This is a genomic window from Stenotrophomonas sp. 86156_Sma (genome assembly GCF_056481625.1).
The window spans coordinates 3,732,221-3,789,214 of record NZ_CM151157.1 but is presented as its reverse complement, the minus strand read 5'-3'; the positions used below and the strand labels follow the sequence as shown (position 1 = coordinate 3,789,214).

General features: G+C 67.2%; 47 protein-coding genes and 1 riboswitch (2 of these 48 only partly in view). Of the genes, 24 read left to right on the top strand and 23 right to left on the bottom strand.

Annotated elements, in window-relative coordinates:
- From ACZK33_RS17565 to hslO, 3 genes are all read right to left on the bottom strand, one after another.
- Nucleotides 1–204, bottom strand: the beginning of a protein-coding gene (locus ACZK33_RS17565; RefSeq protein WP_329893286.1) for a TonB-dependent receptor plug domain-containing protein. It extends 2,550 nt beyond the left edge of the window; 204 of the gene's 2,754 nt are visible here — the first part of the coding sequence; its start codon is at nucleotides 202–204; its stop codon lies beyond the left edge, outside the window.
- Nucleotides 205–586: 382 nt separating this feature from the next.
- Complete coding sequence (locus ACZK33_RS17560; RefSeq protein ID WP_049420960.1) at nucleotides 587–1,435, bottom strand: XOO1806 family protein; 849 nt, start codon at nucleotides 1,433–1,435, stop codon at nucleotides 587–589.
- A 116-nt stretch (nucleotides 1,436–1,551) separates the two neighbouring features.
- Complete coding sequence (gene hslO, locus ACZK33_RS17555; protein WP_032130068.1) at nucleotides 1,552–2,445, bottom strand: Hsp33 family molecular chaperone HslO; 894 nt, start codon at nucleotides 2,443–2,445, stop codon at nucleotides 1,552–1,554.
- Nucleotides 2,446–2,522: 77 nt separating this feature from the next.
- Between hslO and mtgA the strand changes: the two genes are divergently transcribed.
- Genes mtgA through ACZK33_RS17540 form a run of 3 tightly spaced genes read left to right on the top strand, consistent with a single transcriptional unit; the run spans nucleotide 2,523 to nucleotide 4,740 of the window.
- The gene (gene mtgA / locus ACZK33_RS17550) at nucleotides 2,523–3,272 is read left to right on the top strand and encodes a monofunctional biosynthetic peptidoglycan transglycosylase (protein ID WP_032130069.1); all 750 of its coding nucleotides are present in this window, start codon (nucleotides 2,523–2,525) and stop codon (nucleotides 3,270–3,272) included.
- Between the two features lie 57 nt (nucleotides 3,273–3,329).
- Nucleotides 3,330–4,349 (top strand): glycosyltransferase family 2 protein, encoded by a 1,020-nt coding sequence (locus ACZK33_RS17545; RefSeq protein WP_032130071.1) that lies wholly within the window; start codon nucleotides 3,330–3,332, stop codon nucleotides 4,347–4,349.
- Nucleotides 4,309–4,740 carry a CBS domain-containing protein gene (locus ACZK33_RS17540; protein ID WP_019336409.1) on the top strand — a complete coding sequence of 144 codons (432 nt, stop codon included), beginning with the start codon at nucleotides 4,309–4,311 and terminating at the stop codon, nucleotides 4,738–4,740. Before ACZK33_RS17545 ends, ACZK33_RS17540 begins: the two co-directional genes overlap by 41 nt.
- A 485-nt stretch (nucleotides 4,741–5,225) precedes the next feature.
- Here the strand turns inward: ACZK33_RS17540 and ACZK33_RS17535 are convergent, their stop codons facing one another.
- From ACZK33_RS17535 to ACZK33_RS17520, 4 genes are all read right to left on the bottom strand, one after another.
- Nucleotides 5,226–7,199 carry an AsmA family protein gene (locus tag ACZK33_RS17535; protein WP_423174797.1) on the bottom strand — a complete coding sequence of 658 codons (1,974 nt, stop codon included), beginning with the start codon at nucleotides 7,197–7,199 and terminating at the stop codon, nucleotides 5,226–5,228.
- Nucleotides 7,200–7,282: 83 nt separating this feature from the next.
- On the bottom strand, nucleotides 7,283–7,921 hold the full coding sequence (gene trhA / locus ACZK33_RS17530; RefSeq protein ID WP_005410682.1) for a PAQR family membrane homeostasis protein TrhA: 639 nt from the start codon (nucleotides 7,919–7,921) through the stop codon (nucleotides 7,283–7,285).
- 214 nt (nucleotides 7,922–8,135) lie between these two features.
- Nucleotides 8,136–9,740, bottom strand: coding sequence for a peptide chain release factor 3 (locus tag ACZK33_RS17525; protein WP_014038155.1), 1,605 nt, complete (start codon nucleotides 9,738–9,740; stop codon nucleotides 8,136–8,138).
- Between the two features lie 66 nt (nucleotides 9,741–9,806).
- Nucleotides 9,807–10,691: a M23 family metallopeptidase gene (locus ACZK33_RS17520; protein WP_121504649.1), complete on the bottom strand. Its 885-nt coding sequence runs from the start codon at nucleotides 10,689–10,691 to the stop codon at nucleotides 9,807–9,809.
- A gap of 149 nt (nucleotides 10,692–10,840) precedes the next feature.
- A riboswitch (SAM riboswitch) is annotated at nucleotides 10,841–10,959 on the top strand.
- 77 nt (nucleotides 10,960–11,036) lie between these two features.
- On the opposite strand from ACZK33_RS17520, the gene metX reads away from it, so the two are divergent.
- The 3 genes from metX to ACZK33_RS17505 are packed head-to-tail and all read left to right on the top strand — an operon-like array spanning nucleotide 11,037 to nucleotide 14,364.
- Nucleotides 11,037–12,068: a homoserine O-succinyltransferase MetX gene (metX, locus tag ACZK33_RS17515; protein WP_049401407.1), complete on the top strand. Its 1,032-nt coding sequence runs from the start codon at nucleotides 11,037–11,039 to the stop codon at nucleotides 12,066–12,068.
- Nucleotides 12,065–13,300 (top strand): O-succinylhomoserine (thiol)-lyase, encoded by a 1,236-nt coding sequence (locus ACZK33_RS17510; protein ID WP_423174796.1) that lies wholly within the window; start codon nucleotides 12,065–12,067, stop codon nucleotides 13,298–13,300. The genes metX and ACZK33_RS17510 overlap by 4 nt, the downstream gene beginning before the upstream one ends.
- Complete coding sequence (locus ACZK33_RS17505) at nucleotides 13,297–14,364, top strand: homoserine dehydrogenase family protein (RefSeq protein WP_423174795.1); 1,068 nt, start codon at nucleotides 13,297–13,299, stop codon at nucleotides 14,362–14,364. Before ACZK33_RS17510 ends, ACZK33_RS17505 begins: the two co-directional genes overlap by 4 nt.
- Before the next feature lie 107 nt (nucleotides 14,365–14,471).
- On the opposite strand, the gene ACZK33_RS17500 is transcribed toward ACZK33_RS17505, so the two are convergent.
- On the bottom strand, nucleotides 14,472–15,467 hold the full coding sequence (locus tag ACZK33_RS17500) for an alpha/beta fold hydrolase (RefSeq protein WP_423174794.1): 996 nt from the start codon (nucleotides 15,465–15,467) through the stop codon (nucleotides 14,472–14,474).
- A gap of 121 nt (nucleotides 15,468–15,588) precedes the next feature.
- Nucleotides 15,589–16,971 carry an L-serine ammonia-lyase gene (locus ACZK33_RS17495; RefSeq protein ID WP_024956918.1) on the bottom strand — a complete coding sequence of 461 codons (1,383 nt, stop codon included), beginning with the start codon at nucleotides 16,969–16,971 and terminating at the stop codon, nucleotides 15,589–15,591.
- 100 nt (nucleotides 16,972–17,071) lie between these two features.
- Here ACZK33_RS17495 and ACZK33_RS17490 point away from each other — a divergent pair, with 100 nt between their 5' ends.
- Nucleotides 17,072–17,302 carry a glutaredoxin family protein gene (locus ACZK33_RS17490; RefSeq protein ID WP_032127830.1) on the top strand — a complete coding sequence of 77 codons (231 nt, stop codon included), beginning with the start codon at nucleotides 17,072–17,074 and terminating at the stop codon, nucleotides 17,300–17,302.
- Between the two features lie 99 nt (nucleotides 17,303–17,401).
- Here the strand turns inward: ACZK33_RS17490 and ACZK33_RS17485 are convergent, their stop codons facing one another.
- Genes ACZK33_RS17485 through ACZK33_RS17475 form a run of 3 tightly spaced genes read right to left on the bottom strand, consistent with a single transcriptional unit; the run spans nucleotide 17,402 to nucleotide 19,193 of the window.
- Complete coding sequence (locus tag ACZK33_RS17485) at nucleotides 17,402–17,974, bottom strand: YceI family protein (RefSeq protein WP_010482754.1); 573 nt, start codon at nucleotides 17,972–17,974, stop codon at nucleotides 17,402–17,404.
- Between the two features lie 3 nt (nucleotides 17,975–17,977).
- Nucleotides 17,978–18,550, bottom strand: a complete 573-nt coding sequence (locus ACZK33_RS17480; RefSeq protein ID WP_005410672.1) for a cytochrome b — start codon at nucleotides 18,548–18,550, stop codon at nucleotides 17,978–17,980.
- A gap of 10 nt (nucleotides 18,551–18,560) precedes the next feature.
- Nucleotides 18,561–19,193 carry a YceI family protein gene (locus ACZK33_RS17475; protein WP_423174793.1) on the bottom strand — a complete coding sequence of 211 codons (633 nt, stop codon included), beginning with the start codon at nucleotides 19,191–19,193 and terminating at the stop codon, nucleotides 18,561–18,563.
- 165 nt (nucleotides 19,194–19,358) lie between these two features.
- On the opposite strand from ACZK33_RS17475, the gene ACZK33_RS17470 reads away from it, so the two are divergent.
- Nucleotides 19,359–22,904: a hybrid sensor histidine kinase/response regulator gene (locus tag ACZK33_RS17470; protein ID WP_423174792.1), complete on the top strand. Its 3,546-nt coding sequence runs from the start codon at nucleotides 19,359–19,361 to the stop codon at nucleotides 22,902–22,904.
- 96 nt (nucleotides 22,905–23,000) lie between these two features.
- Nucleotides 23,001–26,528 (top strand): hybrid sensor histidine kinase/response regulator, encoded by a 3,528-nt coding sequence (locus ACZK33_RS17465; RefSeq protein WP_107431908.1) that lies wholly within the window; start codon nucleotides 23,001–23,003, stop codon nucleotides 26,526–26,528.
- A gap of 469 nt (nucleotides 26,529–26,997) precedes the next feature.
- Here ACZK33_RS17465 and mdtD read toward each other — a convergent pair whose 3' ends face one another.
- The 5 genes from mdtD to ACZK33_RS17440 all read right to left on the bottom strand — a co-directional run bounded on the left by mdtD (nucleotide 26,998) and on the right by ACZK33_RS17440 (nucleotide 31,579).
- Nucleotides 26,998–28,407, bottom strand: a complete 1,410-nt coding sequence (gene mdtD, locus ACZK33_RS17460) for a multidrug transporter subunit MdtD (protein ID WP_478453647.1) — start codon at nucleotides 28,405–28,407, stop codon at nucleotides 26,998–27,000.
- A 104-nt stretch (nucleotides 28,408–28,511) separates the two neighbouring features.
- A complete protein-coding gene (hemE, locus tag ACZK33_RS17455; protein WP_032127799.1) occupies nucleotides 28,512–29,594 on the bottom strand; it encodes a uroporphyrinogen decarboxylase in 1,083 nt (360 codons plus the stop codon).
- A gap of 26 nt (nucleotides 29,595–29,620) precedes the next feature.
- On the bottom strand, nucleotides 29,621–29,860 hold the full coding sequence (locus ACZK33_RS17450) for a WGR domain-containing protein (RefSeq protein WP_032127800.1): 240 nt from the start codon (nucleotides 29,858–29,860) through the stop codon (nucleotides 29,621–29,623).
- A 67-nt stretch (nucleotides 29,861–29,927) separates the two neighbouring features.
- Nucleotides 29,928–31,040 (bottom strand): 3-dehydroquinate synthase, encoded by a 1,113-nt coding sequence (gene aroB / locus ACZK33_RS17445; protein WP_423174791.1) that lies wholly within the window; start codon nucleotides 31,038–31,040, stop codon nucleotides 29,928–29,930.
- Nucleotides 31,037–31,579 (bottom strand): shikimate kinase, encoded by a 543-nt coding sequence (locus tag ACZK33_RS17440; protein WP_049421214.1) that lies wholly within the window; start codon nucleotides 31,577–31,579, stop codon nucleotides 31,037–31,039. The genes aroB and ACZK33_RS17440 overlap by 4 nt, the downstream gene beginning before the upstream one ends.
- Before the next feature lie 98 nt (nucleotides 31,580–31,677).
- Here ACZK33_RS17440 and ACZK33_RS17435 point away from each other — a divergent pair, with 98 nt between their 5' ends.
- Nucleotides 31,678–31,881: a dodecin family protein gene (locus tag ACZK33_RS17435; RefSeq protein WP_005410663.1), complete on the top strand. Its 204-nt coding sequence runs from the start codon at nucleotides 31,678–31,680 to the stop codon at nucleotides 31,879–31,881.
- Nucleotides 31,882–31,887: 6 nt separating this feature from the next.
- Here the strand turns inward: ACZK33_RS17435 and ACZK33_RS17430 are convergent, their stop codons facing one another.
- Entirely contained in the window at nucleotides 31,888–32,715 is an 828-nt protein-coding gene (locus ACZK33_RS17430) for a kinase (protein ID WP_107432255.1), read from the bottom strand.
- A 40-nt stretch (nucleotides 32,716–32,755) separates the two neighbouring features.
- Here ACZK33_RS17430 and pdxH point away from each other — a divergent pair, with 40 nt between their 5' ends.
- On the top strand, nucleotides 32,756–33,355 hold the full coding sequence (pdxH, locus tag ACZK33_RS17425) for a pyridoxamine 5'-phosphate oxidase (RefSeq protein ID WP_032127805.1): 600 nt from the start codon (nucleotides 32,756–32,758) through the stop codon (nucleotides 33,353–33,355).
- Nucleotides 33,356–33,364: 9 nt separating this feature from the next.
- Nucleotides 33,365–33,712, top strand: coding sequence for a YqfO family protein (locus ACZK33_RS17420; protein ID WP_125895329.1), 348 nt, complete (start codon nucleotides 33,365–33,367; stop codon nucleotides 33,710–33,712).
- A gap of 78 nt (nucleotides 33,713–33,790) precedes the next feature.
- On the opposite strand, the gene prpR is transcribed toward ACZK33_RS17420, so the two are convergent.
- Entirely contained in the window at nucleotides 33,791–35,374 is a 1,584-nt protein-coding gene (gene prpR / locus ACZK33_RS17415; protein ID WP_423174790.1) for a propionate catabolism operon regulatory protein PrpR, read from the bottom strand.
- Between the two features lie 153 nt (nucleotides 35,375–35,527).
- Here prpR and prpB point away from each other — a divergent pair, with 153 nt between their 5' ends.
- The 9 genes from prpB (at nucleotide 35,528) to pbpC (ending at nucleotide 51,375) form a co-directional block, all read left to right on the top strand.
- Nucleotides 35,528–36,421, top strand: coding sequence for a methylisocitrate lyase (prpB, locus tag ACZK33_RS17410; protein WP_005418360.1), 894 nt, complete (start codon nucleotides 35,528–35,530; stop codon nucleotides 36,419–36,421).
- A 36-nt stretch (nucleotides 36,422–36,457) separates the two neighbouring features.
- Nucleotides 36,458–37,615, top strand: a complete 1,158-nt coding sequence (gene prpC / locus ACZK33_RS17405; protein WP_014038133.1) for a bifunctional 2-methylcitrate synthase/citrate synthase — start codon at nucleotides 36,458–36,460, stop codon at nucleotides 37,613–37,615.
- A gap of 97 nt (nucleotides 37,616–37,712) precedes the next feature.
- Nucleotides 37,713–40,331, top strand: a complete 2,619-nt coding sequence (gene acnD, locus ACZK33_RS17400; RefSeq protein ID WP_478453644.1) for a Fe/S-dependent 2-methylisocitrate dehydratase AcnD — start codon at nucleotides 37,713–37,715, stop codon at nucleotides 40,329–40,331.
- 101 nt (nucleotides 40,332–40,432) lie between these two features.
- Nucleotides 40,433–40,690, top strand: coding sequence for a type II toxin-antitoxin system ParD family antitoxin (locus ACZK33_RS17395; RefSeq protein ID WP_006384133.1), 258 nt, complete (start codon nucleotides 40,433–40,435; stop codon nucleotides 40,688–40,690).
- Entirely contained in the window at nucleotides 40,677–41,003 is a 327-nt protein-coding gene (locus tag ACZK33_RS17390) for a type II toxin-antitoxin system RelE/ParE family toxin (protein ID WP_423174788.1), read from the top strand. The genes ACZK33_RS17395 and ACZK33_RS17390 overlap by 14 nt, the downstream gene beginning before the upstream one ends.
- 23 nt (nucleotides 41,004–41,026) lie before the next feature.
- The gene (prpF, locus tag ACZK33_RS17385; protein ID WP_329893299.1) at nucleotides 41,027–42,205 is read left to right on the top strand and encodes a 2-methylaconitate cis-trans isomerase PrpF; all 1,179 of its coding nucleotides are present in this window, start codon (nucleotides 41,027–41,029) and stop codon (nucleotides 42,203–42,205) included.
- 151 nt (nucleotides 42,206–42,356) lie between these two features.
- The gene (locus ACZK33_RS17380; protein WP_423174787.1) at nucleotides 42,357–43,817 is read left to right on the top strand and encodes a bifunctional 2-methylcitrate dehydratase/aconitate hydratase; all 1,461 of its coding nucleotides are present in this window, start codon (nucleotides 42,357–42,359) and stop codon (nucleotides 43,815–43,817) included.
- 204 nt (nucleotides 43,818–44,021) lie between these two features.
- Nucleotides 44,022–48,929: an alpha-2-macroglobulin family protein gene (locus ACZK33_RS17375; protein WP_423174786.1), complete on the top strand. Its 4,908-nt coding sequence runs from the start codon at nucleotides 44,022–44,024 to the stop codon at nucleotides 48,927–48,929.
- Between the two features lie 64 nt (nucleotides 48,930–48,993).
- Nucleotides 48,994–51,375 (top strand): penicillin-binding protein 1C, encoded by a 2,382-nt coding sequence (gene pbpC / locus ACZK33_RS17370; RefSeq protein ID WP_423174785.1) that lies wholly within the window; start codon nucleotides 48,994–48,996, stop codon nucleotides 51,373–51,375.
- 129 nt (nucleotides 51,376–51,504) lie between these two features.
- Here the strand turns inward: pbpC and ACZK33_RS17365 are convergent, their stop codons facing one another.
- A complete protein-coding gene (locus tag ACZK33_RS17365) occupies nucleotides 51,505–52,080 on the bottom strand; it encodes a ferritin-like domain-containing protein (protein WP_049421227.1) in 576 nt (191 codons plus the stop codon).
- Nucleotides 52,081–52,109: 29 nt separating this feature from the next.
- A complete protein-coding gene (locus tag ACZK33_RS17360; protein WP_423174784.1) occupies nucleotides 52,110–52,592 on the bottom strand; it encodes a peroxiredoxin in 483 nt (160 codons plus the stop codon).
- Nucleotides 52,593–52,852: 260 nt separating this feature from the next.
- On the opposite strand from ACZK33_RS17360, the gene ACZK33_RS17355 reads away from it, so the two are divergent.
- Entirely contained in the window at nucleotides 52,853–53,746 is an 894-nt protein-coding gene (locus ACZK33_RS17355; RefSeq protein ID WP_032127817.1) for a DnaJ C-terminal domain-containing protein, read from the top strand.
- 88 nt (nucleotides 53,747–53,834) lie between these two features.
- Here the strand turns inward: ACZK33_RS17355 and pilH are convergent, their stop codons facing one another.
- Nucleotides 53,835–54,206 (bottom strand): twitching motility response regulator PilH, encoded by a 372-nt coding sequence (pilH, locus tag ACZK33_RS17350; protein WP_005410644.1) that lies wholly within the window; start codon nucleotides 54,204–54,206, stop codon nucleotides 53,835–53,837.
- Nucleotides 54,207–54,294: 88 nt separating this feature from the next.
- Nucleotides 54,295–55,290, bottom strand: a complete 996-nt coding sequence (locus ACZK33_RS17345; RefSeq protein WP_049421229.1) for a YhdH/YhfP family quinone oxidoreductase — start codon at nucleotides 55,288–55,290, stop codon at nucleotides 54,295–54,297.
- 153 nt (nucleotides 55,291–55,443) lie between these two features.
- Between ACZK33_RS17345 and hflK the strand changes: the two genes are divergently transcribed.
- On the top strand, nucleotides 55,444–56,577 hold the full coding sequence (gene hflK / locus ACZK33_RS17340; protein WP_049401370.1) for an FtsH protease activity modulator HflK: 1,134 nt from the start codon (nucleotides 55,444–55,446) through the stop codon (nucleotides 56,575–56,577).
- Nucleotides 56,574–56,994, top strand: the 5' end (the start) of a protein-coding gene (gene hflC / locus ACZK33_RS17335) for a protease modulator HflC (protein WP_010482785.1). 443 nt of this gene lie beyond the right edge of the window; only the first 421 of its 864 coding nucleotides appear in the window; it begins with the start codon at nucleotides 56,574–56,576; its stop codon lies beyond the right edge, outside the window. Before hflK ends, hflC begins: the two co-directional genes overlap by 4 nt.

Below are 56,994 nucleotides of genomic sequence, written 5' to 3'. Positions count from 1 at the left end.
CACGCCCTGCTTTTCGATGTCGGCGCGGGTCAGGCTCAGGACCGGCTGCGAGGTTTCGATGTCGGTGCTCTTGATGCGCGAACCGGTGACCGAGATGCGGTCAAGGTTGGTCGCTTCCTGGGCCTGGGCGGTGGCAGTGGACGCCACACCGGCAACGAGCGCGATCAGAACGGCATCGCGCAGCTTGTTGGACTGGAAATTCATTGGCTCTCTCTCTCCAAGAAATCTTGGCTGGGTTAATGCCCGGCGGGGGAGCGAAAAGCGCTCCCAAATCGCGAGGCTGAGCCGATAGTAGCGGGCGTTCGCCAAGAATTAAAGCTGCGTTAATCAAGTCTATGATTTTGGTAAAAATGAAAATTGATGCACGAAATCAAGGGGTTGAATCGCAGGTGACATCACTCTGTCTCGTTTGTTAGCGCAAAGTGATGAAAAAAGTTTCCGTTGATGTGTATCGCAGTGTGTCGACGTGAATTGCGCGGTATCCAATTCGTCGAAAAGCGCTCTGCGTGTATCACGAACGCGCATACGCAACGGGCGCCTTTCGGCGCCCGGGAGAAGTCACTGCAGGAAGACCCAGGAGGTGGGGTCAGAGATCCTGTTCGTAACGCACGTACGGCACGGTGCCGTCGTCATTGCTTTCATTGCGCGGGGAGAACGGATTCTTGCCGCGGCTGATCACGTTCTCGGCGCCAACGGTAAGTTGGCCAGACCACGGGGTACGCCAGGTCAGGCCGATGCCCAGGCCCTCCCACTTGCCGGGCTTGCCCGGCACGTCGATCACGCGGCCGATGATGCTGCCGGTGAAGTTGCCGTAGCCGGCGCCGATGCTCAGGCTCTTGCTGTCCCAGCGGTCGACGATGGACGGTGCGGCATCGGCCAGCGGTACCAGGCGGGCCTTGGCGTAGGTACCGGCGATCGAGACAAAACCCTCGCGGCCGATGTTCTTCTGCGCGAATACGGTCAGATCGTTCTGCTCGGCACGCAGCGAGGGTGTCTTGTTCGGGCCGGACAGCCACGCCGGAAGTGTTTCACGACCGGTGCCGGCGGTGATGCCGAGACGGCTGCTGCCGCGGTTCAGCGCGGCGGTACCGGTGAAGCGGCGGCTGTTGAGGTCGTCGTCGTCACCCAGGCTGGCCAGCATGCAGTGACTGGCCAGGCCGCTCATGCTGGTCCCGCTGCTGCTGTTGCAGAGCAGGCCCAGCGAATCGCCGGAGGACAGGCCGAAGGCTGCATCCAGCGAGTTGCGGCCGAAGTGCCAGCGGGCGCCGGCGGCCTGTTCACCGGTGGGCTCCAGGTACAGCAGGGCCTCGACCTTGCCGCTGCCCTTGTTCCATACCGGCAGCACGGTCCGGGTGTCCTTGCTCTGCGCGTGCACGCCCGTGATCGCGCCAAGGGCGATCAGCAGGGCCAGCGGTAGACGCAGGAAGGTACGCATCGGACCAGTTCAGACAGGGACGGACAACGGAAGTTCCCGCGGAGACGGGAACTTGATCCTAGGGTGTTTATGAATTCTTAACAAGCCTTGATCCCCCCAGATGCAAGACAAGCTGTTTACTGAAGCCGTTCAGGCGCCGGTACAGTCCCCTCGGCACCGTGGAACAGTATGCCGAACTCCGTCAAAGGAAAGTGATACTCCCGCCCGCAGAATTCGCAACGGACCTCGACGGCGCCGGTGTCCGCGGCTGCGGCACGGGCCTCGTCCTCGCCGAGCGACTGCAGCATCGACGCGACCCGCTCGCGGGAACAGGAGCAGGCGAAGGACAGCGGCTTGCCGCCCATCAGTTCCGGCTTCTCTTCGTGGAACAGGCGGTGCAGCAGCTGCTCGGCCGGGGTGGCCAGCAGCTCGGCTTTGCCCAGGGTCTCGAACAGGGCGCTGGCACGCGCCCAGCCGTCCTCGTCACCCTCGTCGCCCGGCAGCTTCTGCAGCAGCAGGCCGGCGGCGCCGTTGCGGTCGGCGGCCAGCAGCAGGCGGGTCGGCAGCTGTTCGGACTGGCGGAAGTAGTCCTCGAAGGCCTCGTCCAGCTCCGGTGCGGTCAGCGCGACCAGGCTCTGGTAGCGCTGCGGCTCGCGCGGGTCCAGGCCCGGATTCTCGATGGTGATCGCGAGCAGGGCGTCATCACCCAGGCTGGACAGGTCGCGCGGCGCATCGGCGCCGTCGCTGAGCTGGGCGATGCCGCGCAGGGTACCGGCGGCGGTGCACTCGGCAAACAGGGTGCGCAGCGCGGTGCTGCTGCGCAGCTGGATCGAGAGGCGGCCATCGATCTTGGTGTGGCCGGTGAACAGCGCCGAGGCCACGCAGGCCTCGCCGAGCAGTTCGGCGGCGGTATCCGGGTACTCGGCGTGGGACAGGATCTCCTGCCAGGTCGCCTGCAGGCGCACGTGGACGCCACGGACGCCAGCGTCGGGAAGCAGGAAGCGGATCAGGGAATCGGGGTTGGCGGTCATCGGCTCACATCGCGCGTAAACGAGGGCGGTTGCCGGATAATGCGCCGACAACCGGATAGAAGAAGGATGCACCAGTAATGGGGGCAGGGGGAGAGCAGCACAAGGTGGAGGCCATCGCGGAAGTCCCGCGCCGCAGGCGCTGGCGCTGGAAACGGCTGCTCTGGCTGCCGCTGCTGCTGGCCGCTTTCAGCTGCCTGCAGGTACTGGTGCTGCGGTTCATCGACCCGCCGGTATCCACGGTCATGCTGTGGCGCTATGGCGAGGCATTGGGGGAGGCCGACTGGTCCTATCGCCTGCATTACCAGTGGCGCGACCTGGACCAGATGGCAGCGAGCCTGCCGATCTCGCTGGTGGCCGCGGAGGACCAGCGCTTCCCCGACCACAATGGCTTCGACCTGCAGGCCATCGAGAAGGCCCGCGACCACAACGCCAAGGGCGGACGCCTGCGGGGGGCCAGCACGATCAGCCAGCAGGTCGCCAAGAATCTGTTCCTCTGGCAGGGCCGCAGCTGGATCCGCAAAGGCTTGGAAGTCTGGTACACGGTGCTGATCGAAGCACTGTGGCCGAAGGAACGGATCCTGGAGATGTACGCCAACATCGCCGAGTTCGGCGACGGCGTCTATGGCGCGCAGGCGGCGGCGCAGACGTTCTGGGGCAAGGATGCGTCCCGGTTGAGTCCGGCCGAGAGTGCACGGCTGGCGGCGGTGTTGCCGGCACCGCGGCGCTACAACGCGGCAAAGCCAGGGCCGTACGTGCAGCGGCGCGCGGCATGGATCCAGCGCCAGGCACGGCAGCTGGGCGGCGCGGCGTACCTGTCGGAAGACTGAGGACACCTGTCATCGGGGCGGCAGGCCGTGCACCTGCAGGCGACGTACAATCCGGGCATGAACCGCGAACGCCTTACTGTCGTCATCGCCGCCTACAACGAGGAGCAGGCGCTGCCGTGCCTGCATCCCCGCCTGTGTGCGGTGTTGGACGGAATGCCCGACATCGATGGCCACATCCTGTATGTGGACGATGGCAGCCACGACGGTACCTGGCAGGTGATCGCAGGATTGGCGCAGGACGACGCGCGCGTATCGGCGTTGAAGCTGTCGCGCAATTTCGGCAAGGAGGCCGCGCTGACTGCCGGCCTGGATCTGGTGCGCGACGGCGCGGCGATGATCCTGGATGCCGATGGCCAGGACCCGCCGGAACTGGTGCCGCAGTTCGTTGCGCGCTGGCGCGAGGGCCATGACAACGTCTATGGCACGCGCATGGCCCGCGATGGCGAAGCCTGGATCAAGCGCGCCACGGCGGCGGCGTTCTATCGGGTGATCGGTCGCCTGTCACGCACGCCGATCCCTGCCGACACCGGTGATTTCCGTCTGTTGTCGCCACGCGCGCTGAGTGCGCTGCGCGAGATGCGTGAACGCCATCGCTTCATGAAGGGCCTTTTCAGCTGGGTCGGATTCAAGCGTATTGCTGTGCCCTACCACCGTCACGCGCGGGTGGCCGGCTCCAGCAAGTTCAGCCTGTGGCGGCTGTGGAACTTCGCGCTGGAGGGCATCACCGGGTTCTCGACCGTTCCCCTGCGGGCGGCGACCTACATGGGCCTGGCAACGGCGGCGGTGGCCTTCGTATTCGGCGTGTGGGTGATTGCCAAGGCGGCCCTGTACGGTGACCGCGTGGCGGGTTGGCCGACGATGATGGCGGTGATCCTGTTCCTGGGCGGGGTGCAGTTGATCGCGCTGGGCCTGATCGGCGAGTACCTGGGACGGCTGTACGAGGAATCCAAGCAGCGCCCGTTGTACCTGGTTGACGCGTGGCTAGCATCCGCCGTGGCAGACTCGGCCCTGCAACCCACCCTCGGAGGGCAGGCAGATGACCACGGTACGGCAACTGTTGGACGGCAAGTCTCCTGAAGTGCATGCGGTCGCGCCGGATGCGGCGGTGATCGATGCGATCCGGTTGATGGCGGAAAAGGGCATTGGCGCGGTGCTGGTGATGGACGGTCCGCGGCTGGTCGGGATCCTTTCGGAGCGCGATTACGCGCGCAAGATCGTGCTGCGTGATCGTTCGTCGCGGGATACGGCGGTGGCCGAGATCATGACGGCGAAGGTGGTGACGGTCTCGCCAGGCGAGCAGGTGGAGCACTGCCTGCAGCTGGTGACCGACTACCGCATCCGCCACCTGCCGGTGGTGGAGGGAGCACAGGTGCTGGGGGTGATTTCCATCGGCGACCTGGTGAAGTCGGTGATCGATGCGCAGCGGCGCGAGCTGGATCAGCTGCAGCAGTACATCGTGGCAGGGTGAGTTGTTCGCTGGCGGGCCTGCGGCCCGCCGGCCCGCTTTTCGAAGCCAGAGCCAGAGCTGAGGGCAGCGCCTTCCTGGTACGCCGGGAGGCTGAGGGCATGGGCGTGCAGGACACGCCGCAAGTACGTCCCTGTAGGCTCGATGGCGCCATCCATGGCGCCAACGGTCCTGCACGCCCATGCCCTCTGCCTCTGGATACATTGCCGCGAGCGCGGTGAGATTCGCCGCAGACGATCTGCTTTGGGTAGCTGCCAACCTTGGTTGGCAACAGCTTTTGAATTTGCTTTTTTCTTCTGACTTTGAATTTCCGCTCTCGTTCCGCGCGCAGGAACCTGTCCGGAGCCGAAGCAAGGCGGCAGGCAGGACCGTGAGGCGCATGGATGCGCCGACCGAGCCTACAGGGACGTATTTACGGCGTGTCCTGCCTGTCGCCTTGCTCCGGCTCTACGCGCGGGAAAAGAGGCGCCGCGAACAACGCTGTAACTCTACTTCGCATACTGCCCCCCGCAGTCGGCATCCTTCCCCGGCCCCGGTTCGATGGTCGCCAGCAACGCCGCCGGTGGGGCGATGCTGCCCAGTGCCAGGGCCACGGCTCCCCGGATGCCCAACGCCTTGAAGTCCGGGCGGAACGACGGGTCCTTGAACGTGCCACTGATGTGCAGTGGAGAGCGCAGTACCAGGATGCTCTTGTCCTTCGGGCGCGGTTTCAGCAGCAGGTCCAGGGTCTCGTCGCGCAGGCTGACCGTGCCTTCGCCGATGAGGATCGTATCGGTGGTGTCCACCGCCAGCGCCTGGCTGGTCATCAGGCCGTCGCGCACGCCGAAGTCGGCGAAGGCGCAGCGCAGGGGAATCTGTTTGTCGCCGGTCACCAGGAATTTCAGTGATTCGGTGATGTCCAGCCCTGCCAGTTCCATCACCAGGTTGCCGACATGGCCGCGGCCCATCGCCAGGCCGACCTTGCCACTGCTGCTGCCGAGCATCGCGGCGATCGAGTTGCCGCGGCCGCTCAGGTCCACCTCGCCGCCGATGCCGCCCTTGGCCTGCTCGGCAAGTTTCGCGTCCGGAAACAGCTGGCCGAGCTGCACGCCGCGCACGCTGGCCTTCAGGGCGGTGCTGATCTGCGGGCGGCGCGCGTCCATGCGGATCGTGCTGCGGATATCGCCTCCGGCCACGCCGAAGTTCAGCGGGTCCAGCCGCAGTACGCCGTCATCCAGCAACAGGTGCGCGTCCATGTCGTCCAGCGGCAGCGATGGCGCGTTGATGCGGTGGGCCTTCCAGCGCACGTCGGCATCCATCGCGCGCAGCTTGCCGAGGTTGTAGGGCGTGTCGGGCAGCACGCGTGCGCGGGCGGCAACCCGTGCGGCCTCGGCCTTCTGTTCGGCGTTGGCGGTTTCGCCGCCGCCGGTTTTCGGTGGGGCACCGACGAAGCCGGCAAGGTCATCGAAGTCCAGGCGCTTGGATTCCAGCGTGGCGGTCAGCCGCGGCCGCGCACCGCCCACTTCGAACTGCAGATTGCCGCCGAGGTCGCTGTCACCGACCTTGCCGGTGAAGGCGTCGTAGCGCCAGACGTTGTGGTCACGCTTGAGCCGGCCGTTCAACGCATAGGGCGGCGACGGCGGAATGGCAATGCCGAGCAGCGGATAGAGGTCGGCCAGGTCCTGGCCGCTGAGCGCAAACTGCAGATCGAACACGCGCAGCTGGAAGGGATTGGTCAGCGTGCCACTGGCTACCGCGTGGGTGGCGCCTGCTCGGCCATCGAGATGGATGCGGAACGGATGGTCGCTGTCGGTCAGCTCCAGCGGTGATTCCGTGCCGCCACGCAGGGTGAACGGATTGCCCTGCCAGTGTCCCTTGCCCTGTACCAGCAGCGGTGGCGCCGCATCGGCCTGTTTCGGCTGGCCGCTGCGCACGTCCACGCGGATATCGGTACGGCCGAGCGCGTCGAGGAACTGCAGGCGACCGTCATCGATGCGCAGCCGTTTGAGCTGGGGGCTGGTCCCGCCGGCGCTGTCACCGAGGAAATCCCAGTTGCCCGGTTCGCCCTTGCGCGGGGCGGTTTCCAGCAGCACGTCCGGGCGGGTCAGGCGCACTTCGGGCAGCTGCACGCTGCCGCGCAGCAGCGGCCACACCCGCACGTCGATCTCGATGCGGTCTGCGGTGGCCATATCGGGTTGCTTCGCCCAGCTTGCATTGGCGAAGGTGATCGCATCGGCGCGGATCGTACTGGTGCGGCCGAGGTCGACATCAAGGTTCCCGATGTGCAGCGCACGGCCGGTGCGTGCCTGCACCGCGCGCTCAACCGGCCCCTTGAACCAGTTCCAGTCCCACAGCGCGATCAGCAGCAGGAGTGCCGCCAGCAGGAAGATCAGGATCGTGAGCCAGCGCCGGCCTCGTGGGCCGGGGCGGCGGAGGCGCCAGCGGGTCGTGCGCTTTGCGTCAGGGGAGGCGGCAGCATTCACGCCGCCATGGTTGCCCCCTCTTCGTGGACAGGGCGCGAAGCGTCCATGTGCGTGGTGTGCACACGCCGCGTTCGAACGCTGGTTTACAGCACCTGCATGGTGACCGCGACGAAGTGGCAGACGCTGCCACCGATCACGAACAGGTGCCAGATCGCATGCGAATACGGGATCGATTCACGGTGGTAGAAGTAGGTCCCCAGCGTGTACGACAGGCCACCGGCGAACAGCCAGGTGAGGGTGCCGCCGTCGATCGAGGCCCACATCGGCTTGATCGCCACGACCACCAGCCAGCCCATGGCGATGTAGATCACCGTTGAGAGCACCTTGAAGCGGCCGGTGTAGAACAGCTTGAACACCACGCCGCCCAGCGCCAGCGCCCAGATCGCGGTGAACAGGCCCCAGCCCCACGGACCACGCAGGCCGATCAGGGTGAACGGGGTATAGGTGCCCGCGATCAGCACGTAGATCGCGCAGTGGTCGAACACCTTCAAGCGGCCCTTGGCGACCGGATGCTGGATGGCGTGATACAGGGTGGAGGCGGTGTACAGCAGCAACAGCGCGATACCGAATACGATCGCACTGGCCAGCTGCCAGCCGTCGCCGTAGATCGCAGCCAGGGTGATCAGCACCGCGCTGGCGGCCAGGGCGAACACCGCGCCCAGGCCATGGGTCAGGGCGCTGGCGATTTCTTCACGGATCGAAGCAATGGACGTCGTGGACATGGGCATGGGCATCGTTCACGGGGAGGGGGACCCGCGTCCCCCTATCATCGCCGCGATGGCCGCCGTGTGCACGCCCGTCACCGTATGGTGGGTGAATCCCTGCGTTGCGCCGATGAATCCGTGAGCGGTAGATCCACGCCATGCCTGGATGAACCACCCGCGACGGCCGGGGACAGAGCCCTTTCCTTGCGGAAAGGGATCCGGCCCGCTGGCATCAGCCCACCGAAACCGTATGCGCCGCTTCGCGGGTGGCCGAGAAGCGCACGTCCGGCGAGCGTTCCTGCGCCAGCTGCAGGTTGACCCGGGTCGGTGCCAGGTAGACCAGGTGGCCGGCTGCATCCAGCGCCAGGTTCAGCGCATTTTTCTCGCGGAACTCTTCCAGCTTCTTCTCGTTGCTGCAGTGGACCCAGCGCGCAGTGGTCACGCTGACCGGCTCGAAAGTGGCTTCCACGCCGTACTCGTCCTTCAGGCGGTAGGCGGCCACGTCGAACTGCAGCACGCCGACCGCACCCAGGATCAGGTCGTTGCTGGTCAGCGGGCGGAAGAACTGGGTCGCACCTTCTTCGGACAGCTGGGCTAGGCCCTTCTGCAGCTGCTTGAGCTTGAGCGGATCGCGCAGGCGTGCGCGGCGGAACAGTTCCGGGGCGAAGTTGGGGATGCCGGTGAAGGTGACCGCTTCGCCTTCGGTGAAGGTATCGCCGATGGAAATGGTGCCGTGGTTGTGGATGCCGATCACATCGCCCGGCCACGCCTCGGCGGCGATCTCGCGGTCGCTGGCCATGAAGGTCAGCGCGTTGGCCAGCTTCATTTCCTTGCCGGTGCGCACGTGGAAGGTCTTCATGCCGGCGCTGAAGCGGCCCGAGCAGACCCGCATGAACGCCACGCGGTCACGGTGCTGCGGGTCCATGTTGGCCTGGATCTTGAAAACGAAGCCGGTCAGCTTGTTCTCTTCCGGGGCGATCTCGCGGCCGGTGGTGGAACGCGCCTGCGGCGACGGGGCATGTTCGACGAAGAAGTCCAGCAGCGGCTGCACGCCGAAATTGTTCACGCCCGAGCCGAAGAACACCGGGGTCTGCTTGCCGGCGCGGTAGGCGTCCAGGTCGAACGGATGGCTGGCGCCCTGCACCAGTTCCAGTTCGTCGCGCAGGTCGGCCAGCATCTGTGCACCGATCTTCTCGGCCAGGCCGGGCGCATCGATGGACGGGAAGATGGTCGAGTCCTGGCGGGTGAAGTTGCGGCCCGGTTCGTACAGGTGCACTTCGCCGGTCAGCAGGTGGACCACGCCCTTCAGGCGCTGGCCCATGCCGATCGGCCAGGTCACCGGCGCGCACTGGATGCCCAGCACGGTTTCCACTTCATCCAGCAGCTCGATCGGGTCCTTGCCCTCGCGGTCGAGCTTGTTGATGAAGGTCATGATCGGGGTGTCGCGCAGGCGGCACACTTCCATCAGCTTGATGGTGCGCTCTTCCACGCCCTTGGCCACGTCGATCACCATCAGCGCCGAGTCCACCGCGGTCAGCACGCGGTAGGTGTCCTCGCCGAAGTCGGCGTGGCCGGGGGTGTCGAGCAGGTTGACGATCTTGCCTTCGTACGGGAACTGCATCACCGAGGAGGTGACGGAGATGCCGCGCTCCTTTTCCAGCGCCATCCAGTCGGAGGTGGCGTGGCGGGCGGCCTTGCGGCCCTTGACCGAACCGGCCATCTGGATCGCGCCTCCGAACAGCAGCAGCTTTTCGGTCAGCGTGGTCTTGCCGGCGTCAGGGTGGGAGATGATGGCGAAGGTGCGGCGACGCGACGCTTCGTTGGCGACTTCGGACATGGCAGTGGCGCCCGCCCGGGGCGCTTTTCAAAGAGATAAGCGCCCGATTATACCGGCCGGGGCCGTTCAGCGCCCGATGCCGCCCTCGACCTCGTCCTGGCGGGCGAACTGCAGTTGGCCCTGTTCGGCGAAGATCCGTGCCGGCACCGAGCGCAGGCCCATGCCGCGGTTGACCTGCACCACGAAGTGCAGGTGCGGCGCGCTGCTGAAGCCGCTGTTGCCGGACAGGCCGAGCGGCTGCCCGGCCCCCACCGCCTGGCCGCGACGCACGCGCATGCCGCCGGCCTGCAGGTGGCCGTACAGCGCCATGCTGCCGTCGCTGTGCAGCACACGGATGAAGTTGGCGCGGGCACCATCACGTTCGCGGTCCTGGCCGTTGCCACGAAAACCATCCTGGATCTGCATCACCGTGCCCTCGCGCGCGGCCAGCACCAGCGTGCCCTCCGGCAGTGCGAAGTCCACCGCGTCGCGGTTCTCCTCGTCATCGTGGCTGAACCGGCCCTGCGGCGCCTGGTCCACGCGCGGACGGGCCGCATCGAAAGGCAGGCGATAGGCGACATCTTCGGCCTGTGCGGCCGGGTTGCCCGGCACCGACTGCAGGCGCAGATCCAGCGTGCGGCCATCGAGCGGGGCGGGCAGGTGGCCGACCACCAGGCTGCTGTCGCCCTGGATCAGCGATTGCAGCGGCAGCCCTTCGACCGGGCGTCCGGGTGCAGCGCGCAGTTCGATCTGCAGCGGTCCTGCCAGCCCATTGTCGATCCGGGCCTGCCATTGCGTGCCGACCGGCTGCAGGCGCAGCCGGGCCATGGGGGCGGCGCCCTCGGCACTGCCAGCGTGGGTGGTTGGGGTGGCGGGGGAAACCAGTCCCCAGCCCTGGCGCCAGTCACCGGCGCTGGCCGTCGTGCTCGCCAGCAGGGACATCAGCAGGCAGGTCAGGGGCAGGCGCAGCATCAGTGGTTCCAGAGGGTAGGGACCGCCGGGACTGTAGCCGATCCTGAACAGGACGACCGCGACCGCCTTCGCACAGTCGCGTTGAAAATATTCATCGCTTTATCCGCATGAAGGGATTGACAGTGCCGGAAAGGGCTGGCATCGTGGCTCCACCATCGAGACCGGCAGAGGGACAGGCCCTTTGAAGCCGGGGCAGCCCGCGGATGCGAAAGCGTCTGCGTAGGTGCCAAATCCTGCGGGGACCGTGGCGTCCACCGAAAGATGGTTCGAACCATGCACCCCACGTGCATCTCGAACGCGGGCCCCGCGAAGGCTCGATGGCCGATTCCCCAACCGGATCCCGCCATGAGCTTCGCCGCCAGTACCGCGCTTCGCCCCGAACCCTTTGTCCCCGTCAGCGTGCCGGTCGAAGACCGCGTGCATGCCGAGCGCGGTGAGTTCGCCGCGGTGCTGTCGATGCGTCACGCCGGCCCCAGCCCGGTGCGCCTGCGCTATGAGTGGGTCGGCCCGGCCAATGCGCCGGTGGTGGTGCTGGCCGGTGGCATTTCCGCCCATCGCCACGTGGCGTCCAATGCACAGTTCAGCGAGAAAGGCTGGGCCGAAGACCTGGTCGGCAGCGGGCGCGCGCTGGATCCGCAGCAGCTGCGTGTACTGGCCTTCGACTTCATCGGCGCCGATGGTGCACTGGATGTGCCGATCGATACCGCCGACCAGGCCGATGCACTGGCGCTGCTGCTGGACCATCTCGGCATCCGCACGCTGAAGGCGTTCGTGGGCTACTCCTACGGGGCGCTGGTCGGCCAGCAGTTCGCGATCCGCCACCGTGCACGCGTGCGCCAGCTGGTGCTGGCCAGTGGCGCGCATCGCCCGCATCCGTATGCCGCCGCCTGGCGCGCATTGCAGCGCCGCGCGGTCGCGTTGGGCCAGCTGCAGTGCGGCGAAGACCACGGTCTGGCGTTGGCCCGGCAGTTCGCCATGCTCAGCTACCGCACCCCGGAAGAGTTCGGCGAGCGCTTCGATGCCGCGCCGGAAGTGATCAATGGCCGCGTGCGCGTGGCCGCCGAAGACTATCTCGATGCGGCCGGTGCGCAGTACGTCGCGCGCACGCCGGTGACTGCTTACCTGCGCCTGTCCGAATCGATCGACCTGCACCGCGTCGACCCCACCGCGATCCTGCCGCCCACCGTAGTTGTCGCGGTGGAGGGTGACCGCCTGGTGCCGCTGGCCGACCTGGTCGGTCTGGTCGAAGGGCTGGGCCCGCGCGGCAGCCTGCGCGTGCTGCGCTCGCCCTATGGCCACGACGCCTTCCTCAAAGAAACCGATCGCATCGACGCGATCCTCGCCACCGCCTTCCGCACTTCTGGAGAGTCCGCATGAGCCTGCACGCAAACGAACCGTCCTGTAGTCGCACCACTGCCGCCGTCCGTGCGGGCATCGATCGGGACACCGCGCATGGCGCGGTCACGCCGCCGATCGTGCTGTCGTCGAACTTCAGCTTTGAAGGCTTCGGCAACAAGCGCCAGTACGACTACACGCGCAGTGGCAACCCCACCCGCGACCTGCTGGGTGAAGCGCTGGCGGAACTGGAGGGCGGCGCCGGCGGCGTCATCACCGCGACCGGCATGGGCGCGATCAACCTGGTGCTGAACGCGCTGCTGCAGCCGGGCGATACCCTGGTGGTGCCGCACGATGCCTACGGCGGCAGCTGGCGACTGTTCAATGCGCTGGCGAAGAAGGGCCACTTCGAGCTGGTGACCGCCGACCTGACCGATCCGCGCGCGCTGGCACAGGCGCTGGCCACGCAGCCCAAGCTGGTGCTGGTGGAAACCCCGTCCAACCCGCTGCTGCGCATCACCGACCTGCGTTTCGTCATCGAGGCCGCGCACAAGGCCGGTGCACTCGTGGTGGTCGACAACACGTTCCTGTCGCCGGCGCTGCAGCAGCCGCTGTCGTTTGGTGCGGACCTGGTGCTGCATTCCACGACCAAGTACATCAATGGCCACAGCGATGTGGTCGGCGGTGCGGTGATCGCGCGTGATCCGGCACTGCATGAGCAGCTGGTGTGGTGGGGCAACGCGCTGGGCCTGACCGGTTCGCCGTTCGATGCCTTCCTGACCCTGCGCGGCCTGCGCACGCTGGATGCGCGCCTGCGCGTGCACCAGGAAAACACCGCGTCGATCGTTGCCCTGCTGGACCAGCATCCGGCGGTCGGCGCGGTGTACTACCCGGGCCTGGCCGATCACCCCGGCCATGCCATCGCCGCGCGCCAGCAGACCGGCTTCGGCGCGATGCTGTCGTTCGAACTGGCGCACTGCGCCGGTGATGATCCGCATGCGGCGGTGCGCGCTTTCGTGGACGGCCTGCGCTGTTTCACCCTGGCCGAATCGCTGGGCGGCGTTGAGAGCCTGATCGCGCATCCGGCCACCATGACCCATGCGGCGATGACCGCCGAAGCACGTGCCGCCGCGGGCATCAGCGAAGGGCTGCTGCGCCTGTCGGTCGGCATCGAGGCCGAGCGTGACCTGCTGGCCGATCTCGGCGCCGCGCTGCAGCGCGCCGAAGCGGTGATCGATGCGGCCGCGCGTCGCAAACAGGTGGTGGATGCATGAGCGCGCTCGCCGCTGAGATTCCCGTGCTGGGCGCGGGGCGCCTGGCGTTGCTCGGCACCGGTACGGTCGGTACGGCCTTCGTGCAGCGCTACCAGGCGTTGCAGGCACGTGGGCTGGAACTGCCCAGCGTGCAATGGCTGGCCAACTCGCGCACTGCACTGGCGATCGATCGTGATCTTGCGTTGCCGCTGGAGCTGGCGCGGCGTGCACCGCGTGATGGCCAGCATTCGCCGCCGTGGGCCAGCACCGAAGGCCTTGAGCGCGGCGATGTGGTGGTCGATGCCACCGCCAGCGAGGATGTGGCTGCGCGTCACGTGCAGTGGCTGGCGCGCGGCGTGCATGTGGTGACCGCCAACAAGCTGGGCAGAGGCGCGCAGCTCGCCCGCGCGCAGGCCATTGCCGAAAGCTGTGCCGACAGTGGTGCGCGTTATGGCGACAGCGCCACCGTGGGCGCCGGCCTGCCGCTGTTGAGCAGCCTGCGCGCGCTGGTGGCCGGTGGCGATCACATCCACGCCATCGAGGGTGTGCTGTCCGGTTCGCTGGCGTGGCTGTTCCATCGCTATGACGGCCAGTCGCCGTTCTCGACGGCGGTGCGCGAGGCGCTGGCGGCCGGCTATACCGAACCGGACCCGCGCCTGGACCTGTCCGGCGAGGACGTGCGCCGCAAGCTGTTGATCCTGGCGCGCAGCAGCGGACTGGCACTGGATGCGTCGCAGGTGCAGGTGGATTCACTGGTGCCTGATGCGCTGGCGGCGTTGCCGCTGGAAGATGCCGTGGCTGCCTTGGAGCAGCTGGATGCGCCGCTGCAGGCGCGTTGGCAGCAGGCACGTGACAACGATCGCGTGCTGCGCTTCGTTGGCCGTGTTGACGGCGAAGGTGCGCAGGTGGGCCTGCGTGAGCTGCCGGCCGATCATCCCTTGGCGCAGGGCGCGGGCACCGACAACCGCGTGGCCATCCACAGCGATCGCTACCGCCACCAGCCGTTGTTGATCCAGGGGCCGGGCGCCGGCGCGGAAGTCACTGCGGCCGCGTTGCTGGATGACGTGCTGCGGATCGTGGGTTGATCGCACCGCTTCTGTAGAGCCGAGCCTACGCTCGGCTGCTGCTGGCAAAATCCCCTCCTGCCGGATGAGCCGAGCGTGGGCTCGGCTCTACAGGGGATGGCTGCCGTTCAATGCGCTTTCAATGCCTTCAGCAACGCCGCATTGAACTGCTTCGGGTCCTGCACCTGCGGCGAATGGCCCAGTTCGGCGAACTCGACCAGCGTCGCGCCGGGAATCGTTGCGGCCGCCGCCTTGCCGAGTACCGGATAATTGCCCAGCGCCGCCTTCACCGCAGGTGGTGCCTGGTCACGGCCGATCGCGGTGCGGTCCTTCTGGCCGATGAACAGTGTGGTCGGCACCTGCAGGTTCTTCAGTTCGTACACCACCGGTTGGTTGAACACCATGTCCGAGGCCAGCGCCTGGCTCCATGCAACGGCCTGCTTGCCCGGGCCTTCGTACATGCCCGACTGCATCCGCGCCCACGGTTCATACGCCGGCTTCCATTTGCCGTCGTAGTACACCTCCAGCTGGTACCGGCGGATGCTGTCATAGCTGATGTTCATTTCGCCGGCGTACCACGTGTCGACGCTGCGCCAGGGGACGCCCAGCGCCTTCCAGTCTTCCAGGCCGATCGGGTTGACCAGCGACAGGCTGCGCAGGTCCTGCGGGAACATCAGCGCGTAGCGCACCGCCAGCATGCCACCCATCGAGTGCCCGACCAGGTGCACCGGTACATCACCCAGCTGCAGTTGCTGCAACAGGGCATGGGTGTTGGCGGCCAGCTGCGCGAACGTGTACTGATAGCGCTCCGGCTTGCTGGACTTGCAGAAACCTACCTGGTCCGGGGCGATCACCCGGTAGCCGGCGTTCAACAGCGGCGCGATGGTCTGCTGCCAGGTGGCTGCGCAGAAATTCTTGCCGTGCAGCAGCACCACCACGCCGATGGCGCGGCGTTTGGGCAGGACATCCAGATAGGCCATTTCCAGTGGCTGCCGCTGCGATTCCAGCCCGAAGGTCTTCACCGGATAGCCGTAGTCGAAACCCTCCAGCCGCGGCCCGTAAGTGGGCGCGGCCAGCGCAGGCAGTGGCAGGCAGGCAAGCAGGGCGGCAGCGATCACGCGCATGGGGCAGTCCGGGGCGAGGGAGCCCCGAGCCTAACCGGAACGCGGTGACGACGTCGTCCGATGTTGAGCCGGGCTCATGCCCGGCTGCAGGGTAGAGCCAGGCCATGCCTGGCTGCGGCCATCAGCACTCGATGACGTTCACCGCCAGGCCACCGCGGCTGGTTTCCTTGTACTTGTCCTGCATGTCGCGGCCGGTATCGCGCATGGTCTTGATCACCTTGTCCAGCGACACCTTGTGCTTGCCGTCGCCGCGCATCGCCATGCGCGAGGCATTGATTGCCTTCACCGCACCCATCGCATTGCGCTCGATGCACGGGATCTGCACCAGGCCGCCGATCGGGTCGCAGGTCAGGCCCAGGTTGTGTTCCATGCCGATTTCCGCAGCATTCTCGATCTGGCTCGGGTTGCCGCCCAGCGCCGCGACCAGGCCGCCGGCCGCCATCGAGCAGGCCACGCCCACTTCGCCCTGGCAGCCCACTTCGGCACCGGAAATCGAAGCGTTTTCCTTGTACAGGATGCCGATCGCCGCCGAGGTCAGCAGGAAGTCGAACACACGCTGCTCGTTGGCGCCCGGGCAGAAACGGTCGAAGTAATGCAGCACCGCCGGCAGCACGCCGGCTGCACCGTTGGTCGGCGCGGTCACCACGCGACCACCGGCGGCGTTTTCTTCGTTCACCGCCAGTGCGTACAGGTTGACCCAGTCCAGCGTGGTCAGCGGATCGCGCATCGCCGCTTCCGGCTTCGACGACAGCTCGCGGTACAGCGCCGGTGCGCGACGGCCGACCTTCAGGCCACCCGGCAGCACGCCTTCCTCGCGGATGCCACGCGCGACGCACGACTGCATCGCGCTCCAGATCTCGCGCAGGTTGGCGCGGATCTCGTCTTCGCTGCGCCAGCACTTCTCGTTCTCGAACATCAGCTGGGCGATGCTCAGGCCGCTGCGTGCGGTCTGCGCCAGCAGCTCGTCGCCGCTCTTGAACGGGTAGGGCAGCGGGGTCTCGTCGGGCACGATGCGGTCATCGGCCGCGTCGTCCTGGTTGACCACGAAGCCGCCACCGACCGAGTAGTAATCGCGGGTGGCAATTACTTCGTCCTCGGCGTTGTACGCGGTGAAGCGCATGCCGTTGGTGTGGTACGGCAGCTTCTGGCGCTTGTTCATGCCGAGGTCGCGCTTTTCGTCGAAGGCGATCTCGTGCTGGCCCATCAGCTGGATGCGCTTGCTGCTGCGGATGCGCTCCAGGGTGGCCGGGATGATGTCCGGGTCGATCAGGTTCGGCCGCTGCCCTTCCAGGCCGAGCAGGATCGCCTTGTCGGTACCATGGCCGCGGCCGGTCAGCGCCAGCGAGCCATAGACATCGGCGCGGATGCGCGCGACCTCGTGCAGGCGGCCCGGGTCGAGCAGCCAGCGGTGGATGAATCGCTCGGCGGCCTTCATCGGCCCGACGGTGTGCGAGGAGCTCGGGCCAATGCCGATCTTGAAAACGTCGAACGTGCTGACAGCCATGGTTGCCGTACTGCGGGTACCGGAAGAGACCGCTATTCTAGCGGTTCACGCCGCACTTCAATGGCTGCGGCGCAGCATTTCCACCAAGGGGACCCTGCCGGTGTTGACTCTGTTCCAGCGTGACGACTGCCACCTGTGCGACATGGCGCTGGCCGAGCTGGCCAAGGCCAGGGCGCCGGAATTCGAATCGGTGTTCCTGGATGACCAGCCAGCGCTGGAATCGCGCTACGGCGCGCGGGTGCCGGTGCTGCGCGACGAGCGCGGCGACCGTGAGCTGGACTGGCCGTTCGACGCGGCTGCGGTTCAAGCCTGGCTGGCCGTCGAACGGTAGTGCCGGCCGCTGGCCGGCACCTGCCCGCATCGGTGAGGTTGCCGGCCAGCGGCCGGCACCACCGGAGATGATGGCCGGGGCGGTGCCCCGGCCCGTTGATCATTTCGCGTCGAACTTCACGATCGTGCTGATCGCGGTTTCGTCCGGGATGGTCTTGGTGTCGGCCCAGTCACCGCTGCCGACGCCGAAGTCCAGGCGCTTGACGGTGGCCTTGCCGGTCAACACCGGCTGGGTACCCGGCTTCCAGGTGAAGGTAAGGGTGACCGGCTTGCTGACGCCGCGCAGCTCCAGCGTGCCGTCGGCGGCGAACTGGTCGTTGCCCACCGCACGGAAGCCCTTGGCGGTGTAACGCGCAGTGGCGAACTTGCCGACGTTGAAGAAGTCGGCGGTCTGCAGGGTCGAGTCGCGGTCGCTGTTGCCGCTCTTGGCACCGGCCAGCGGAATCACCACGTCCAGCGAACCGGCGGCCGGGTTGGCCGGGTCGAAGCTGAGCTTGGTGGCAAAGCCCGGAAAGCTGCCGGTGAACACTTCGCCGTCGTACTTGGTGGCGAACACCAGGATCGAGCCGGCGCCGGGGGCCTGCGCGTAGTCCGCGGCGAGCGCCGGGGCGGTGGCCAGCATGCCGGCCAGGGCGGCGGCCACGGCGGCCGGAGTGGTCAGTTTCAGGTTCATCGATCAGTCCTTCTGAGGGGAGGCGAGCCAGCCGCGCGGCAACATGCGGGACAACGTTGCATCGCGCTGGAACAGGTGGTGGTAGAAGGCAGCGCCGGCATGGGCCAGCACCACCGCGATCAACAGCCAGAAGCCGTATTCGTGGATGGCGTGGGACACCGCGACGACCTGCGGATCCGGGCCACTCAGCTTGGGCACATCAACCAGGCCGAACCAGCGGAACGGGCGCAGGCCACTGGCCGAGTCGTACAGCCAGCCCGACAGCGGGATGGCGAACATCAGCACATACAACAGCACGTGGGTGGCGCTTGCGATGCGCTCCTGCCAGCTGGGCACGCCCGGCACCGGCTTGGGGGCGCCGGCGTACAGGCGCCAGCCGAGGCGGAACAGCACCAGCGCCAGTACGGTGATGCCGATCGACTTGTGTGCGGTGTAGACCCAGAAGTACTTGGGCGTCTTGGGCAGTTCGCCCATGGTCAGGCCGACCACGCCCAGGGCGAGGATCAGCAGTGCGATCAACCAATGCAGGATCTGGCTGACACTCCCCCAGGCGGCGGGGGTGTTCTTGGCGGTCATGAAAGGTCCTCTAGCGGGCCGTCTTGGGGTCGGAGTGCGGAACGGGAGCGGGAGTTCCCGGGGCGTCGCTGCGGTCGAGGGTGGCTTCAGCCTCGATCCTCAGCTGTACTGCATCACCGATGACGCCCGGCCAGGCGGTGATGCCGAACGCGCGCCGGCTCAGCGTGGTGCTGGCGGAAAAACCGGCGGTGCGTCGGAACGGGGGGAGGGGGTAGCGCTTGATGGCGTTGAGGGTCACGTCCAGGGTGACTTCCTGGCTGACGCCGCGCAGGGTCAGGGTACCGATCACGTGGGCGCGCCTGGCATCGATCGGTTCGACCCGGCTGGAGACGAAGCGCGCGCTTGGGAAACGCTCGCCGTCGAGCAGGTTGCGGGCCAGCGTGGCCTGGTTCCATTTGGCATCACCTAGGTCCAATCGCGACACGGGGACCTCGACATCCAGTGTGGCCTCGCGCCAGTTGTCGGGATCGAACTGCAGGCGGCCCTCACTGCCGGAGACCGTACCCATCGCCTGCGAGTAACCCGCGTGGTCGATGGTGAACAGCACACGCGTATGCACCGGATCGAGGCGATAGGTATCTGCATCCGCCCAGGCGGGGGCGGTGGCGAGCAGCATCGGCAGCAGGGCCAGGCAGGGACGCATCAATGGCGGGCTCCGGAAGGGGGACGTTGCGATCATACGCACAGCCCCCTGCCAACGTTGCGTGCATGGCTGCAACAGTTCGTGGTGGGTCCACCGGTGGAAACAGCCTGTTGCAGCCATGAAGCCGGCCCTGTGTGACAATCGGGACAGGACAGGGGGTTCAGGATGACGAGCGGTTGGCGCCTGTGGTGCCGAGGCATCGCGGGAATGGGGCTGCTGCTGATGGCGTTCGCCACGGCGGCCACGGCCCTCGACATGGCGGAAACACCGCGCCTGCGCCGTTTCGGTGCAGCTGAAGGCATGCCCTCGCGCATGGTGCTGGCGCTGGCCGAGGACCGCCAGGGCCATATCTGGGCGGCCACCGATGGTGGCCTGGTGCGCTATGACGGCGGCAACCTGCGGGTCTGGGAACATGATCCGGAGCAGCCGGGCTCGCTGCCCGGCAACGAGATCGAGACCCTGCTGGTCGATCCCCTGGACCGCGTCTGGGTCGGCATCAATGGCAAGGGCGTGGCCCGGCTGGATGCCGACCGCGAACGCTTCAAGACCTTCGATGCGGTCAACGGCCCCTGCATGAGCCAGTTCTGGACGCTGGCCTACGCCGAGGATGCACTGTGGATCGGCACCAGTGGCCATGGCGTCTGCCGTTTCGGTGAAGACGGCAGCCTGCGCTTCTTCGAGCATGATCCGGCCCGTCCTGGCGGGTTGCCCAGCAATACCATCTACAGCAGCCTTGTCGACGCGCAGGGGCGACTGTGGATCGGCACCGAGGCGGGCATTGCGCGCTGGAACGGGACTGGATTCGAGGCTGTCGCGCCGCGCGAACTGGGGGCGCTGAGTGTATTGCGGCTGAGCCGCGACCCCGATGGCTCGATCTGGGCCGGCAGCCAGAATGACGGCCTCTACCGTATCGACGCGCAGGACCGGGTCAGCCGTCCGCGCTGGGCCGACAGTGCACGCCTGCGTTCGGCACTGGTGCTGGCCGATCGCCAGGGCGGTTACTGGGCGGGCACCTCCGATGGCCTGTTGCGTGGAGATGCCAGCATGCTGCGGCGGCTCGACGGCGACCGCGGCAGTGGCTTCCTCACTGCCCAGAGCGGTGTGCTTGATCTGATGCAGGACCATGAGGGCGGATTGTGGGTGGCGCTGCTGACCCAGGGCCTGGCCTACCTGCCGCCGGACTGGCGCCGGTTTTCGATCTGGAACCAGCTTGACGGCAAGCCGCTGGACAGCCAGTACCTGCTGAGTGCAGCCAGTGATGGCCGGAATTACTACGTCGGCTCAGCGCATGGCGTGTACCAGCTGGACGCGCAGGGAGTACTGAGGTTGTTGGCCAGCGATCGCGAGATCGGCAGCGGGGCGGTGTGGTCGGTGCTGCCGCGGCCGGACGGGCGCCTGTGGCTGGGGCGTGCCGGCCGCATCAGCGTGTACGACCCGGCCACCCGCGCGCTGCACGATTGGCATATCGATGGGGGAGCCGATCTGCGCCAGCGCATCGATCTGATGCGGCAGGCCCCCGATGGCACGGTCTGGCTGTCGGTGATGAACCTGGGCCTGCAGCAGCGCAGCGCCGATGGCCGCGTGCTGCGTAGTTACCCGCTGGAGGATCTCCGCAAGACCGCCGATTCACCGGTTGAGCAGATCCGCTTTGATGCCCAGGGCAAGGCCTGGGTGATGGGCGACATGGGGATCTGGCGTGAACAGGCCGGGCGCTTCGAAGCGGTGCCGGGTGTTTCGCGCGGGCTGATCTACGATCTGGTGTGGGTGGATCCGCAGCAGCTGTGGCTGGCCCGGCAGGGCGCGCTGGAACGCTACCAATGGGATGGCATGAGCCTGCGCCTGATCCAGCGCATCGATGGCAGTGCTGGCGTGCCCTCGGTCAGCATGGGCGGACTGGCGCTGGCCGAAGACGGCCGCCTGTGGGCGACCACGCCACGTGGCCTGCTGCGGTGGGACCCGAAGACGCGCCGCCTGCAGCAGTTCAACGAACGCGATGGCCTGCCCGACGCCGAGTTCACCAGCAGGCCGCCGGCGGTGAATGCCGATGGTCGCGTGCTCGCGGTGGCCCAGACCGGCCTGGTCGTGTTCGATGTGAATGCTGCCGATGCGGTGCTGCCGCCGTCGTCGCTGGTGATCGCCGAGGTCCGCGTGCGGCGTGATGATGCCCGTGGCTGGCAACCGCTGCCGACCACCGGCACGCTGTTGCTGGGGCCGGATGATCGTGATCTGCAGATCGATGCGCGACTGCTTTCCTATGCCAATCCGCAGGGCAACCGTTACCGCTTCCGGGTGCAGGGCTACGACCAGAACTGGGTGGAGCAGGGCGGTGACGGCCAGCGCACGCTGTCGCGGCTGCCGACCGGCAGCTACGTCATTGAAGTCCAGGCGGCAACGGCCAGTGGCACGTGGACGCCTTCACAGCGGTTGCAGGTGAAGGTGCTGCCACCCTGGTGGCGCAGCGGCATGGCGATCTTCGGCTACCTGCTGATCGGCTCGCTGCTGCTGCTTATCCTGGTGTGGTCGATCCGTGCGCGCCTGCGCCGCCGCCAGCAATGGCAGTTGACCGTGCACAAGCAGCAACTGGCAGAGCAGGCCTCCCAGGCCAAGAGCCGGTTCCTGGCCACGCTGGGCCATGAGGTGCGCACGCCGATGACCGGTGTGCTCGGCATGAGCGAGTTGCTGCTGGCCACCCCGCTGGATGCGGTGCAGCGCAGCTATGCAGGCTCGATCCAGCAGGCTGGCAGCCACCTGCTGCGGCTGGTCAATGACGCACTGGATCTGGCCCGCATCGAGGCCGGCCGGCTGGAGCTCGACCTGCGCCCGTTCGATCTGGCTGGCCTGCTCGACCAGGTGCAGGCGTTGATGGAGCCGATGGCGAAGCAGCGCAACCTGGGGTTCCAGCGTGGGGGCGATCCGCTGGGGCCGATCAGCGTCAGCGGCGACGAGATGCGCGTGCGGCAGATCCTGCTCAACCTGCTGGGCAATGCAATCAAGTTCACCGAGCGCGGGCACGTCGGCCTGGCCGTGCGCCTGGAAGAGAACGGTGGCGGACTCTGCTTCGAAGTGCATGACACCGGCCCGGGCATCAACGCCGAGCAGCAGGACCGGCTGTTCCATCGCTTCGAACAGGCGGACGGCCCGCGCACCGCGTCGCGCTATGGCGGCAGCGGGTTGGGCCTGGCGATCTGCCAGGAGCTGGCCGTGGCCATGAACGGACGCATCGAAGTGGACAGCCAGCCGGGCAAGGGCGCGCGATTCCGGGTGTGGTTGCCGCTGCCCTGGATCCGGCAGGCCGCCAATGCGCCGGGCGAGTCGCCGGTGCTGCCGGTGCTGCCGCCGCTGCGCATCCTGCTGGTGGAAGATGACGCGACCGTGGCCGAGGTCATCGCCGGCCTGCTGCGTGGCCGTGGCCACGACGTGGTGCATGTGCTGCATGGCCTGGGCGCGCTTTCGGAGATTGCCACCGATGGTTTTGACGTGGGCCTGCTCGATCTCGATCTGCCCGCGCTGGACGGCACCGCCATCGCTCGCCAGCTGCGTACCATGGGCTATGAACTCCCCTTGGTGGCGGTCACCGCGCGCTCCGATGCCTACGCCGAGACCCAGGTCCTGGCGGCCGGGTTTGATGGCTTCCTGCGCAAGCCGGTGACCGGTGACATGCTGGTGACTGCCATTGCCCAGGCGCGCGCAAAACGACAAGCCGCCCTTTGAATGCGCCAGCGCCGGGCGTGAACGGCGCGACTTTCGGTTTACCATGCCGACGCCCGTAGTGCGGGAATCATCAGAAGCAGCGTGAGGAGGCAATCGGTGGTGTATCTGCGGGCGGCGATGCTGCTGCTGGTCCTCCTGTGCTGCCTGTCGCCCGCTGCGGCGCAGCCGGTGCCACCGAGCCCGCGCCAGGTGACGGTGTTCGACGGCTTGCCGTCCAATACCGTGAACCGCATGGCCGAGGATCGTTACGGTTACCTCTGGATCGCCACCAACGACGGTCTGGCCCGCTACGACGGGCGCAACTACCGGATCTGGCGCTCGGAAGACGGCCTGCGCGACAACCGCATCTGGACGGTGCTGGTCGATGCCCGCAACCAGCTCTGGATCGGCACCGAGAACGCCGGTCTGGTACGGATGTCGGCCGATCGCCGCCAGCTGCATTTCTACGACCGCAGCAGCCAGCCGTTGATGGGCACCAACACGGTCTGGAGCCTGGCCACCACGCCGGATGGTTCGGTCTGGTTCGGCACCCACGAAGGTGGTCTGTACCGCCTGGACAACCAGGACCGGCTGCAGCGCTTCCTGCCCGAAGCGAACAACCCACGCAGCCTGCCGGCCGCATCGGTGCCCTATCTGGCAACCCTGGCCGATGGCAGCCTGTGGATCGGCACCAAGCATGGCGTCGCGCGCTGGACCGGCACGGACTTTGAACGGGTTGGTGCCGGCATCGTTCCCAGCCTGCTGATCAATGGCCTGACGGCCGAGCCCGATGGCAGCCTCTGGATCAGCACGATGGCCGGTGCCATCGTGCGTCGTCCCGATGGTCGTTTCGAGGCACCGTCCTGGAAGCTGCCCGAAGGCGAACAGGTGCTGGGCATGATGCTGCGCGACGAGCAGGGCGGGCACTGGCTGGACACCCGCACCGGCCTTGGCCGCGCGGTCGATGGCCAGTACCAGGCCGTGCCGCTGTACAGCGCGGTGGCGCGTGGCCCGGTACGCCCGAACTGGACCGGCGCCTACGAGGATCGCGAGGGGGGCATCTGGCTGGCCAGCACCAACGCCGGCCTGTGGCACCTGCTGCCGCGCTGGTGGCAGTTCTCGGTGCTGTCGCGGCTGGAGGACGACCCGCGCTCGCTGCGCAATGCCTTCGTGCTGGGTACCAGCCCGTCCAGCAACGGCGGCATCTGGACGGTCGGCAGCCACGGCGCGCTGGACCGCTTCGATCCGAAGACCGGCCGCATCGAACAGCACCGCACCTGGGTCAACGGCATGCACTGGCTGACCTCGGTGCGCGAGGATCGCCGCGGCCAGGTCTGGATCGGCTCCAACGACGCGCTGCTACGCTACGACCCGAAGCGGCGTGATCTGCGCCGCTGGGGCCGGGATGCCGGCGCCGACGCGACCATGGAAGGGGTCATCGAATCGATGATGACCTGTGATGGTGACAGCCTCTGGCTGATGCTGCCGTCGGGTCTTCAGCAGCGCGATCTGGATGGGCGCCTGCGGCGCCAGCTGGACAATGGCCAGCGCGGATTGCAGCAGGGCCAGCTCAATCTCGATGTGGAATGCGGGCCGCAGGATCATATCTGGCTGGCCAGCAGCCGAGGCCTGCTGCAGTGGCTGCCGGAAAGCGAGCGCTTCCAGCCGGTGCCGGGCGCACCGGCGACCGCGATCCATGCACTGCACGTGGGCAGCGATGGCCAGGTCTGGCTGTCCGAGGATGGCCGCCTGTCGCGCTACCGCTGGAGCCAGGGCCGGCTGGAGCGGCAGGCCGTGATCGGTGCCGAGCAGGGCTACCCGGCGATCTCCGCTTCGGGGCTGGTGGTCGATGCACAGGGGGTGGCGTGGGCAACCAGCGCGCGTGGCCTGGTGCGCATCGGCGCCGATGGCCAGAGCGTGCGCCTGTATGGCGTGCATGACGGCCTGCCGAGCCAGGAATTCCGCGAGCACACGCTGGTGATGTCGGGAGACGGCCATCTGGTGGCGGGTACGCCGGCCGGTGTGGTGGTGTTCGACCCGGAGCAGGTGCGGCCCTCGATGCGGCGTGCGCCGCTGGTGATCGAGCGGGTGGAGGTGCGCCGCAACGAGCAGGTGCTGGACCTCACCCACGACACGCCGTTGCAGATCGCCGATGGCGACCGCGATCTGCGCATCGTCGCGCGCCTGTTGTCGTTCGCCGATTCGGCGTCCAATACCTATCGTTACCGGTTGGCCGGCTATGACCCGGACTGGGTGGAAGTGGGACCGGCCGGTGAGCGCCTGTTCTCGCGGCTGGCACCGGGCAGCTATCGGCTGGAAGTGCAGGCGCGGTCGGCCGACCATGTCTGGTCACGGGTGCAGAGCCTGGAATTCCGCGTGCAGCCACCGTGGTGGCGCAGCCTGTCCGGCCTGCTGGTGCTGGCCTCGTTCGCGCTGCTGCTGACCAGCTGGTTCGCCTGGCTGTACCGTCGCCGCCTGCAGCGTCGCCACGCCTATCAGCTGGCGCTGCACAAGCAGGAGCTGGCCGAGCAGGCGTCGGCGGCCAAGACCCGCTTCCTGGCCAACCTTGGTCATGAGATCCGCACGCCGATGACCGGTGTGCTCGGCATGAGCGAGCTGCTGCTGTCCTCACCGCTGGATCCGCAGCAGCGCGGCTATACACAATCAATCCGCCACGCCGGCGAGCACCTGCTGCATCTGGTCAACGATGCGCTGGACCTGGCGCGGATCGAATCGGGCCGTCTGGAGTTGCAGTCCAAGCCGTTCGCGCTGAGCTGCCTGCTGCAGGACCTGGCGGCGCTGATGGGCCCGTTGGCTGCACAGAAGGGCCTGCGCTTCACCCTCGACAACCAGTTGCCGCCCGGCCTGCAGGCCACCGGCGACGCGATGCGGGTACGGCAGATCCTGCTGAACCTGCTCTCGAATGCGGTCAAGTTCACCAGCCGCGGCACCATCACCCTGCACGCGCGCAGCGACGCCGAGCTGCGATCTCTGCATTTCGAAGTGCGCGACACCGGCCCCGGCATCAGCCAGGAGCAACAGCAACGCCTGTTCCGCCGCTTCGAGCAGGCCGATGGTGCACGTACCGCGGCGCAGTACGGCGGCAGTGGCCTGGGCCTGGCGATCTGCCGCGAACTGGCGCATGCGATGCAGGGGCGGATCCAGGTGGAGAGCCAGCTTGGTCGCGGCACCTGCTTCGGCGTGACGTTGCCGTTGCCGATGGTGGTCGATGCCGATGCCGAAGCAGATGGTGAAACGCACCGCGAGGACGCGGCCAACATGCCGCCATTGCGGGTACTGCTGGTGGAGGACGACGCGACTGTGGCCGATGTGGTGCGCGGGCTGCTGAGTGCGCGCGGGCACGAGGTGGTACATGCGGGCCATGCGCTGGCGGCACTGCGTGAGATCAGTGCCGGTGATTTCGACGTCGGCCTGCTGGATCTCGACCTGCCGGGCCTGAGCGGCTTCGAGCTGGCCCAGCATCTGCGCAACCAGGGCTACATGCTGCCGCTGCTGGCGGTGACCGCGCGTACCGACCCGGACCTGCAGCAGCAGGTGGAGGCGGCCGGCATCGGTGGCTTCCTGCGCAAGCCGGTGACCGGGGAACTGCTGGTGGAAGCGATCGCCCGGGTGATGGGAAGGTAGGTTCGGCAGGGCCTGCGGCCCTGGTACACGCCATCGCATGCTCGCTGTCGCTCCCACGCTTCGCTGCGCGAAACGCGGGCCCCTCTTACCAGCGCCCATACCCCCGCCGCTTCGCGGCCGCCCCCTGACTCAGGGGGCTCTCCTCCAGACCCGTCGCGGTCTCCAGTAGATCCACGCCATGCGTGGACGAATCTCTGTCAGATATCAAAATGGATCTGACCCCATGTACATTTCGATATCTGACCGATGTGTCGACCAAGGTCGACACCCACCAACAGCAGCGCCCATCTGTCAGAGGTGGGGCGGTGTCGGATTGCGGGGTGTCAGCCGCATGGATGCGGCTGCCAAGCCTACAGGGACGTACTTGCGGCGTCCCCGCAATCCGACACCGCCCCGCCATTCCACGGAATGCCCGCTTTTGACGCTGACGTTGATTCGGCGGGTGCAGGGTGCAACCCTGCCGAACCCCTCACTCCGCGACGTGCTCGACCTGCCGTGGCTCCGGCTTGGTGTCCGGCAGCTGCCAGAAGATCATCGTCGAGGTCAGGGTGATCGCGCCCACGCACAGGAACGTCGCATGCAGTGCCGTGGTGGCGCTGTTGCTGTCCAGGTGATTGCCGAACGCGGCCAGCAGGCTGCCGGCCGCCGCGGCACCGAAACCGGCGGCGAGCATCATCACCATCGACAGCAGGCTGTTGCCGGAACTGGCGAACTCGCGGTCCAGATCCCGCAGCGTCACGGTGTTCATCACGGTGAACTGCAGGGAATTGACAGCACCGAAGAAGGCCAGCTGCAGCAGGCGCCAGGCCAGGTGCTGGCCGGGTGTCATCAGGATGAAGCTGGCCATCGCAAGGCCAACCAGCACGGTGTTGACCATCAGCACGCGGCGGTAGCCGTAGCGCTCGACCAGCTTCACCGCCAGCTTCTTCGACACCATGCCGGCCGCCGCCACCGGCACCATCATCAGGCCGGCGTTCATCGGGCCAAGGCCCAGGCCGACCTGCAGCAGCAACGGGATCAGCATCGGCATGGCGCTGCTGCCGATGCGCGAGAACAGGTTGCCAAGGATGCCGATGCGGTAGCTGGGCACGCGGAACAGGGCCAGCGAGAACAACGGCGCGGTGGAGTTGGCGGCATGCAGCCAGTAACCGACCAGTGCGGCCAGGCCGGCCACGGTCATCAGCATCACCAGCGCATGTGGCGTTCCGAGCCCGGAGATGCCGTCCAGCGCCAGCGACAGCACCACCATCGCAAAGGCCAGCATGATGTAGCCGCGCAGGTCGAAACGGGTGCGATGGCTGGCGTAGTGGTCGGGCATGATCTTCATCGCGGCGATGAAACCGATCACGCCGATCGGCAGGTTGATCAGGAACACCCAGTGCCACGACGCGATCTCGACCAGCCAGCCACCCAACGTCGGGCCGATCAACGGGCCGACCAGCGCGGGGATGGCGATGAAGCTCATCGCGCGCAGGAAGTCCTCGCGTGGCACCGAACGCATCACTGCCAGGCGTCCGACCGGCAGCAGCATCGCACCGCCGATTCCCTGCAGCACGCGCGCACCGACCAGCTGGTGCAGGTGCTGGGCCAGCGCGCAGGCCAGCGAGCCGAGGGTGAACAGGATGATCGCTACCAGGAAGGTACGACGCGTGCCGTAACGGTCGGCAATCCAGCCGGAGGCAGGGATGAAAGTGGCCACCGCCAGCGCGTAGCTGAACACCACCGACTGCATCTGCAGCGGGCTTTCTCCCAGGTTGGCCGCCATCGCCGGCAAGGCCGTGTTGACGATGGTCGAGTCCAGCATCTGCATGAAGATCGCCAACGAAACCAGCCACAGCAGGGGGCGCTGGCGGTTGTAGGTCGATGGCGATGTAGACATGGGGTGTGGCCGGTGCAGCGTGGGGGACGCCATGATCGCGCACTGCGGGTCACGGCGCGATCAACATCGCGCCGCAACCGCAACCGCAACCGCATGCGCAATGCTCAGCGCTGGCTGTGCGCGTGCACTGCGTCGACCAGCACCTGCACGTGCGCCGGGTCCATGTCCGGCGACATGCCGTGACCGAGGTTGAACACATGGCCCTCGCGCGAACCACCGTTGCCGGCGGCATAGGTGTCGAGCACGCGTGCTGCTGCGGCGGCGATCGCATCCGGCGAGGCGTACAGGGTGGTCGGGTCGAGGTTGCCCTGCAGGGCGACGCGGCCGCCGGTGCGGCGCATCGCCTCGTCCAGATCCAGCGTCCAGTCCAGGCCCAGCGCATCGGCACCGGTCTGCGACAGCGCTTCCAGATGCAGGCCGGTGCCCTTGCCGAACAGGATCAGCGGGGTGCGCTCGTTGCCTTCGCCGCGCTCCAGGCCCTCGGCAATCCGCTGCAGGTAGCGCAGCGAGAACTCGCGGTACATCGACGGCGACAGCACGCCACCCCAGGTATCGAATACCTGCAGCGCCTGTGCACCGGCCGCGCGCTGCGCGCCGAGATAGGCGATCACCGCCTCGGTGGTGACCTCCAGCAGGCGGTGCAGGGCCTGCGGATGGTTCAGTGCCATCGCCTTGATCCGCGCGAAGTCCTTGCTGCCGCCGCCTTCCACCATGTAGCAGGCCAGCGTCCACGGGCTGCCGGAGAAACCGATCAGCGGCACCTGGCCGTCCAGCTCACGGCGGATCAGGCGCACCGCGTCCATCACGTAGCCCAGGTCCTGTTCCATGTCCGGCACCGCCAGCCTGGCGATGGCCGCTTCATCACGCACCGGGTGGCGGAACTTCGGGCCTTCGCCTTCGACGAAGTACAGCTCCAGGCCCATCGCATCGGGAATGGTGAGGATGTCCGAGAACAGGATGGCCGCATCCAGCGGGAAGCGGCGCAGCGGCTGCAGGGTAACCTCGCAGGCAATCTCCGGATTCTTGGCCATGGCCAGGAAGCTGCCGGCCTTGGCTCGGGTCGCGCGGTATTCCGGCAGGTAGCGTCCGGCCTGGCGCATCAGCCAGACGGGGGTGCAGTCCACCGGTTCGCGGCGCAGGGCGCGCAGCAGGCGATCGTTGCGGAGAGGGCTGGTCACGATGGGCATTCCTTGGACGAAAGTTGGCAGCGGCGTCAGTCGCCGTGCGAGAGGATCTGGAAACCGCGATGCAGTTCGGCATCGCGGGCCTTCTCGAAGGCATGGCGGGCTTCGTCGGCCTGCAGGAACAGCTCGCGCCGCAGCTGCGAGCGGCTGCCGACGCGGCCGCTCTCGCGCAGCAGTTCCCAGCCGCCGAACAGATCCGGCTGCAGGCTCAGGCGCAGGAAGCGCGGTGCCTGCGCACCGGCGTCGGGATGTTGCAGGTAGACGTGCATGGCGCCGATTGTAGCGGGGCCAGGGTGACCCCGGCCGCAACGCGGTGGTGCCGGCCGTTGGCCGGCACTACCGGGCCGACAGCACCTTCAGCACCGCTGCCTCATCCACGTCCGGCACCACTTCGGCGCGGCCCATGCCACGCCACAGCACCAGGCGCAGGCGGCCGGCCACGTTCTTCTTGTCCAGCCGCATGCGGCCGAGCAGGGCCTGCGGATCCAGTCCTGCGGGGATCGCCACCGGCAGGCCGAGGCGTTCCAGCAGGGCCTGCAGGCGCGCACGGTCGGCATCGTCGGACAGCCCCAGGTCGGTGGACAGCTTCGCCGCCAGCACCATGCCCACCGCCACCGCCTCGCCATGGTTCAGCGCATCGCGGCCGGGGGCGGAGTAGCCCTGTTCGGTCTCGATGGCGTGGCCGAAGGTGTGTCCCAGGTTGAGCAGGGCACGTTCCCCCTTCTCGAACGGATCGCGCTCGACGATGGCGGCCTTGTGCCGGCAACTGCGCGCGATGGCTTCAGAAAGCACGTTGTCTTCGCCGGCCAGCAGCGCATCGGCATGCTGCTGCAGCCATTCGAAGAACACTGCATCGCCCAGCGCGCCGTACTTCACCACTTCGGCCAGGCCGGCGCGCAGCTCGCGCGGCGGCAGGGTGGCCAGCACGCGGGTATCGGCGATCACCGCGCGCGGCGGATGGAATGCGCCGACCAGGTTCTTGCCGGCCGGAATGTCGACCGCGGTCTTGCCGCCCACCGACGAATCGACCATCGCCAACAGGGTGGTCGGAAGCTGCACGCAGTCCACGCCGCGCATCCAGCAGGCCGCGGCAAAACCAGCGAGATCACCGACCACGCCGCCACCGAGGGCGAACACGCAGGCATCTCGGGTGGCGCCGAGTGCGGCCAGCGCTTCGATCGCACGACCGAATTCGGCCAGGGTCTTGGAGGCTTCGCCGGCGGCCAGCACGTGCTCGCCGACGATCAGGTCGGGGCGTGCGGCCAGCAGCGTCTGCTTCACCGCGGCCAGGTAGCGCGGAGCCACTTCGCTGTCGCTGAGCAGCAGCACGTGGCGGCCGCGCACATGCGAGGCCAGCGCGGTGCCGTCGGCCTGGGCACCAGCGCCGATGGTGATGGAGTAGGGGCGGTCGCCGCCAACGGCGACCTGCAACAGGGCGGGGGAAGTCATGCGGTCAGGTCCTGGCGCTGCCATTGCGTGGCCAGCTTGACCACCAGGTGGGCGGTCGCGTCGGCAGCGGTGTACGGGTCGGTATCGAGGGTGAGGTCGGCCAGTTCGCGGTACAGCGGGTCGCGGTGAGCAGCCAGATCGTGCAGCACCTGCTCGCGGTCCGGGCGCTGCAGCAGTGGCCTGCCTTTGTCGCGGGCCAGGCGTTCCAGCTGCGCGGTAACGCTGACCCGCAGGTAGACCACGAAGCCGCGCTGGGCGATCAGCGCACGGTTGTCCGGATCCAGTACGGCGCCACCACCGGTGGAAACCAGCTGGCCGCGGCCTTCCAGCACACGGGCCAAGGCTTCGCGCTCATGGCTGCGGAAGCCGGTTTCACCCGAGTGCTCGAAGATGGTCGGGATGCTGGCGCCGGCGGCATCGACGATGGCCTGGTCGACATCGACGAAGTCCAGCGTGAAGCGCTCGGCCAGGCGGCGGCCGATGCAGGTTTTGCCGGCGCCCATCGGGCCGATCAGGATCAGGTTCGGAGCAGGATTCATGCCCTCTGATGCTAACACCTCCGTGCCCTTGCCTTTACGTTCTTCACGTCAGGGTAGGCGTTCCTGCGGGGTCTCCCGCGCCAGCCGGAGTACAGGCCATGACGGTCGCCAAGGTCATCGAAATCACCGCCTCCTCGCCCAAAAGCGTGGAAGACGCCGTGCGCAGCGGGCTGAAGAAGGTTTCCGAGACGGTCAAGGGCATCCAGGGCGCCTGGGTGAACGAGACCAAGGTGGTCACCAATGGCAGCGGCGAAATCACCGAATGGCGGGTCAACCTGCGGGTGACCTTCCTGGTGGAATAGGCGCGCTCAGCGTACGTCCTGCACCTGGCGCTGGCCGTCCAGCACCACCACGTGGTCGGCCAGGGCGGGCAGGGCGCGCAGTGCCTGCCGGCTGACCCGCTCGTAGTACTGCACGAAGCGTTCCAGCTGAGGCCGGCTCATGCCGTGCCGGCCCGGCTGCGCGGCCTGCAGGTTCTGCTCCTGCTGCCAGCGCCAGCGTGGTACCACCGAGAAATCCGGCGGCTGCAGGAACCACAGGCGGTCGCAGCGCTGCCACAACGCCGGGTAGTCGCGGGCCAGCGCCTGGTTGCACCAGCGGCGCCAACGGCCATCGGCGTCGGCCTCGCGCTCCAGTGCGTTCAGCGGGCTGTCCAGTGCGTTGTCATCCTGCGCCGGTGTGCCGAGGAACCAGCCTTCGAACACCAGCAGGTCCAATGGCTGCTGCAGCTGCGGCCACTGAGCCTCGGGCAGGCGTTCATCGGCCAGCTTGTCGAATCGTGGCATCGCGAAGGGCTGGCGTGCGGCCACCGCGTCCAGCACGCCGTGGGCCAGCGGCAGGTCGTGGGTGCCGGGCGGCCCGCGGGTGATCAGCAGCGGATGCACCTGGCGGGCCAGTCGCTGGCGCTGCGCACGGGTGAGGTAGACGTCATCGATCGACAGCGTGGCCGCGTTCAGGCCGCGTGCCTGGGCGCGCGCCACCACCTGCGCGGCCAGCGTCGATTTGCCGCTCCCCTGCAGGCCGCTGATCGCCAATACTGGAACCGCTGCGCCGCTGCCCAGCGCATCATCCAGCGCCTGTTCGGCCAATGTTTCGGGGAATCCTTTCACCTGGGGCATATACGCAGCAGCGGCCATGCAGCCACAATAGCCCAATCCGTGTGAGAAGAACGCAATCATGAGCGACCTGTACGCCGAAGCCCTGTCCACGTTTGCCGGCCTGTTCGACGAGGCCAAGCAGAGCCGCGAGGTCGAGCCGAATGCGATGACCGTGGCCACCGCCGATACGCAGGGCCGTCCCTCGGCGCGTACCGTGCTGCTGAAGGCCTTCGACGAGCGTGGCTTCGTCTTCTATACCCACCTGGACAGCCACAAGGGCCAGGAGCTGCAGGCCAATCCGCAGGCCGCGCTGCTGTTCCTGTGGCGCAGCCTGCGCGAGGCCGGCATCCAGGTGCGCATCGAAGGCCGTGTCGAGCAGGTTGCCGATGCCGAGGCCGACGCCTATTTCGCCAGCCGCCCGCGCATGAGCCAGATCGGTGCCTGGGCCTCGCAGCAGTCGAAGACGTTGGCGACGCGCGAGGAATTCGACGCGCGCGTGGCCGAGATCGAAGCCCGCTTCGAAGGCAAGGACGTGCCGCGCCCGGACGGCTGGAGCGGCCTGCGCGTGGTACCCGACCGCATCGAGTTCTGGTACGGCGCGCAGTTCCGCCTGCACGAACGCTGGTGCTATGAAGCCGGTGCCGAAGGGCGCTGGAGCAAGCGCCTGTTGTATCCGTAAGGCAACCTGATGCAACGCCTGCCGCTGTACCGTGTGGTGGTGTTCGTGCCGTCGGCAGCACTGGATGCAGTGAAGCAGGGCATCCTCGCGGTGGACGCGCTGGCGGCCGGCGACTACGAGCACGGGATGTGGTGGTCGGCGCCGGGGTTCGAGCAGTTCCGCCCGCGCGTGGGTGCGTCACCCGTGCAGGGTGAGGCGGGCCGCACCGAAGTGGTCGACAGCGTGCGCCTGGAATTCTGCCTGCCTCGGAATCCGCAGCGGCTGCAGCGCATCTTCGAACAGGGCATCGTGCCGCATCACCCGTGGCAGGTGCCGGTGGTGCAGGTGGAGGAAATCGAGCTGCTGCTGGCCAGGTAGATCCACGCCATGCGTGGATGAGATGCTTGACGGAAGAGCGGTGCGAACCAAGGTTCGCACCCACCAGGCAACGAGTGGTTACAACCCCTCCGCGCGCAGCCAGCGCCACAACGTGGTGCGTGAGACGCCCAGCGCCTGCGCCATCCCCTCGCGATCATTGCGATGTTCCTGCAGCAGCGTCTCCAGCTGCGCACGCGGCGGGCGCTTCCCGTTGCTTTCCACCGGCAATGCTACAGCGCCCTCATTCACCAGTTCGGGTGCCAGCTGCAGCAGTCGCGCAGCATCAATCAGCCCTTCACCGGGCTGCCAGTGGATGCGCAGCCGATCCACCAGATTACGCAGCTCACGCACGTTGCCTGGCCAACTGGCGGCGGTCAGCACCGCCAGCGCATCCTCATCCAGTGGCGCATCGATGCCACGCAGCTGGCGGAAGAAGTGCTGCGCCAGCAGCGGGATATCACTGCGCCGCGCGCGCAGCGGCGGCAGGGTAATGCGCAGTGCGGCCAAGCGGTAATACAAGTCGCGACGGAAGCTGCCGGTTGCTGCGCGCTGCTCCAGCGACTGCAGGGTGGCGGCCACCACGCGCAGGTCCACCGGGGTCGGTTCGGTGGCGCCCACGCGCAGTACCTCGCGTTCTTCCAGTACGCGCAGTAGGCGGGTCTGCAGCGGTAGCGGCAGTTCGCCGATTTCGTCCAGGAACAGCGTCCCGCCGTCTGCGGCTTCGACCAGGCCGACACGGCCGCCACGGCGTGCGCCGGTGAAGGCCCCATCGCTGTAGCCGAACAGCTCCGCTTCCAGCAGCGATTCGCTGATCGCGCCGCAGTTCAACGCGACGAAGCGGCCTCGACGGCCGCTGGCCGCGTGCAGCTGGCGCGCAACCAGTTCCTTGCCGGTGCCGGTTTCGCCGGTGACCAGCACGGTGCTGTCATGCGGGGCATACAGCGCGATCTGTGCGCGCACCTGCGCCATCGCATCGCTGTCGCCGAGCAGTTCATGCGCATCGGCACGCGCTGCCGGGCGCCGGCGTGGGGCAGGGCGGTTGCTGCCGGAACGTGCCAGGGTCTGGGTCAGTTCCAGCGCATGTTCGAACGCCTGCCGCACCGAGTCGGCCGAATACAGCAGCACCCCGGGCAGGCCGGCCTGTTCGGCGTGGTCGATGGCCATGCCGGTGCCGACGATCACTTCGATGCCGTTGGCGCGCAGATCGGCGATGCAGTCGCGTGCGTCCTCGCGGGTTACGAAACGGCGATGCTCGATATCCAGGCCGAAACTCTGCTGGAAGTTGCTGAACACCGGCACGTCGCTGGCGTGGGTGACCAGGCCGATGCGGCTGGCGATGCGGCGGGCACGGGCCAGTGCTTCCATCAGGTCGAAGCCGTTGGCCTGGATCGGCACCAGTGGCAGCTCCAGCCGGCCGCGCAGCCAGGCGGCGTTGGAGCCGCCGGCAATCACCACATCGCAATGCTCGCGGCGCAGGCGCTGGCCGATCACATCCACCGCTTCCTCGAAGCCGAGGTTGATCTGTTCGATGCGCGCGCGACGGTCGAACTCGGGAATGACGTCACCGAGCAGGCCGGTCAGCCGCGAGACGCTGACCGTCCAGATCACCGGTCGGCCGGGGTCGGCATCGGCATGGCGCAGGGGCGAGCGGGGCAGGTACATGGCGATGGGTTCAGACGGGGTGTTTCATGATACATCTGTTTCAATGTTTCATTTGTTTCGCGGTTGCGTGTCGGTCATCCCCGTGAAATCAACGGCTTGCAGCTTGGCATGGTGCTTGCGCCTACCCATCCGTTCTTCAACCTGGATTGCCGCATGACTGCTTCCGCCCCTTTCTCTGCCGGTGCCCGCTTCCGTGAGGCGCTGGCTGCCGAATCGCCGCTGCAGGTGATCGGCGCGATCAACGCCAACCACGCCCTGCTGGCCAAGCGCGCCGGCTTCCGTGCCATCTACCTGTCCGGCGGCGGCGTTGCCGCAGGCTCGCTGGGCCTGCCGGACCTGGGCATCAATACCCTGGAAGACGTGCTGGTGGACGTGCGCCGCATCACCGATGTCTGCGACCTGCCGCTGATGGTCGACATCGACACCGGCTTTGGCCCGAGCGCGTTCAACATCGCGCGCACCGTGAAGTCGCTGATCAAGGCCGGCGCCGCGGCCTGCCATATCGAGGACCAGGTCGGCGCCAAGCGCTGCGGCCACCGTCCGGGCAAGGAGATCGTCTCGCAGGGTGAAATGGTCGACCGCGTGAAGGCGGCCGCCGATGCCAAGACCGATCCGGACTTCTTCCTGATCGCGCGCACCGACGCCATCCAGGTGGACGGCGTGGACAAGGCTATCGAGCGCGCCATCGCCTGTGTCGAGGCCGGTGCCGATGGCATCTTCGCCGAGGCTGCCTACGACCTGGACACCTACCGCCGCTTCGTCGACGCGGTGAAGGTGCCGGTGCTGGCCAACATCACCGAATTCGGTGCCACCCCGCTGTTCAGCCGTGATGAACTGGCCTCGGCCGGCGTCGCCATCCAGCTGTTCCCGCTGTCGGCGTTCCGTGCCGCCAACAAGGCCGCCGAGAACGTCTACCAGGCGGTGCGCCGTGATGGCCACCAGCGCAATGTGGTCGAGACCATGCAGACCCGCGAAGAACTCTACGACCGCATCGGCTACCACGCGTTCGAGCAGCAGCTCGATGCACTGTTCGCCGCCAAGAAATAAGCAGTACCCTGCACCATCAAGTTTTCGGAGGGAAACATGAACGATACGACCGCAACCCCGACCTTCAAGCCGAAGAAGTCCGTCGCCCTGTCCGGCACCGCCGCCGGCAACACCGCGCTGTGCAGCGTGGGCCGTAGTGGCAACGATCTGCACTACCGTGGCTACGACATCCTGGACCTGGCCAACACCAGCGAGTTCGAGGAAATCGCCTACCTGCTGGTGCACGGCAAGCTGCCGACCCGCGCCGAGCTGGTTTCGTACAAGGCCAAGCTGAAGTCGCTGCGCGGCATTCCGGCAGCAGTGAAGGCGGCGCTGGAAGAACTGCCGCCGTCGGCACACCCGATGGACGTGATGCGCACCGGCGTGTCCGTGCTCGGCTGCGTGGCGCCGGAGAAGGACGATCACAACCATCCGGGCGCGCGTGACATCGCCGACAAGCTGATGGCCTGCCTCGGTTCGATGCTGCTGTACTGGTACCACTGGAGCCACAACGGCCGCGCCATCGACGTGGAAACCGACGATGACTCGATCGGTGGCCACTTCCTGCACCTGCTGCACGGCGAGAAGCCGCAGGAATCGTGGGTGAAGGCGATGCACACCTCGCTGATCCTGTACGCGGAACACGAGTTCAATGCCTCGACCTTCACCTGCCGCGTCATCGCCGGTACCGGCAGCGACATGTACAGCGCGATCTGCGGTGGCATCGGCGCGCTGCGTGGCCCGAAGCATGGCGGCGCCAACGAAGTGGCGTTCGAAGTGCAGAAGCGCTACGACAACCCGGATGAAGCCGAGGAAGACATCAAGGCCCGCGTCGAGCGCAAGGAAGTGGTGATCGGTTTCGGCCACCCGGTCTACACCGTCTCCGATCCGCGCAACAAGGTGATCAAGGACGTGGCCCGCGAGCTGTCCGAAGAGCAGTCCAGTATGAAGATGTACGACATTGCCGAGCGCCTGGAATCGGTGATGTGGGACATCAAGAAGATGTTCCCGAACCTGGACTGGTTCAGCGCCGTCAGCTACCACATGATGGGCGTGCCGACCGCGATGTTCACCCCGCTGTTCGTGATCGCCCGCACCGCCGGCTGGAGCGCGCACATCGTAGAACAGCGCATCGACGGCAAGATCATCCGCCCGAGCGCCAACTACATCGGTCCGGAAGACCGCGACTTCGTCGCCATCGACAAGCGCGTCTGATCCCCCTGCTGTACCCATCCGGCCGGCCGCGTGCCGGCCGGATGCTTTCGCCGCCGCACCGCCGGCACCCGGCCCGCCTCAAGCACTCCGCCAGCCCATGAATACCGATTACCGCAAGAACCTCCCCGGCAGCACGCTGGACTATTTCGACGCGCGCGCCGCTGTCGATGCGATCCAGCCTGGCGCCTATGCCACCCTGCCGTACACCTCGCGCGTGCTGGCCGAGAACCTGGTGCGTCGCTGCGATCCGGCCACGCTTGGCGATTCGCTGAAGCAGCTGATCGAGCGCCGTCGCGACCTCGACTTCCCGTGGTTCCCGGCACGCGTGGTCTGCCACGACATCCTCGGCCAGACCGCACTGGTCGACCTGGCTGGCCTGCGTGATGCGATCGCCGACAAGGGCGGTGACCCGGCCAAGGTCAATCCGGTGGTGCCGGTGCAGCTGATCGTCGATCACTCGCTGGCGGTGGAATGCGGTGGTTACGATCCGCAGGCGTTCGAGAAGAACCGCGCCATCGAGGATCGCCGCAACGAAGACCGTTTCCACTTCATCGACTGGACCAAGCTGGCCTTCGAGAACGTGGACGTGATTCCGCCGGGCAACGGCATCATGCACCAGATCAACCTGGAGAAGATGTCGCCGGTGGTCTACGTGCAGGACGGCGTGGCCTTCCCGGATACCTGCGTGGGTACCGACAGCCATACCCCGCACGTGGATGCACTGGGCGTGATCGCGATTGGTGTTGGCGGCCTGGAAGCCGAGAACGTGATGCTGGGCCGCGCCTCGTGGATGCGTCTGCCGGACATCATCGGTGTCGAGCTGACCGGCAGGCCGCAGCCGGGCATCACTGCCACCGACGTGGTGCTGGCGCTGACCGAGTTCCTGCGCAAGGAGCGCGTGGTCGGTGCGTATCTTGAATTCTTCGGCGAGGGTGCTGCGGCACTGACCATCGGTGACCGCGCCACCATTTCCAACATGTGCCCGGAGTACGGCGCGACCGCCGCGATGTTCTACATCGACGGGCAGACCATCGATTACCTGCGCCTGACCGGCCGCGAGGAATCGCAGGTGGCGCTGGTGGAGAACTACGCCCGTACCACCGGCCTCTGGGCCGATGACCTGGCCACCGCACAATACGAGCGTGTGCTGCGCTTCGACCTGTCCAGCGTGGTGCGCAACATGGCCGGCCCGTCCAACCCGCACAAGCGCGTGGCGACCGCCGAGCTGGCCGAGCGCGGCATCGCCGACGAAGCCAAGCTGGAAGCGGGCAAGGCCGAGCAGGTGCAGGGGCTGATGCCCGACGGCGCGGTGATCATCGCCGCCATCACCAGCTGCACCAATACGTCCAATCCGCGCAACGTGATCGCCGCCGCACTGCTGGCGCGCAAGGCCAACGAGCGTGGCCTGCTGCGCAAGCCGTGGGTGAAGTCGTCGCTGGCGCCGGGTTCGAAGGCGGTGCAGCTGTACCTGGAAGAGGCCGGCCTGCTGCCGGACCTGGAAAAGCTCGGCTTCGGCATCGTCGCCTTCGCCTGCACCACCTGCAACGGCATGAGCGGTGCGCTGGACCCGAAGATCCAGCAGGAAATCATCGATCGCGACCTGTATTCCACCGCCGTGTTGTCGGGCAACCGCAACTTCGATGGCCGCATCCATCCGTACGCCAAGCAGGCCTTCCTGGCCTCGCCGCCGCTGGTGATCGCCTACGCCATCGCCGGCACCGTCCGCTTCGATATCGAGAAGGACGTGCTGGGCGTGGATGCCGATGGCAGTGAGGTGCGCCTGAAGGACATCTGGCCGAGTGATGCCGAGATCGACGCGGTGGTGAAGGCCTCGGTGAAGCCGGAGCAGTTCCGCCGCGTCTACAACCCGATGTTCAACGTGCGCGTGGAGCACGGTGCGGCGGTCAGCCCGCTGTACGACTGGCGCCCGCAGAGCACCTACATCCGCCGTCCGCCGTACTGGGAGGGCGCACTGGCCGGTGAGCGCACGCTGTCTGGCATGCGCGCGCTGGCGGTGCTGCCGGACAACATCACCACCGACCACCTGTCGCCGTCCAACGCGATCCTGGCGTCCAGTGCCGCCGGTGAGTACCTGGCGAAGATGGGCCTGCCGGAAGAGGACTTCAATTCCTACGCCACCCACCGCGGTGACCACCTGACCGCGCAGCGCGCCACCTTCGCCAACCCGAAGCTGTTCAACGAGATGGTGCGCAACGACGACGGCAGCGTGAAGCAGGGTTCGCTGGCGCGCGTGGAGCCGGAAGGCAAGGTGATGCGCATGTGGGAAGCGATCGAAACCTACATGGACCGCAAGCAGCCGCTGATCATCATCGCCGGTGCCGACTACGGCCAGGGCAGCTCGCGTGACTGGGCCGCCAAGGGCGTGCGCCTGGCCGGCGTGGAGGCGATCGCGGCCGAAGGCTTCGAACGGATTCACCGTACCAACCTGATCGGCATGGGCGTGCTGCCGCTGGAGTTCAAGCCGGGCACCACCCGCCTGACCCTGGGCATCGACGGCACCGAGACCTTCGACGTGATCGGCGAGCGCACCCCGCGCGCCGAGCTGACCCTGGTCATCCACCGCCGCGACGGCCAGGACGTGCTCGTGCCGGTCACCTGCCGCCTGGACAGCGACGAGGAAGTGGCGATCTACGAGGCCGGCGGCGTGCTGCAGCGCTTCGCCCAGGACTTCCTGGAAGGCGCCAAGGTGGCGTGATGCCGGACTGAATGCCTGCCCCCCGGAGGCCGGGGGCGGGCTTGTCCGACACCAGGGCAGGGCGCACACTGACTTGGCAAAAACTGCCAAAGGAGAGTTTCATGGCCACCATGAACATTTCGCTGACCGATCCGCTCAAGCAGTTCGTGGACGAGGAAGTGCGCGAAGGCGGCTACTCCAGTACGTCGGATTATGTGCGTGACCTGATCCGCCAGCGTCAGCGCAGCAAGGCTGAAGAGCTGCTCAAGCAGTTGATTGCCGAGGGGCTGGCTTCTGGGCCTGCCGTTCCGGTGACTGCGGCCACATTCGAGCGGATGCGTCGCGAACTGACCGAAAGGATGGAGCGTGAAGGCGATTGAATGGAGGCCCAGGGCCGAAGCCGACGCAGCCGATGCCGCGCTATGGTTCGCACGGCAGGGTGGGCTGGTGCTGGGTCGGCGCTTTCTCGCCGAGCTGGAGGCCACGCTTCAACGTACTGCGATGTTCCCTGCGTCAGGTTCCGTCCGCCATGCCGACCTCGCCGCACAGTTGCCGGCACTCCTGCGCTTCATGCAGGTTCCGGGCATTGAACGCTATCTCGTCTACTACCTCGATCTGCCGGACCGCGTGGACGTCATGCGGGTGTGGTGCGTTGATCGTGGCCTTGACGCACTGATGCAAGACATTTCCTGAAATCCAAACGCTTGGATCCGACGATGAATTTTCTTCCGCAACTCCGAATTCCCGCCACCTACATGCGCGGCGGCACCAGCAAGGGCGTGTTCTTCCGCCTGCAGGACCTGCCCGAGGCCGCGCAGGTGCCGGGCGCCGCGCGTGACGCGCTGCTGATGCGCGTGATCGGTTCGCCCGATCCGTATGGCAAGCAGACCGATGGCATGGGGGGCGCCACCTCCAGCACCAGCAAGTGCGTGATCATTTCCACCGCTTCGGTGCCTGACCACGACGTGGACTACCTGTATGGCCAGGTGTCGATCGACACCGCCTTCGTCGACTGGAGCGGCAACTGCGGCAACCTCAGCACTGCGGTGGGTCCGTTCGCGATTGCCAATGGTCTGATCGATCCGGCCCGGGTGCCGCGCGATGGCCTGTGCACCGTGCGCATCTGGCAGGCCAACATCGGCAAGACCATCATCGCGCACGTGCCGATGCGCGATGGCGAAGTGCAGGAGATCGGCGATTTCGAGCTGGACGGCGTGACCTTCCCGGCGGCCGAGATCCAGCTGGAATTCATCGATCCGTCCGATGACGGCGATGCGGGTGCGATGTTCCCGACCGGCAACCTGGTCGATACCCTGGAAGTGCCCGGCGTGGGCAGCTTCGAGGTGACCATGATCACCGCTGGCATCCCGACCATCTTCCTCAACGCCGCCGATCTGGGCTACAGCGGCACCGAGCTGCAGCCGGCGATCAACGAAGACAAGGCCGCGCTGCAGAAATTCGAGACCATCCGCGCCTACGGCGCCTTGCGCATGGGTCTGATCAAGAACCTGGAAGACGCGGCGACCCGCCAGCATACGCCGAAGGTGGCGTTCGTTGCACCGGCGCAGGACTATGTGTCATCCAGCGGCAAGGCCATTCCGGCCTCGGCCATCGATCTGCATGCGCGCGCATTGTCGATGGGCAAGCTGCACCACGCGATGATGGGTACCGCCGCCGTGGCGATCGGCACCGCCGCGGCGATTCCGGGCACCCTGGTCAATCGCGCGGCCGGTGGTGGTGAACGCGAAGCGGTGACCTTTGGTCACCCTTCCGGCACGTTGCGCGTGGGTGCGCAGGCCGGCCTCGTTGACGGCCAGTGGACAGTAAGCAAGGCCATCATGAGCCGCAGTGCCCGCGTGCTGATGGAAGGCAAGGTGCGGGTACCGGCCGAGTAACCAGCAGGTCGGCGCTGGCATCACACGCTTCGGTAGATGCCAACCTTGGTTGGCATGGCATTGGCGCCGCCCGGCAACGTCCAGCGCCAACCACGGTTGGCGACTACCGGGAGGCGCGGCCTGACCTGCTTTTCTGAAGAGGAGATCGACGATGTCCGACAGCCCCACCCCATCCAACGAGCGTGCAGCGTGGGATGCGCTGCTGGTGGACATCGTCGATTACGTGCGCGACGCACGCATCGACTCACCGCTGGCGTTCCAGACCGCGCACCACTGCGTGCTTGATACGCTGGGCTGCGGGCTGGAAGCACTGTCCTTCCCGGCCTGCAGCAAGCTGCTCGGTCCCGTGGTGCCAGGCATCAGCGTGGTCAACGGCGCGCGCGTTCCGGGCACCCACTACGTGCTGGACCCGGTGCAGGCGGCGTTCAATCTGGGCGCGATGGTGCGCTGGCTCGATTTCAACGACACCTGGCTGGCCGCCGAATGGGGCCACCCGTCGGACAATCTGGGCGGAATCCTCGCCGTCTGCGACTGGCTGGGACGCAACGCGCAGGCCCTGCGCCGCCCGCCGCCGACCGTGCACGACGTGCTGCTGGCGATGATCAAGGCGCACGAGATCCAGGGTGTACTGGCCCTGCAGAATTCCTTCAATCGGGTCGGGCTGGACCATGTGGTGCTGGTCAAGGTCGCCACCACCGCTGTGGTGGCGCAGCTGCTCGGGCTGGATCGCGAACGCATGCTCAATGCAGTGTCGCTGGCCTGGGTCGATGGCCAGGCGCTGCGGACCTACCGGCACGCGCCCAACACCGGTTCGCGCAAGAGCTGGGCCGCCGGCGATGCCACCAGCCGTGGCGTACGCCTGGCGCTGATCGCGGCAACGGGTGAAATGGGCTATCCGAGCGTGCTCAGTGCACCGACCTGGGGCTTCGAGGCTGTGTCCATGCATGGACAGGCACTGACGCTGGAGCGGCCGCTGGGCAGCTATGTGATGGAGAACGTGCTATTCAAGATCAGCTACCCGGCCGAGTTCCACGGCCAGACTGCGGTGGAGGCAGCGATCGCGCTGCACCAGCAATTGCGCGCGATGGGGCGGCAGGTCGAGGATATCGCGCACATCGCCATCCGCACCCAGGACGCCTGCATCCGCATCATCGACAAGAGAGGCCCACTGCACAATCCGGCCGACCGCGACCACTGCGTGCAGTACATGATCGCCATCGCGCTGCTGCATGGGCGGCTGGTGGCCGAGGACTATGAGGACGACGTCGCCGCCGATCCGCGCATCGACGCGCTGCGCGCAAAGATGGCCTGCCACGAGGATCCGCAGCTCAGCGCCGACTATCTGGACCCGGACAAGCGCAGCATCGCCAACGGCCTGAGCGTGCGCTTCAACGATGGCAGTGAACTGCCGGAAGTGCTGGTGGAGTACCCGCTTGGCCACGCCCGACGCCGCGGAGAAGGCATTCCGCTGCTGATGGACAAGTTCCGCCGGCACCTGGCCCATCGCTTCCCGACCGCCCAGCAGCAGCGCATCCTGGCCGCCTCGCTGGACCCAGTGGCGCTGGCGGCGATGCCGGTGACCGATTACGTGGACCTGTACCTGCCGGGGTAGCAACGCTTTGGTGGGTGCCAACCTTGGTTGGCACGGGCCCAACGCCAACCAAGGTTGGCGGCTACCGGGACCGCCTTGGTCGGCACGGATCCGATCCAGCCGGGCGCGGCCCGGTGCCCGCGTTCCGATGCATTCCTGCCGAATCCGCGTCAACACCTTGACGCGGCCTGCCTATAATGGCCACCTCGATCAAGGAGTGACGACATGAGCGGTCCGGCACGGCGGAAGCGGTGGGGATGGGCGGCGGCTGTACTGGCAGGAGGCCTGTTGCTGGGCCTGGCCGGCTGCCGCAACGACAGCGGGCAGCTGCCCAAGGCCAGTGGTGAGGCGATCACCACCAAAGCCGAGCAGGTGAAGGAATTCACCCTGCTGCGCGCCTACCCGGACCAGAAGAATGACGGCCTGTCGCTGGCGCTGGAGTTCTCGCGCCCGCTGGTCGGCACCCAGGATTTCGACAAGCTGGTGCGCTTCGAAGAGAAGGTCGGCACCGACGACAGCAGTTGGACGCTGTCCGATGACGGCCTGACCCTGCGTTACCCGTTCGTCGAGGCTGGCAAGGAGTTCAGCCTGGTGGTCTCGCCGGACCTGCTGGCCGCCGATGGCAGCCGCCTGGGCAAGGAACTGAAGCAAAAGGTGTTCAGCGGCGAGCTGAAGCCGGTGGTCGGCTTCGCCTCGCAGGGCAGCGTGCTGCCGGCCAAGGACAGCCGTGGCCTGCCGGTGGTCTCGGTGAACGTGCCCGAGGTTGACGTCGAATTCCTGCGCGTGCGCGAGAAGGACCTGCCGACCTTCTTCAGCCAGTACCAGCGCGGCGGCCGCCGTGGCAGCTGGGAGCTGAGCAGCGACTACGAGCGCAGCCCGATCAACAAGCTGGCCGAGCCGGTCTACGTCAACCGCTTCATCCTCGGCGGCAAGAAGAACGAGCGGGTGCTGACCTACCTGCCGACCCAGGACATCAAGGAACTGCAGGAGCCGGGCCTGTACTTCGCCCTGCTCAAGCGCACCGGTGACTATGAAGGCGAGTTCGACACCGCGTTCTTCTCGGTCAGCGACATCGGCCTGCATACCCGCGCCTACAAGGACAAGCTGTTCGTGCACACCGCCGGCCTCAAGGACGGCGCGCCGCTGAAGGGCATCGACCTGCGCGTGCTCGACGCCAAGGGCGAGGTGGTACTGAAGGGCAGCACCGACGGCAACGGCAATGCGCTGCTGAACTACACGCTGGATGCCACTCACGTGCTGGTCGCCAGCACGGGCAAGGACACCAGCTTCCTGCCGTTCAACCAGCCGGCGCTGGACCTGAGCGAATTCGCCGTGGCCGGCCGTGACAATGCCTGGTTCGACGTCTATGCCTGGTCCGGGCGCGACCTGTATCGCCCGGGCGAAACCGTGCGCCTGTCCGCCCTGCTGCGCGACAACGATGGCAAGCCGGTCAAGGCTCAGCCGGTGTTCCTGCGCCTGAAGCAGCCCGACGGCAAGACCTTCCGCGAGACCCGCCTGCAGCCGGGCGAGCAGGGCTACATCAATTTCGAGCAGGTGATCCCCGCCGAGGCGCCGACCGGGCGCTGGCAGGTCGAGTTCCGCACCGACCCGGCGAGCAAGGAAGCGATCCAGGGCATGACCCTGCGTATCGAGGAGTTCCTGCCCGAGCGCATGAAGCTGGACCTGGACAGCGCACAGAAGACGCTGAAGCCGGGTGAGGACCTGCGCCTGCAGGCCAATGGCGCCTACCTGTACGGGGCGCCGGCCGACGGCAACCGTTTCACCGCGCGCATGGCGGTGGCCGCCGAGCAGCAGCCGGTCGAGGGCCTGCCGGGCTACTTCTTCGGTGACCCGACCCTGCAGCTGCCGCGCGAAGCCAAGGACGTGATCGATACCACGCTGCCGGCCAACGGCCAGCTGCGTGAGGATGTGGCATTGCCGGAAGAGGCCGCCAAGGCCAAAGCACCGATCGCCGTGGTGCTGTCCGGCAGCCTGTATGAAACCGGTGGCCGTACCGTCACCCGCACCCTGAAGCGGGTGATGTGGCCGGCCAACGCGCTGGTTGGCGTGCGCCCGCTGTTCAACCCCGAGGATGGTGCCGACTCCAACGGCAATGCACGCTTCGAGTTGATGCGCGTGGATGCTGCGGGCACACCGCAGCCGGCCAAGGGCCTGAAGATCACCCTGGTGCGCGAGCTGCGCGACTACCACTGGACCTTCAACGACAACCGCTGGGACTACGATTTCACCCGCCGCTTCGAGAACAAGGAAACCCGCACCGTCGACGCCGGCAGCAGCGCGGTCGCCTTCGATTTCCCGGTGGAGTGGGGCGAGTACCGGGTGGATGTGTTCGATCCGTCCACCGGCTTGACCAGCCGCTATCCGTTCCGCGCCGGCTGGAGTTGGGGCGACGACAACCGCGGTCTGGACGCGCGCCCGGACAAGGTCAAGCTGGGCCTGGACAAGACCGGCTACAAGGCCGGTGACACCCTGGAAGTGACGGTGACTCCGCCGCATGCCGGCAAGGGCATCCTGATGGTCGAGACCGACCGCATGCTGTACGTGCAGGACATCGACGCCAAGCCGGGTTCGACCTTCAAGATTCCGGTCACCGCCGACTGGGAGCGCCACGACGTCTACATCACCGCACTGGTGTTCCGCGGCGGCAGTGCGCCGAGCAAGATCACCCCGGCCCGTGCCGTGGGCGTGGTGCATGTGCCGATGGACCGCAAGGGCCGCACCGTGGCCGTCGGCCTGGCTGCGCCCAAGCAGATGCGCCCGGAGCAGGACCTGCCGGTGACGGTCAGTGCACCGCAGCTGGCCGGCAAGATGGCGCACGTCACTGTCTCGGCGGTGGACGTGGGCATCCTCAACATCACCCGCTTCCCGGTACCCGATGCCGGTGCGCACTTCTTCGCCCAGCGTCGCCTCGGCATTGATGCCTATGACATCTACAGCCGGGTGATCGAGAGCTTTGACGGCGGTGCCGGCAAGCTGAAGTTCGGTGGCGACATGGCGCTGCAGGCATTGCCGCAGGCCAAGCGCCCGACTGCGCGCGTGCAGACCGTGGACCTGTTCTCCGGCCCGGTGCAGCTCGATGCCAAGGGCATCGCCCGCATCCGCCTGAAGGTGCCGGACTTCAACGGCACCCTGCGGGTGTCGGCACTGGTCTACAGCGATGACCAGTACGGCAAGCGCGACGTGGAAACCGTGGTGCGCGCGCCGATCCTGGCCGAAGCCAGCATGCCGCGCGTGCTGGCCCCGGGCGACCGCAGCACGGTGACCTTGGACGTGCAGAACTTCACCGGCAAGCCGGGCCAGTTCAACGTGAAGGTTGAAAGCGAAGGCCCGCTGAACCTGGGCGAGGGCAGCCGCAGCGTGCAGTTGAATGCCGATGCCAAGACCACGCTGAGTTTCCCGCTGTCCGCGCGTGAGGGCCACAGCGTGGCCAAGGTGCGCGTACGTGTGGACGGCAACGGCTTCAAGGCCGACCGCCGCTACGAACTGCCGGTGCGTGCCGCGTGGCCGCAGGTGCTGCGTTCGCAGGTGCGCACGCTGGATCCGCTGGCAGCGGTCAGTCTCGACAACAGCCTGACCGATGGCCTGATGTCCGAGTCGGTGAATGCCCGCCTGCTGGTCAGCCCGCTGCCGCCGATCCCGTTCGCCAGTGCGCTGCAGGGCGCGCTGAACTACCCGTACGGCTGTGCCGAGCAGACCACCAGCAAGGGTTACGCCGCACTGATCCTGGACCAGGCGACGTCGTCGATGCTCGGTGCCGACGGCCTGGATGCCAAGACCCGTCGTGAGCGCATGGAAGGTGCGTTCGGCCGCCTGGCGTCGATGCAGGTGGCCAATGGCAACTTCTCGATGTGGGGTGACGACGGCTACGTGAACCCGTGGCTGACGCCTTACATCACCGAGTTCCTGCTCGATGCCAAGGACGCCGGCTTCGCGGTGCCGGACAACGTGCTGCAGAAGGCGCTCAACCGTCTCAGCGAGGACCTGCTGTCCGGCGGCAACCAGTTCTACGGCCAGGACGACCGCGAGAAGCTGAAGTTCGCCAACCAGGCGTATTCGGGCTACGTGCTGGCCCGGGTCAACCGTGCGCCGCTGGGCACCCTGCGCACGCTGTACGACAACGAGCGCAGCAAGGCGGTCGGCGGCCTGTCGCTGGTCCATCTGGGCGTGGCGCTGTCGCTGCAGGGTGATGCCAAGCGTGGCCAGGCCGCGCTGACCGCAGCCTTCGCCAAGTCCAGCAGCGAACGCCCGTCCTACTTCGGCGACTACGGCAGTGCGATCCGTGATGACGCGCTGATGATCGCGCTGACCCACGAAAACAAGCTGGCCAAGCCGGCCTGGGATGCGCGTGCGGTGGATCTGGGCCGTGGCCTGGATGCGCGCCGCAATGCCGGCTGGATGTGGCTGAGCACGCAGGAACAGGTGGCCATCGCCCGCCTTGGCAAGGCACTGGCCGCCAATCAGAAGGCGCTGGTGGCCGGTGAGCTGGTGATCGGTGGCAACACCGAAGCCATCGGCGAGCGCAAGCTGTTCGGCCGCAATTTCAGCGCCAGCGAGCTGGCCAGCGGCGTGCGCTTCACCCCGCAGGGGCAGCCGCCGATTTTCGCCAGCATCGACGTGGCCGGTATTCCGCGCAGCGCACCGGCGCCGGACAACAGCGTGCTGGGCATTGAGCGCAGCTACTTCGGCACCGATGGCAAGCCGTGGTCGCCGCGTCCGCTGAAGGAAGGCGAAGCCCTGATCGTTCGCGTGACGGTCACCGCCGACACCACGATGCCCGATGCACTGCTGACCGACCTGCTGCCGGCGGGCCTGGAGATCGAGAACTTCAACCTGGGCGATGCCAAGCAGTGGGCCGACGTGGTGGTTGATGGCATCACCATCAGCGACCGCAGCGAAGCCGCTGACACCAAGCACGAAGAGTTCCGCGACGACCGCTATGTGGCTGCGCTGAAGCTCTCGCGTGGCAGCAAGGCCAACGTGTTCTATCTGGTGCGTGCGGTGACCCCGGGTACCTACTCGGTGCCGCCGCCGCTGGTGGAGGACATGTACCGGCCGCAGCTGCGTGGTGTCGGCCGTAGCAACCCGACCACGATCACGGTGGTACAGCCGTGACCGCGCGGACGGGCCGCGACGGCGCGGCCCGTCCCGCTGGCAAGCTCCAATCCGGCACGCTGCAATGAAGAAGACGATGTCGATCCGGCTGGCGGCCCTGCGCCGCCGGTTGCGGCCGCTGTGGCCGTGGCTGCGCTGGGGCACGGCCGCCACGCTGGCGCTGCTGCTGGTGCTGGATTTCGCCTTCCCGCCGCCGCTGCCGAAGCAACGCGATACCAGCACCCTGGTGGTTGCCGCTGATGGCACGCCGCTGCGCGCGTTCGCCGATGCCGAGGGCGTGTGGCGCTATCCGGCATCGATCGACAGCGTCTCGCCGCTGTACCTGCAGGCGCTGCTGACCTACGAAGACCGCTGGTTCTGGCGCCATCCGGGTATCAACCCGCTGGCCATCCTGCGTGCCAGCGGCCAGCTGCTGCGCGGTGGTCGCATCGTTTCCGGCGGCTCGACCCTGACCATGCAGGTCGCGCGCATCCTCGACCCGCATACGCGCACGCCCTGGGGAAAGCTCAAGCAGATGCTGCGCGCGGTGCAGCTGGAAGTGCATCTGAGCAAGCAGCAGATCCTGGCCCTGTATCTGGAGCGCGCGCCCTACGGTGGCACCATCGAGGGCGTGGAAGCGGCCAGCTGGGCCTATCTGGGCAAGCCGGCGGCGCAGCTGTCACATGCCGAGGCCGCCTTGCTGGCGGTACTGCCACAGGCACCGAGCCGGCTGCGCCCGGACCGCCACCCGGAAGCCGCGCAGAAAGCGCGCGACAAGGTGCTGTCACGCATGGCCGAACTGGGCGCGTGGACGCCGGAGGAAGTGCAGGATGCGCGCATCGAGAACGTGGTGGCACGCTCGCTGCGACCTCCGTTGCACGCCGCGCTGCTGGCGCAGCGCCTGCATTCGGCGCATCCGGGCCAGGCGCGCATCCAGAGCAGCATCGACATCGGCCTGCAGCGCACGCTGGAAGAACGCGTGGCGAGCTATTTCTCGACACTGCCCGAGCGTACTTCGGCGGCCTTGCTGGTGGTCGACAACCAGACTCTGCAGGCGCGTGCCTACGTCGGTACGTTGTCCTTTGGTGACCGCCAGCGGCTCGGCCACGTCGACATGGTGCAGGCCTGGCGGTCGCCGGGCTCCACGCTCAAGCCGTTCCTGTATGCGATGGCGCTGGACGATGGCCTGATCCATTCGGAAAGCCTGCTGGTCGATGCGCCACAGAGTTTCGGCAGCTACCGGCCCGGCAACTTCGACATGGCCTTCAATGGGCCGATCGGCGCGTCCAGTGCGTTGCGCCTGTCGCTCAACGTGCCCTCGGTGGACCTGCTGCAGCGGGTCGGGGCCGCGCGCTTCGCCGCGCGCCTGTCGCACTCCGGCATCCAGCTGCGTTTCCCGCCGGGCAGCACGCCCAACCTCTCGCTGATTCTGGGCGGTACCGGTGCGCGGCTGGAAGATCTGGTCGGCGCGTTCGCGGCGCTGAACCGCAACGGCATTGCCGGACGCGTGCGCTACACCGATGACGAACCAATGATCGAGCGGCGACTGGCCTCGCCGGGCGCCAGCTGGATCGTGCGCGAAATGCTGGAATCGAACCCGCGCCCAGGCTACAGCGTCGGCACCTTCGATGTCGGTGGACGCCCGCGCGTGGCCTGGAAGACCGGCACCAGTTACGGGTACCGCGATGCGTGGGCAATCGGCAGCACGCGCCACTACACCGTGGGCGTGTGGGTGGGCCGGCCGGACGGCACACCGCTACCGGGCCAGTACGGCGCGGTGACTGCGCTGCCGCTGATGTTCGAAGTGGTGGACAGCCTGCCGCGCCAGCGCGGCGATTCGGCTGCTGCACCGATGCCGGCAAGTGTCAGCCAGGAAGATATCTGCTGGCCCACCGGCGAACGCGCCGAAGGCCTGCCGATGGCACTGTGCCAGCGGCGGATGTCGGCCTATCTGCTGGACGGCGCGGCACCACCGACCTTCCCCGAGCGCGAGGCGCGGCGCTGGCAACCGGGCCGGCAGCGTTACCTGGCTGATGCGCACACCGGCCTGCGTGTATCGGCCGATTGCCGCAATCCACATGAGGAAGTGACGCACGAGATCGCGCGCTGGCCGGCGTTGCTGTCGCCGTGGTTGCCCAAGGCCACGCGCGCTGCCTCGCAGTTGCCGGCGCTGTCGCCGGATTGCCGCGACGACGGGCGTGAGGCCAGCGTGGCCCTGCACATCGATGGCCTCAATGATGGCGCTGCACTGGCGCGTGCACCCAATGCCGAACATGGCGTGCGCCTGCAGCTGCGCGCGCTGGGCAGCGAGCAGGCGGTGGACTGGCTGCTGGATGGCCGCTGGATCGCGCAGACCCGAGGCGCGCAGTTGATGCAGCGCGAGTTCGCCGAGCCGGGCACACATACGCTGACCGCACTGGCGGCGGATGGCGCGTGGACGCAGGTGCGGTTCAACGTCCTCCGCTAGATGCCGGCCTTGGTCGGCGCGCGGTCCAACGCCAACGACACCGCCGTGCTCTGGTAGGTGCCAACCTTGGTTGGCACGCGATAAATGCGCCCACCAAGGTGGGCATCTACCAAGGCGTATGCGGGGCCGCTATTCCCCGATCCACCCATCCAGCAGGTCGGCGAATTCGTCGGCGTGTTCCTCTTCCTGCGCGAGGATCTCTTCAAGGATGCGCTTGGTGGTGGTATCGCGGTCGCCGATGAAGTTGATCATCTCGCGGTAGCTGTCGATGGCGATGCGTTCGGCCACCAGATTCTCGCGGACCATGTCGCGCAGGTCGCTGCCTTCCTTGTATTCGGCATGCGAACGCGCGGTCAGCGTATCGGGGTTGAAGTCCGGCTCGCCGCCGAGCTGGACGATGCGCTCGGCCAGCTTGCCGGCGTGCGCCTGTTCCTGCTGTGCATGTTCGAGGAATTCGGCTTTCACCGCGTCGGCCAGCATGCCCTTGGCCATGAAGTAGTGCCGGTAGTAGCGCAGCACGCATACGTACTCGGTGGCCAACGCATCGTTGAGCAGCTTGATCACGACCTTGCGGTCGGCGCTGTAGCTGTCGGTGATCGCACCGTCTTCGATGTTGCGCCGAGCGCGTTCGCGCAGGGTCTTGCGGTCACTGATACCGGGCACCTTTGCGGCAGGCTTTGCGGCTTTGGCTGGCTTGGTGGACATGGCTGGCCGTTTCCTCTTGCGGTGGAAGATCAGGTTGGCAGGTGCTCCAGCACGTATTCGGCCGAAGACACTTCGAACTGGCCGGGCTGCTCGATCCAGGCCACACGCACCACGCCATCCACCACGTACAGGGCGAAACGGCGTGAGCGGATGCCCATGCCCGAGGCGCTGGCGTCGAGCTCCAGGCCGAGCGCACGGGTCAGTTCGGCATTGCCGTCGGACAGCATCAGCAGGCCGTCGGGCACGCTCTGGTCGGCGGCCCAGGCCTTCATCACGAACGGGTCGTTGACCGCCATGCAGTAGACATCGATGCCGCGCTGGCGGAACGCCTGGAATTTCTCGACGTAGCCGGGCAGGTGGCGCGCCGAGCAGGTCGGGGTGAACGCGCCGGGCACGGCGAACAGCACCACCTTGCGTGCGTCGAACAGCGAATGCGTATCGAGCGTTTCGATGCCCTCGCGGATGCGCTTGAGGGTCACTTCCGGAATGCGGTCGCCGACATGGATGGTCATGGGGAACTCCTTGCTGGGGCAGGCTAGTGGGCCGGATGGGACAGGGGCGTCAAGACATTGGAAACCCGGTGTGCAGGCCCCATCTTCAGGCTTTGTGGCAGGGGCTTCCAGCCACAGCGTGGGGCATGGGGATGGCAGCCGCATTGCGCAGGATCAGTCGGCCTCACCGGGGCCGCACGAGGGGCGGCGTAGCATGCCGGCGCGTAGAATGAACCCGGGGCGGCGCCACCGGCGCGGCCGAAGCAGATCGAGGTAGCTGGATGGAATTCAAGGATTACTACGCCACCCTGGGGGTGGAACCGAGCGCGGGCGAGGCGGAGATCAAGACCGCCTACCGCCGGCTGGCACGCAAGTACCACCCGGACGTCAGCAAGGAGGCCGGGGCCGAAGACAAGTTCAAGGCGGTCAACGAGGCCTACGAGGCGCTGCGCGACCCGGAAAAGCGCGCGGCCTACGACCAGCTGCGCGCACAGGGCTATCGCCCGGGCGAGGAGTTCAACGTACCGCCGAACTACGGCGGTGCCGGTGGCTTCAACTTCGAGGAAGTATTCGGCGGTGGCGGCCCCAATGGAGGCTTCAGCGACTTCTTCGAGAGCCTGTTCGCGCGCCAGCGTGGCGGTGGTGGCGCTGGTCCGGGGCCGGGCTTCAGCAGCCAGGGCCACGCGCCCAACCGCGACACCCGCGCCAAGCTGTCGGTTCCGCTGGAAGCGGCCTACAGCGGCGACAGCCTGCGCATCACCGTCAACGGCAAGCAGCTGGACGTGCGCGTGCCCAAGGGCATCCGCCCAGGCCAGGTGATCCGGCTGGCCGGGCAGGGCAACCATGGCGGCAACCTGCTGCTGGAAGTGGAATATGCCGCCCACCCACAGTTCGAGGTCGATGGCCGCAACATCCTCTATACGCTGCCGGTGACCCCGTGGCAGGCCGCGCTGGGTACCAGCATCAGCGTGCCGACCCTGGGTGGAGCGGTGGAATTGAAGATTCCGGCCGATTCCGATGCCGGCCGCAAGCTGCGCCTGCGTGGCCGCGGCCTGCCGGGCAATCCGGAGGGCGACCAGATCGTCGAGATCGAGATCGTGGCCCCGGCCGCGACCGACGAGGCGCAGAAGAAGGCCTACCGCAATCTGGCCAAGGCGTTCGGCGAAACGATCTGAAGGTAGTGCCGGCCGCTGGCCGGCAACTTCATTGCCCGGGACGGTGATGCGTGGTTGCCGGCCAGCGGCCGGCACTACCGCGCGTGGCTCAGCCCTGCCCGGCGAACACCCTCTCCAGCACCTCGGACAGCTCGTCTTCCGAGAACGGCTTGGTGATGTAGGCCTTGGCGCCCTGGCGCATGCCCCACATGCGGTCGGTGTCCTGGTCCTTGGTGGTCACCAGGATCACCGGGATATGCCGGGTCGCCTCGTCGCGGGCGAGGGTGCGGGTGGCCTGGAAGCCATTGAGGTTGGGCATCACCACGTCCATCAGGACCAGGTCGGGCAGCTCGGCCTTGGCGGTTTCGACCCCGGCGGCGCCATCGGTGGCGGTCAGGATCTGGTGCCCGAGCTTCTCGACGATGCGCTGTATCCCCAACAGCTGCGACGGTGAGTCGTCGACGATCAGAATGCGTGCCATGTTGTTCCCCATGTAATGCCCGCAGTGTAGTGCGGGCCCATTACTGGCGGGAGGGGCGCATCTGCCGTCCGTCGCCTGCCTGCGACGTTCAGTCGATCCGCACCACGGTGCGGCCCAGCGAACCGCCCGCCAGCATCCGTTCGAACACGGCAGGAAGGCCATCGAGGCCGACTTCGGCGGTGCAGATGCGGTCCAGCTGCTGCGGCTTCCAGTCACTGCCCAGCCGCGACCACACTTCTTCGCGCAGCCCGCGCGGTGCATTGGCCGAGGACACGCCCAGCAGTGACACGCCGCGCAGGATGAACGGCATCACCGTCATGTCCAGCGTCGGGCTGGCTGCCAGGCCGGCACTGACCACGCTGCCGTAGGGCACCGTCTGTGCCAGCAGGCTGGCAAGCATGTCGCCTCCGGCATTGTCGAGGCCGCCGCCGAAGCGGGCCGACTGCAGTGGGCCGGTGTCGGACAGTGCCTCGCGCGGTAGTACTTCAGTGGCGCCGATACCATGCAGGAACTCGGCCTGGTCCGGTTTGCCGCTGACTGCGTGCACGGTGTAGCCGGCACGACTGAAGATCGACAGCGCCAGCGCGCCGACACCGCCGCTGGCGCCGGTGACCGCCAACGGGCCGAGTTCCGGCACCTGCCGGTTGTCCTGCATGCGCAGCAGCGCCAGCGCCGCCGTGAAGCCGGCGGTGCCCAGCACCATCGCCTCGCGCGGGCTGAGCCCGGCCGGCTGGGCAATCACCGCACGCGACTCCAGCCGCACATACTGGCTGTAGCCGCCATCGCGGGTTTCGCTGAGGCCGCAGCCGGTGGCCAGCACCGCATCGCCTTCACGCCAGTCTGGATCGGTGCTGGCAACCACGGTGCCGGCCACGTCGATGCCCCCCACCAGCGGGAAGCGGCGCAGGATCCTGCCCTTGCCGGTGCCCGCCAGCGCGTCCTTGTAGTTGACCGAAGACCAGTGGGCGCGGATCAGTACCTGGCCGGGGTTGAGGTCGTCGACATTGAGCTGGGCCAGGCCGCTGCGGTAGCCGGCGTCGTCGTTTTCGATGCGGAAGGCGGTGAACGGGGTGGTGGGCGCCATCGGCGTTGCCTGACTTCGAGGAAAACGCCACCTTACCCCGTTGCCCCCCTTTCGATCCTGCCGATCCGCCCCATCTTGTATGATCGGTGATGGTTTCACGGCTGGTGGTGCGGGAAGGGCCCGCGCCGCAGCCCAAATCTTGATGGAGCGTGCATGGCCTGGAATACACCCGGCGGCAACAAGGGCGGACAAGGCCCCGAGGACAATCGACGCGGGCCCTTCGGGTCGCGCGGCGGTGGCAATGGTGGTGGCTGGGGCGGACTGCCCGGGCCGCTGAAGGACCTGTTCGACGGTGGCATCATGCGTTGGGTGGTGGCAGCCGTGGTGTTGCTGGTGCTGTTCTCCAGCTTCCAGCTGATCGGCGAACAGCAGCGTGGCGTGGTGCTGCGCTTCGGCCAGTTCTCGCGCATCCTGCAGCCCGGCCCGAACTTCAAGCTGCCGTGGCCGATCGAATCGGTCACCAAGGTCAATGCCACCGAGATCAAGACCTTCTCGATCCAGGTGCCGGTGCTGACCCGCGACGAGAACATCGTCAACGTCTCGCTGAACGTCCAGTACCGCATCGACGACCCGCAGCAGTACCTGTTCGGCACGGTCGATGCCAACCAGGTGCTGGAGCAGTCGGCGCAGAGCGCGGTGCGCGAGGAAGTCGGCCGTGCCGACCTCAACGCGGTACTGAACAACCGTGGCCCGTTGGCCGTGGCCGCCGAGGAGCGCCTGCAGGCGCTGCTGAAGGCGTTCAAGACCGGCCTGACCGTGACCGGCCTGACCCTGCAGGACGCCCGTCCGCCGGAAGAAGTGAAGCCGGCCTTCGACGAGGTCAACGGTGCCCAGCAGGTCAAGGAACGCTTGATCAACGAAGCCCAGGCCTACGCCGCCAAGGTCGTGCCGGAAGCCCGAGGCCAGGCCTCGCGTGCCCGTACCACCGCCGAAGGCTACAAGCAGGCCGTGGTCTCCAAGGCTGAGGGTGACGCGCAGCGCTTCAGCCTGTTGCAGGCCCAGTACAAGGACGCCCCGGAAGTGACCCGCAAGCGCCTGTGGCTGGAGACCGTGCAGCAGGTGCTGAGCGAGAACCGCAAGGTGATCGGTGGCGATGGCCGCCAGCTGATCTACGTGCCGATGACCGGCGATACCCGTCCCACCACCTCGGCGCCGCCGGGAGTGACCAATCCGGAGGTGGTGATGCCGTCGCTGCCGGGTGCAGCGGCGGAAGCTTCCCGTGATCCGGGCCGGCCGGTGGGCCGCCCGACCGGGCGACCGAGCGGCCGTGAGGAGGGCAGCCGATGAAGAGTCCTATCTGGATCGCCGTGATCGTGGCGGTGGTGCTGGGCCTGCTCGGCTCGGTGTACGTGGTCCGTGAGGACCAGACTGCCATGGTGCTGAACCTGGGCAAGGTGGTGCGTTCGGACATCAAGCCGGGCCTGCACTTCAAGGTGCCGGTGGTGGAAACGGTGAAGGTCTTCGACCGCCGCTTCCAGGTGCTCGACACCGCCCCGGCGCGTTACTTCACCGCCGAGCAGAAGGACGTCAGCGTCGACTTCTTCGCCATCGGCTACATCTCCAACGTGGGTGACTACTTCCGTGCCACCGGTGGCGATCCGCGCATCGCCAATGCCCGCCTGGCACCGATCATCACCGACTCGCTGCGCAACCAGATCAACTCGCGCACCCTGCAGCAGCTGGTCTCCGGCGACCGCAGCGAGC

Excerpts from the sequence above, each read along its gene's own strand:
- ACZK33_RS17560 (WP_049420960.1), bottom strand. The coding sequence starts at position 1,435 with ATGCGTACCTTCCTGCGTCTACCGCTGGCCCTGCTGATCGCCCTTGGC.
- hslO (WP_032130068.1), bottom strand. The coding sequence starts at position 2,445 with ATGACCGCCAACCCCGATTCCCTGATCCGCTTCCTGCTTCCCGACGCT.
- mtgA (WP_032130069.1), top strand. The coding sequence starts at position 2,523 with ATGGGGGCAGGGGGAGAGCAGCACAAGGTGGAGGCCATCGCGGAAGTC.
- ACZK33_RS17545 (WP_032130071.1), top strand. The coding sequence starts at position 3,330 with ATGAACCGCGAACGCCTTACTGTCGTCATCGCCGCCTACAACGAGGAG.
- ACZK33_RS17540 (WP_019336409.1), top strand. The coding sequence starts at position 4,309 with ATGACCACGGTACGGCAACTGTTGGACGGCAAGTCTCCTGAAGTGCAT.
- trhA (WP_005410682.1), bottom strand. The coding sequence starts at position 7,921 with ATGTCCACGACGTCCATTGCTTCGATCCGTGAAGAAATCGCCAGCGCC.
- ACZK33_RS17525 (WP_014038155.1), bottom strand. The coding sequence starts at position 9,740 with ATGTCCGAAGTCGCCAACGAAGCGTCGCGTCGCCGCACCTTCGCCATC.
- ACZK33_RS17520 (WP_121504649.1), bottom strand. The coding sequence starts at position 10,691 with ATGCTGCGCCTGCCCCTGACCTGCCTGCTGATGTCCCTGCTGGCGAGC.
- metX (WP_049401407.1), top strand. The coding sequence starts at position 11,037 with ATGAGCTTCGCCGCCAGTACCGCGCTTCGCCCCGAACCCTTTGTCCCC.
- ACZK33_RS17510 (WP_423174796.1), top strand. The coding sequence starts at position 12,065 with ATGAGCCTGCACGCAAACGAACCGTCCTGTAGTCGCACCACTGCCGCC.
- ACZK33_RS17505 (WP_423174795.1), top strand. The coding sequence starts at position 13,297 with ATGAGCGCGCTCGCCGCTGAGATTCCCGTGCTGGGCGCGGGGCGCCTG.
- ACZK33_RS17500 (WP_423174794.1), bottom strand. The coding sequence starts at position 15,467 with ATGCGCGTGATCGCTGCCGCCCTGCTTGCCTGCCTGCCACTGCCTGCG.
- ACZK33_RS17495 (WP_024956918.1), bottom strand. The coding sequence starts at position 16,971 with ATGGCTGTCAGCACGTTCGACGTTTTCAAGATCGGCATTGGCCCGAGC.
- ACZK33_RS17485 (WP_010482754.1), bottom strand. The coding sequence starts at position 17,974 with ATGAACCTGAAACTGACCACTCCGGCCGCCGTGGCCGCCGCCCTGGCC.
- ACZK33_RS17480 (WP_005410672.1), bottom strand. The coding sequence starts at position 18,550 with ATGACCGCCAAGAACACCCCCGCCGCCTGGGGGAGTGTCAGCCAGATC.
- ACZK33_RS17475 (WP_423174793.1), bottom strand. The coding sequence starts at position 19,193 with ATGCGTCCCTGCCTGGCCCTGCTGCCGATGCTGCTCGCCACCGCCCCC.
- ACZK33_RS17470 (WP_423174792.1), top strand. The coding sequence starts at position 19,359 with ATGACGAGCGGTTGGCGCCTGTGGTGCCGAGGCATCGCGGGAATGGGG.
- mdtD (WP_478453647.1), bottom strand. The coding sequence starts at position 28,407 with ATGTCTACATCGCCATCGACCTACAACCGCCAGCGCCCCCTGCTGTGG.
- hemE (WP_032127799.1), bottom strand. The coding sequence starts at position 29,594 with ATGCCCATCGTGACCAGCCCTCTCCGCAACGATCGCCTGCTGCGCGCC.
- ACZK33_RS17450 (WP_032127800.1), bottom strand. The coding sequence starts at position 29,860 with ATGCACGTCTACCTGCAACATCCCGACGCCGGTGCGCAGGCACCGCGC.
- aroB (WP_423174791.1), bottom strand. The coding sequence starts at position 31,040 with ATGACTTCCCCCGCCCTGTTGCAGGTCGCCGTTGGCGGCGACCGCCCC.
- ACZK33_RS17440 (WP_049421214.1), bottom strand. The coding sequence starts at position 31,579 with ATGAATCCTGCTCCGAACCTGATCCTGATCGGCCCGATGGGCGCCGGC.
- ACZK33_RS17435 (WP_005410663.1), top strand. The coding sequence starts at position 31,678 with ATGACGGTCGCCAAGGTCATCGAAATCACCGCCTCCTCGCCCAAAAGC.
- ACZK33_RS17430 (WP_107432255.1), bottom strand. The coding sequence starts at position 32,715 with ATGGCCGCTGCTGCGTATATGCCCCAGGTGAAAGGATTCCCCGAAACA.
- pdxH (WP_032127805.1), top strand. The coding sequence starts at position 32,756 with ATGAGCGACCTGTACGCCGAAGCCCTGTCCACGTTTGCCGGCCTGTTC.
- ACZK33_RS17420 (WP_125895329.1), top strand. The coding sequence starts at position 33,365 with ATGCAACGCCTGCCGCTGTACCGTGTGGTGGTGTTCGTGCCGTCGGCA.
- prpR (WP_423174790.1), bottom strand. The coding sequence starts at position 35,374 with ATGTACCTGCCCCGCTCGCCCCTGCGCCATGCCGATGCCGACCCCGGC.
- prpB (WP_005418360.1), top strand. The coding sequence starts at position 35,528 with ATGACTGCTTCCGCCCCTTTCTCTGCCGGTGCCCGCTTCCGTGAGGCG.
- prpC (WP_014038133.1), top strand. The coding sequence starts at position 36,458 with ATGAACGATACGACCGCAACCCCGACCTTCAAGCCGAAGAAGTCCGTC.
- acnD (WP_478453644.1), top strand. The coding sequence starts at position 37,713 with ATGAATACCGATTACCGCAAGAACCTCCCCGGCAGCACGCTGGACTAT.
- ACZK33_RS17395 (WP_006384133.1), top strand. The coding sequence starts at position 40,433 with ATGGCCACCATGAACATTTCGCTGACCGATCCGCTCAAGCAGTTCGTG.
- prpF (WP_329893299.1), top strand. The coding sequence starts at position 41,027 with ATGAATTTTCTTCCGCAACTCCGAATTCCCGCCACCTACATGCGCGGC.
- ACZK33_RS17380 (WP_423174787.1), top strand. The coding sequence starts at position 42,357 with ATGTCCGACAGCCCCACCCCATCCAACGAGCGTGCAGCGTGGGATGCG.
- ACZK33_RS17375 (WP_423174786.1), top strand. The coding sequence starts at position 44,022 with ATGAGCGGTCCGGCACGGCGGAAGCGGTGGGGATGGGCGGCGGCTGTA.
- pbpC (WP_423174785.1), top strand. The coding sequence starts at position 48,994 with ATGAAGAAGACGATGTCGATCCGGCTGGCGGCCCTGCGCCGCCGGTTG.
- ACZK33_RS17365 (WP_049421227.1), bottom strand. The coding sequence starts at position 52,080 with ATGTCCACCAAGCCAGCCAAAGCCGCAAAGCCTGCCGCAAAGGTGCCC.
- ACZK33_RS17360 (WP_423174784.1), bottom strand. The coding sequence starts at position 52,592 with ATGACCATCCATGTCGGCGACCGCATTCCGGAAGTGACCCTCAAGCGC.
- ACZK33_RS17355 (WP_032127817.1), top strand. The coding sequence starts at position 52,853 with ATGGAATTCAAGGATTACTACGCCACCCTGGGGGTGGAACCGAGCGCG.
- pilH (WP_005410644.1), bottom strand. The coding sequence starts at position 54,206 with ATGGCACGCATTCTGATCGTCGACGACTCACCGTCGCAGCTGTTGGGG.
- ACZK33_RS17345 (WP_049421229.1), bottom strand. The coding sequence starts at position 55,290 with ATGGCGCCCACCACCCCGTTCACCGCCTTCCGCATCGAAAACGACGAC.
- hflK (WP_049401370.1), top strand. The coding sequence starts at position 55,444 with ATGGCCTGGAATACACCCGGCGGCAACAAGGGCGGACAAGGCCCCGAG.